Here is a 56,434-nt window from a genome sequence, read left to right as displayed (position 1 = left end):
GAGCCGGCCGCCTCCGGCGTCTACCGCGTCGCCAACCGCGACCTGGACAGCGTCGCCGCCCTGGCCCGCGACGCCGGCCTGCGGCTGTGTCGGATCGACCTGCACGGCTGCACCGGCAAGGCCATGTTGCTGATGCGGCTGGCCGCGCAACTGGACTTCCCGCCCGGCTTCGGCCGCAACTGGGACGCGCTGACCGACGGCCTGCGCGACCTGTCCTGGCTGCCCTCCCCGCGCGGCTACGCGCTGCTGCTGGAGGACGCCGGGCAGTTGCAGGCGGTGGCGCAACCGGCCTTCGACGTGCTGCTGGACATCCTCGACGACGTCGCCCGCGAATGGGCGCAGGACGGCGTCAGCTTCGTCGCGTTCGTGGGCGGCAGCGAGGAAGCGGAAGCACCCGCCGAGTCGGATTGACCTGACCGCGCTGCGCCGAGAACCGCTCGCACAACAGGCCACCCGCACATGCCCCCCCTGTGGGAGGGGCTTCAGCCCCGACGCGACACCCCCCAACGCCCACGCATCCGGTCTTTGATCTCGGTAAAGCGGCCGCCGTGGTCGTTGCCGCCGCAGGCCCAGGGTGTTTGTGCCGAGCCCCGGCTCTTCAACCGTCCAGCTCGCTCCACCGCGCATACGCCGCATCCAGGTCCGCCTGCGCCTGGCTCAGCGCCTGCGTATGCGCGGTCACCGCCGCCGCGTCGCGCTGATAGAACGCCGGGTCGGCCATCGCCTCGGTCAGCGCCGCGACCTGCTGTTCCAGCGCTTCGATCCGCGCCGGCAACTGCTCCAGTTCGCGCGCGTCCTTGTAGCTGAGCTTGCGCTTGGCCGGCGCGGGCGCCGGCGCCGGCGCCGCTGCAGCGGCCGCCACCGGCGTGGTCGCCGCCGCGGTGGCCGAAGCCTTGGCCACCGCCATCGCGCTGGCCGGCGTCGCCGGGCGCTGGCGTACCCAGTCGCTGTAGCCGCCGACGTATTCGCCGATGCGGCCGTCGCCTTCCATGACCATGGTCGAGGTGACCACGTTGTCGATGAAGTCGCGGTCGTGGCTGACCAGCAACAGCGTGCCGCTGTAGTCGCCGAGCAGTTCTTCCAGCAGCTCCAGGGTTTCCACGTCCAGGTCGTTGGTCGGTTCGTCCATCACCAGCAGGTTGGAAGGCTGCGCGAACAGCCGCGCCAGCAGCAGGCGGTTGCGCTCGCCGCCAGACAGACGGGTGATCGGCGCGCGCGCACGCTCCGGGGTGAACAGGAAGTCCTGCAGGTAGGCGTGCACGTGCTTGCGCTTGCCGTTGACCTCGATGAAGTCGCGGCCCTCGGCCACGTTCTCGATCGCGCTCCAGTCCTCGCGCAGGGTGGCGCGGTACTGGTCGAAATACGCCACCTGCAGATTGGTGCCGGCGCGCACTTCGCCCTGGTCCGGGGTCAGTTCGCCCAGCAGCAGCTTCAGCAGCGTGGTCTTGCCGCTGCCGTTGGGGCCGATCAGGCCGATACGGTCGCCGCGCAGGATGGTGGTGGAGAAATCCCGCACCATGCTGCGCGTGCCGAAGGCGAAGCTCAGGTCCTTGGCCTCGATCACCTTCTTGCCGGAGGACTCGCCCTGCGCCGCTTCCATGCGCACGTTGCCGCCGAGTTCGCGGCGCTGGGTGCGCTCGCGGCGCATCGCTTCCAGCCGCCGCACCCGACCCTCGTCGCGGGTGCGCCGGGCCTTGATGCCCTGGCGGATCCATACTTCCTCCTGCGCCAACAGCTTGTCGAAGCGCGCGTTCTCCTGCGCCTGCGCATTGAGCCGCTCCTCGCGGCGGCGCTCGTAATTGGCCCAGTCGCCCGGCCAGCTGCTGACCTGGCCGCGGTCGATCTCGACGATGCGCGTGGCCAGGGCACGCAGGAAACGCCGATCGTGGGTCACGAACACCACGCTGCCGTTCCAGCCCTTGAGGAAGCCTTCCAGCCAGTCGATGGCCTCGATGTCGAGGTGGTTGGTTGGCTCGTCCAGCAACAACAGGTCCGGCGCCGAGACCAGCGCGCGCGCCAGCAGCACGCGGCGCTTCATGCCGCCGGACAGCCGCGCGAATTCGGCGTCGCCGTCCAGTTCCAGGCGGGTCAGGGTCTCGTTGACCCGCTGGTCCAAGGCCCAGCCATTGGCAGCATCGATCTTGGACTGCACCGCGCCCAGCGCATCGCCGTCGAATTCGGCGGCATGGCTGAGCCGATGGAACTCGGCCAGCCAATGGCCGAGTTCGCCCAGGCCGTCGGCGACCACGTCGAACACGCTGCCGGCGGCGCCATGCGGCACCTCCTGTTCCAGCCGGGCGATGCGCACGCCCTGCTGAACGCGGACCTCGCCGTCGTCGGGCTTGAGCTCGCCGGCGATCAGTTTCATCAGGGTGGATTTGCCGGCGCCGTTGCGGCCGATCAGGGCGATGCGTTCGCCCGGCTCGATCGACAGGTCGGTCTTTTCCAGCAGCAAGGGGCCGCCGACGCTGTAGTCGAGGTTCTGCAGAGTGATAAGAGGCATGCCGTATTGTACGGGACCCGGGACCCGGGACCCGGAAAGCAAAAAGCGGCGCGTCGTGCGAGTCGAAATGCCCTTTTGCTGTTGACGTTCCGGGTCCCGGGTCCCGAGTCCCGGCCCCACCAGCTAAAATGCCGCATGAACGATTTCGCCACCCTCTCCCTTTCCCCGGCGCTCGCGCCCGGCATCGACGCGCTCGGCTACACCCGCATGACCCCGGTGCAGGAGCAGAGCCTGCCGCCGATCCTGGCCGGCCAGGACGTCATCGTGCAGGCGCCTACCGGCAGCGGCAAGACCGCGGCGTTCGGCCTGGGCCTGCTGCACAAGCTGGATCCGGCGCTGAGCCGCGCGCAGGCGCTGGTGCTGTGCCCGACCCGCGAACTAGCCGACCAGGTCGGCAAGCAGTTGCGCAAGCTGGCCACCGGCATTCCCAACATGAAACTGGTGGTGCTGACCGGCGGCATGCCGCTGGCGCCGCAACTGGCCTCGCTGGAGGCGCACGACCCGCAGGTGGTGGTCGGCACGCCCGGCCGCATCCAGGAGCTGGCGCGCAAGCGCGCGCTGCACCTGGGCGGGGTGCGCACGCTGGTGCTGGACGAGGCCGACCGCATGCTCGACATGGGCTTCGAGGAGCCGATCCGCGAGATCGCCAGTCGTTGCGACAAGCACCGGCAGAGCCTGCTGTTCTCGGCCACCTTTCCCGAGGAAATCCGCGCATTGGCGCGGGACCTGCTGAAGGAACCGGCGGAAATCACCGTCGAAGGCGCCGACAGCGCGCCGGAGATCGACCAGCAGTTCTTCGAGGTCGACCCGACTTACCGGCAGAAGGCGGTGGCCGGCCTGCTGCTGCGCTTCACGCCTGAGTCCAGCGTGGTGTTCTGCAATACCCGCAAGGAGGTCGACGAGGTCGCCGGCTCGCTGCAGCAGTTCGGCTTCTCCGCGCTGGCGCTGCATGGCGACATGGAACAGCGCGACCGCGACGAGGTGCTGGTGCGCTTCGTCAACCGCAGCTGCAACGTGCTGGTCGCCAGCGACGTGGCCGCGCGCGGGCTGGACGTGGAAGACCTGGCGGCGGTGATCAACTACGAACTGCCGACCGACACCGAGACCTACCGCCACCGCATCGGCCGCACCGCGCGCGCCGGCAAGCACGGCCTGGCCCTGAGCCTGGTGGCGCCGCGCGAGACCGCGCGCGCGCAGGCGCTGGAAACCGAGCAGGGCCAACCGCTGCGCTGGTCGCGCGCACCGCTGGCCACCGCACGGCCGGCGCAGCTGCCGCAAGCGGCGATGGTCACCCTGCGCATCGACGGCGGCAAGACCGACAAGCTACGTCCCGGCGACATCCTCGGCGCGCTGACCGGCGATGCCGGGCTGTCCGGCGCGGCGATCGGCAAGATCGCCATCTACCCCACCCGCTCCTACGTCGCCATCGCCCGCGCCCATGCCGGCAAGGCGCTGGCGCAGCTGCAGGCCGGCAAGATCAAGGGCCGCCGGTTCCGGGTCGCCAAGCTGTGAGCGCGGCGCAGCAGGTCCTGGCGTCGCTGCGCCCGGACGAGGACGGCAGCCTGTGGAGCGAGGCGGTGCCGGTGGCGTGGATGCACCATACCTGCTGCTTCATCCTGGAGGACTGCGCCGCCGGCGACATCCCGGCCGACGCCGCGTCCGCCATTGCGACGTTCCTGCAACTCGACGCCGCGGAGTTCGCCGCCGCCGCGCCGCACGTGTTCGCCTACTACACGCACACGCAGGCGCTGTGCGCCAAGTACGGATGGCCGTGCCCGGACATCGCCGGTCCCGACGAAATATGGGCGCACGTGCAGTTCGGCAGCGAAGCCTACGTCAGCCGCTACCGCGACGGCCGCCTGCGCATCAGCCTGGAATGCAACTGCGACTGGGAAGCCGAACACGGACTGCAGCTGGTGTTCGCCGACGACGGCCGGATCTGCAAGGTCGGTCCGTTCGATGGCCACCTAAGCCATGCCGCCGCGCATGCGGACCCCAGCCTGGAAACGGTGATCTACCCGACCTGACACGGCGCCTGCGGTTGCGGCGTCAGGCGTCGCCCGCGCCATGCGCGATCGCCACGACGCATGTGCGCCGCGGCCGCGCCCAATGCATCGATCCCCGGCCGCGCCACCTGCGCTGCCAGGAGCAGTGGCCGTGCTCAGTACGTCAGCGTCGCCAGCAGCGGCAAGGTCTCGCTCCAGCGATCGCGTCCACGCAGCCCCTGCAGTTCCACCAGTACCGCGGCGCCGACCACTTCCAGTTCCAGTTGCTGCGCCAACGCCAGGGCCGCGCGCAAGGTGCCGCCGGTGGCGAGCACGTCATCGACCAGCAGCACGCGCGAACCGGCCGGCAGCGCATCGGCGTGCATTTCGATGCGGTCGCTGCCGTACTCCAGCGCGTACTCCTGGGTCACCGTCCTGCCCGGCAGCTTGCCTGGCTTGCGTACCGGCACGAAGCCCGTACGCAGTTCGTGCGCCAGCGCCGCGCCCAGGATGAAGCCGCGCGACTCGATGCCCAGCACCGCCTGCAGCGGCGTGGTGCGCCACGGACGCGCCATCTCGTCCAGCGCCGAGGCGAAATCCGGGCCGTCGGCCAGCAGCGGCGTGATGTCCTTGAACACGATGCCCGGCTTCGGGAAATCGGCGATATCGCGGATGCGGCCGGACCAGTGGGCCGGTGCGTCGCTGGGCGCGCCGCAGCAGGAGGAATCGTTCATCGCACAGTCGTATGGCGTGGGGGAACGCAAAGTCTAGTCGCAAGGCGGCACCGCGTCGCGGAGCCGCCTCGTCGGTCTACGACTTACGCCGCCGCTGCGCTCGCGTCCTGCCGCGCGGACCCACGAAACAGGCCGCGCACCAGCACGAAGAACAACGGCACCAGCAACACTGCCAGCACGGTGCCGGTGACCATGCCGCCGATCACGCACACGCCGATCTCGCGGCGGCTGGAGGCGCCGGCGCCGGTGGACAGCGCCAGCGGCAGCACACCGGCGACGAACGCCAGCGAGGTCATCACGATCGGCCGCAGGCGCAGCCGCGCGCCTTCCAGTGTCGCCTCCAGCAACGGTCGCCCGGCACGCTGCCGCGCCTCGGCGAATTCGACGATCAGGATCGCGTTCTTCGCCGACAGGCCGATCGTGGTCAGCAGGCCGACCTGGAAGTAGATGTCGTTGACGAAGCCGGCCAGGGTGGTCGCCAGCACGGTGCCGACCACACCCAGCGGAATCACCAGCAGCACCGCCACCGGGATCGACCAGCTTTCGTACAGCGCCGCCAGGCACAGGAAAATAAACAGGATCGAGGCGGTGTACAGCCACAGCGTCTGGTTGCTGGACAACTGCTCCTGGTAGGACAGCCCGCTCCATTGCAGATCGAAGCCCTCCTGCTTGGCCACCAGCGCCTGCATCCGCTGCATCGCCTCGCCGGAACTGCTGCCGGCCGCCGCGCCGCCCTGGATCTGCGATGCCGGCAGGCCGTTGAAGCGCTGCTGCAACTGCGGGCCGCGGGTCCAGTGGGTGCTGGCGAAACTGGCGAACGGCGCCATCTGCCCGCCGCTGCCGCGCACGTACCACTGCGCGATGTCCTCCGGCAGCGCGCGGTACGGCGCATCGCCCTGCACGTACACGCGCTTGACCCGGCCGCGGTCGATGAAGTCGTTGACGTAGCTGCCGCCCCAGGCGGTGGCCAGGGTCGCGTTGATGTCGCTCTGCGCCAGGCCCAGCGCGCTGGCCTGGGCGTGGTCGATGTCCACCTGCAGTTGCGCCTTGTCGCCCAGGCCGTTGAGGCGCACTGCGGTCAGCTGCGGATCGTCGCCGGCCTCCTTGAGCACCTGCTGCTGCGCCTTCAGCAGCGCCGCGCGGCCGGCGCCGTCGCTGTCGCGGATCCACAGCTCGAAGCCGCTGGACTGGCCCAGGCCGCGCACCGCCGGCGGCGACAGCACGCTGATCTTGGCGTCGCCGACGCCGCGGAAATGCGCGTTGGCGCGGTCGATGATGGCCTGCGCGGTGTTGTCGCGGTTGCGCTCGCCCCACGGCGTGAGCGCCACGAAGGCCTGGCCGGCGTTCTGCCCGGTGCCGGCGTTGTTGCGGCCGACCACCATGAAGATCGCGGTGAGATTGGCCTTCTCGTGGGTCATGAAGTAATCGCTGATGCGCTTGCCCAGCGCCTGGGTCTTGGCCAGCGGCGTGCCTTCCGGGGTGGTGAACTGGATCTGCACCTGGCCCTGGTCCTCCACCGGCAGGAAGCCGGTGGGCATGCGCATGTACAGCACCACCATCGCCAGCGCTACCAGCGCATACAGCGCCATCCAGCGCCGCGGCCGCTGCAGCACCGTGCCGAGGCGGCGCTGGTAGGCCTGCTGGCCGCGCTCGACGCTGCGGTTGAACCACTGGAAGAAACGGCCGAGCTTGCGCTCCTGTTCCACCGGCTTGAGCAGGGTCGCGCACAGCGCCGGGGTCAGGGTCAGCGCGACCAGCGCCGACAGCGCCATCGCCGAGGCGATGGTGATGGAGAACTGCCGGTAGATGATGCCGGTGGAGCCGCCGAAGAACGCCATCGGCAGGAACACCGCGCCCAGCACCACGGTGATGCCGATCAGCGCGCCGGTGATCTCGCCCATCGAGCGCTCGGTGGCCTCGCGCGGCGGCAGGTGTTCCTCATGCATGATCCGCTCGACGTTCTCCACCACCACGATGGCGTCGTCGACCAGCAGGCCGATCGCCAGCACCATCGCGAACAGGGTCAGCGTGTTGATGGTGAAGCCGGCAGCGGCGAGGATGCCGAAAGTGCCCAGCAGCACCACCGGCACGGTGATCGCCGGGATCAGCGTGGCGCGCGCGTTCTGCAGGAACAGGAACATCACCACCACCACCAGCACGATGGCCTCGGCCAGGGTGTGCACCACGTTCTCGATCGAGATGCGCACGAACGGCGTGCTGTCGCGCGGATAGGCCACGTCCAGGCCCGGCGGGAAGGTCGGCTTGAGCCGTTCGATGGTGGCGTGGATCGCATCGGAGGTGGCGATCGCATTGGCGCCGGCGGACAGCGTCACCGAGAAGCCGGACGCCGGGTGGCCGTTGAGCGTAGCGTTGTTCTGGTAGTTCTCCGCGCCGATCTCCACCCGCGCCACATCGCCCAGGCGCACGCTGGAACCGTCCGCGCGCGTGGCCAGGATGATCTGCCGGAACTGCTCGGGCGTCTGCAGCCGCGACTGCGCGGTGACCGTGGCGTTGAGTTCCTGCTCGGCGCCGGTGGGCAGCGCGCCGAGTTCGCCGGCGGTGACCTGGGTATTCTGCGCCAGGATCGCGCTGCGCACGTCGCCGGGCATCAGTTGGTAGGCATTGAGCTTGTGCGGGTCCAGCCACACCCGCATCGCGTACTGCGCGCCGAACACGTTGATCTCGCCGACGCCGTTGATGCGGCTGATCGGGTCCTGCAGGGTGCTGACCAGGTAGTCGGAGATGTCGACGTTGTCCATGCGGTCGGTGCGGTCGTAGATCGCCACCGCCATCAGGCTGTCGCCCTGCGACTTGGCCACGGTCACGCCCTGCTGCTGCACTTCCTGCGGCAGTCGGTTGAGCGCCTGGTTGACCGCGTTCTGCACCTGCACCTGGGCGATGTCGGGATTGGCCGCCTGGTCGAAGGTGATGCTGATCCGCGCCTGCCCCGACGAGGAACTGGTCGAGGAGAAGTACAGCAGGTGGTCGATGCCCTTGATCTGCTGTTCGATCACCTGGGTGACGCTGTCCTCCACGGTCTGCGCCGAGGCGCCGTTGTAGGTGGCGGTGACATTCACCGACGGCGGCGCGATGTCCGGATACTGCTCGATCGGCAGGGTGAACACGGCGATGGCGCCGGCGGCCATGATGCAGATGGCCAGGACCCAGGCGAAGATGGGGCGGTGGATGAAGAAACGCGGCAGCATGCCGGCTCAGCCCTGGCCGGCGGCAGGCGCGGCCGCGGCGGCGGCGGTCTTCACCGTCACCTTGGCACCGTCGCTGAGGCCTTGCCGGCCCGCCACCACCACCCGCTCGCCGGGCTTGAGGCCATCGCCGACCAGCCAGCGGTCGCCGACCGCGCGCAGCGTGGTGAACTCGCGCTGGCGCACCACGTCGTCGGCGCCCACCACCCAGGCCACCGCCTCGCCGCGCGGGGTGCGGTCCACCGCCGCCTGCGGCACCAGCAGGGCCTGCTGGCGCACGCCCTGCCCGACCAGCGCGCGCACGTACATGCCCGGCAGCAGTTGCGCATCGGGATTGGGGAAGCGCGCGCGCAGGGTCACCGCACCGGTGGTCTCCTCCACGTCGAGGTCGGCGAACTCCAGCGTGCCCGGCAGCGGATACGCGGTACCGTCGGACAGGGTCAGCCGCACCTGCGTGCTGGCCGGCTGCACACCGCCAGCGGCGATCGCCCGGCGCAGCGCCAGGAACTGATTGCCGGACTGGGTGATGTCCACGTTCATCGGATCCAGTTGCTGGATCTTGGCGATGGCATCGGTCTGATTGGCGGTGACCAGCGCGCCGGGGGTCACCCGCGCGCGGCCGATGCGCCCGCCGATCGGCGCCAGCACCGTGGCGAAGCGCAGCTGCGTGCGCGCGGTGTCCAGCGCCGCGCGTTGCGCGTCGCGGCTGGCCAGCGCCTGCTTGTAGGCGGCCTGCGCATCGTCCACGTCCTGCTGCGCGGCCAGCCGGGTCTTGCCCAGGGTGCGATAGCGCTCGGCGCGCAGCGTGGCGGCGGCGAGCGTGGCCTCGGCGGTGGCCAGGTTGGCCTGCGCCTGGTTGGCCGCGGCCTGGTACAGGGTCGGCTCGATCTGGAACAGCGGCTGCCCGGCCCGCACCGTGGCGCCCTCCTCGAACAGCCGCTGGCGCAGGATGCCGCTGACCTGCGGCCGCACCTCCGATTCTTCCGAGGCCACGGTGCGCCCTGCCAGTTCCACGCTCAGCGGCACGCTCTGCGGCTGCAGGGTCACCACCTCCACCGTCTTCGCTGCCGGCGCCGGGGCCTTGCCTCCCCCCTTGCAGCCGGCGAACGCGAGCACGACGACGGACAGCAGCAACGGCAGCGCGCGGCGGCGCTGGACGAAAGGCGCGGGCATGCGCTTGATCCTGGGGACGGCGGGGAGGATCATTTAATTTACTCAAAGACAAAAAAACAATCATGAAGGGAAGCACAACCCTTCGCCGCCAGGATGCGCAAACTGCGACGGCGACGTCCGAGCCGGCGACAACGGGCGTCCCCGCGCGCCCGCGTGGACGGCCGGCACTGGCGCGGCCACGCCTGCTGGCAGCGGCACGCACCCTGCTGCTGGAACACGGGCTGGACGTGTCGCTGGAACAGATCGCCAGCCAGGCCGGGCTCACCCGGCAGAGCCTGTACAACCATTTTTCCAGCAAGGCCGAGCTGCTGATGCAGGTGTTCGAGGCCCTGGGCGAGGAGCTGCAGACCCGGCTGGAGAACATCGGCAGCGCCACCGCGCAGGACCTGCCCGCGACCCTGCGGCAGATCGCGCTGACCGTGCCGGCGCACCTGTACGCGCCCGACGCCTTGCGCCTGCATCGCCTGCTGGTGCAGGCCAGCGCGCAGATGCCGGACCTGCTGCAGTCGCTGCACCAGCGCCGCGCCGGCCGCCTGCGCGAGCGCCTGAGCGCCTTGCTGCAGACCCTGCACGCGCGCGGCGACGTGCAGGTCGCACGCCCCACCCTCGCCGCCACCGCGTTCATCGGCGCCACCTTCGGCTATGCCTATCCCGGCGCGATGCTCAACGGACAGGCGCCGGACGCGGCCGCGCAGCAGGCGCTGGCGGAGGAAGTGGTGGCGACCTTCCTGGCCGCCTGGCGCTATCGCGGCGCGACCGCGCCCTGAGCGCACGCGCCGGCCCCGCTCAGGAACTGCACGACAGCATCGAACAGCCAGCCCGGCTGCGCGCCCAGTCCGGACGCTTCGCCGCGAAGGCCTCGCGCCCGGGCTGCTCGTCGTAGGGACGCCGCATCACCTCCAGCAGCTCGTCGATGCCGCCGGTGTCGCCCTGCTCGGCGCGGTCGATCGCCTGTTGCGCCAGGTAGTTGCGCAGCACGTAGCGCGGGTTGGCCGCGCGCATCCGCTCCGCACGCACGGCGGCGGGCAGCGGATCCTGCTGCAGGCGCTGCGCATAGCGGGCCAGCCAGGCCTCGAACGCCGGCGTCTGCGCCGCCAGCTTGTCCGGGTCGTAGAACGCGTCGGACAGTGCCGCCAGGGCCTGCGCCGGCGTCCACGGCGGCAGCGGCAATGCGCTCAAGCCGCGGAACCACAGGGTCATGTCGACCTCGCCCTGCTGCAGCAAATCCAGCACGTCGCGCATCAGCGCCACATCGTCATCACCGCACTGTTGCAGGCCGAGTTTGGCCGCGATGTTGTCGCGCTCGGCCTGCGCATACTCGGCGCGGAACCGTTCAAGGCCGTCGTGCAGCGGCGCCACGTCGTCGAACGCCGGCGCCAGCGCCTGCGCCAGCCGACCCAGGTTCCAGTACGCGACCTGCGGCTGCGTGCCGAACCGGTAGCGGCGCCCCTGCGCATCGGTGGTGTTGGGCGTCCAGTCCGGGTCGTAGTCGTCGACCCAGCCATACGGGCCGTAGTCGATGGTCAGGCCCAGGATCGACATGTTGTCGGTATTCATCACCCCGTGCACGAAGCCGACCCGCATCCAGTGCGCCACCATGCGTGCGGTGCGCGCACAGATCTCGGCGAACCAGGCCGCATCGCGTGCGACACCGGTGCCGGACAGCTCCGGGAAATCGCGTGCGATCACCAGATCGGCCAGGCGCCGCAGCAAGGCGGTGTCGCCGCGCGCGGCCGGCAGTTCGAAACTGCCGAAGCGCACGAACGAGGGCGCCACCCGGCACACCACCGCGCCCGGTTCGGCGCGCGGGCGGCCGTCGTAGAACATGTCGCGCACCACCGTCTCGCCGGTGCCGACCAGGCTCAGCGCACGTGTGGTCGGCACGCCCAGGTGATGCATGGCCTCGCTGCACAGGAACTCACGGATCGACGAGCGCAGCACGGCGCGGCCATCGGCACCGCGCGAATACGGCGTGGGCCCGGCGCCCTTGAGCTGAAGCTCCCAGCGCCGCCCGTCCACGCCCAGCGCCTCGCCCAGCGAAATCGCGCGGCCGTCGCCGAGTTGTCCGGCCCAATGCCCGAACTGATGCCCCCCATAGTTCGCGGCATAGGGCTGCATGCCCGGATAGCGCGCATTGCCGGCGAACACCGCGGCGAACTCCGGCGCCCGCACCTCCTGCTCGGACAGCCCGAGCAAGGCGGCCACCTCCGGCGAATACGCCAGCAGCCGCGGCGCCGCGACCGGCGTCGGCTCGACCGGCGACCACAGCGCGCCCAGCACCTCGCGGCGCCGCGGACCGGTTTCCGGGTCGCCAGGCAGCTCGGCGACGAAGCGATTGTCGAAACGCAAGGAAGGCATGGGCAAGAGCGTAGAAGTCGCGGGCTTCATTGGAAAGTCCGCGAGGTGAGCATCCAGTGCACGCCAGGTATCGCGAGAGCCCGAAAAGCCCCTCTCCCCCCGGGAGAGGGGTTGGGGTGAGGGTCCGACCACCGCGAACCCAGCGTACGCGCAGTAACCCCCGCTTTGACCGATCCCCACTCCCGAACCCCACTCCCCGCCCCACCTCCACTCGCCGCCGACATGGGCATCCGGCATGCTCCGCGCTCCTCTCAGGGATCGCCCATGTCCGACCGACCGTCTTCGCCCCGCTGGCCCCGCAACGCCCTGATCGCCCTCTCCTCGCTGCTGGTCTCGGCCTGCAGCAGCCTGTTCTTCGGCGGCCTCAACGCCAGTTCCTCGCGGCATGGCCTCCACGAGCAACGCGGGATCGTCTACGACGCGGCGCATGGCCTGGCACTGGACGTGTATCGCCCCGCCGGGGTGGAGCACGCGCCGGTGGTGGTGTTCTTCCACGGCGGTACCTGGAAGACCGGCAACCGCCAGAACTACCGCTGGGCCGGCGAAGCGCTGGCGCGGCACGGCGTGGTCGCGATCGTGCCGGACTACCGCAAGTATCCGCAGGTGACCCTGGACGGCTTCATGCGCGATGCCGCCACGGCGGTGGCCTGGAGCCAGCACCATGCCGCCGACTACGGCGGCGATCCGCAACGGCTGGTGCTGATGGGCCACTCCGCCGGCGCGCACATCGCCGCTCTGCTGGCGACCGACGCTCATTGGCTGCAGGCGCAGGGCATGTCGCCGCGGCAACTGTGCGGCCTGGTCGGGCTGGCCGGCCCCTACGACTTCCTGCCGCTGACCGATCCGGACCTGATCGGCATGTTCGGTCAGGACCCGGCGCAACAGCGGCGCTCGCAGCCGGTGAACTTCGTCGACGGCGACGAGCCGCCGGCGCTGCTGCTGCACGGCGACGCCGACACCGTGGTGGAGCCGCACAACAGCCAGTCGCTGCAGGCCGCGCTGCAGCGCGCCGGGGTACCGGCCGAACTGAAGACCTATCCCGGCGTCGGCCACATGCGCCTGGTGCTGGCGCTGCGCAAGGACGACCCGGCGCTGCCGGTCATGGCCGACAGCATCGCCTTCGTGCGTGCCTGCCCGGCACGTCCCACCGCCCGCTGACCCGGACGATGCGGACGGAACTCAACCGTCGGCGCTGCCGAGCAGTTCGAATGGACCACCCTGCTGCAGCGCGCGCTGATAGGCGGGGCGCTGCTCGATCCGCTGCACGAACCCGGCCAGGTTCGGATGCGTCTGCAGGCCGATGCGCGCCGCGGCGGCCTGCACCGGGAAGCTCATCTGCACGTCCGCGGCGGTGAAGCGGTCGCCGGCGAACCAGCCGGTCTCGGCCAGTTCGCGCTCCATCCAGTCCAGGTGCAGGCGCACCTGCGGACCGACGAAACCATGCATCGCCTTGTCGACGATGGCCTTGGCGATCGGCCGCGCGAAGAACGGCATCTTCGCCGAGCGGATCCGCCCGAACACCAGGCTCATCAGCAGCGGCGGCATCGCCGACCCCTCGGCGTAGTGCATCCAGTAGCGGTAGCGCAGGCGCTCGGGCGAATCCAGCGGCTGCGGCGCCGGCGACAGGGTGCTGCCGGTGTCGTAGCGGTCCACCAGATAGTCGAGGATGGCCCCGGACTCGGCGAGGACGTGGCCGTCGTCCACCAGCACCGGCGACTTGCCCAGCGGATGGATCGCGCGCAGCTCCGGCGGCGCCAGCATGGTCTTGGGATCGCGCTGGTACTTGATCACCTGGTACGGCAGCGCCAGTTCCTCCAGCAACCACAGCACGCGCTGCGACCGGGACTGGTTGAGGTGATGCACGGTGATCATGGCGACGGCTCCGGAGCTCGGGGGCCGCCATGGTAGCCGGATGCAGGTGTGAACCCGCGCATGCAGGGCATGGTCGCTGCGTCTGCCGCTATGGCAATGGCGCGGCGATCAGCGGAAGTTCGCTGCCCGAAAAAAGAAACACCCAAACAAAAACGCCGGAAGCTTGCGCTCCCGGCGTTCGGCACCTTGCGGTGGCAGACGTCCTTAGACGGCCTGCACCTGGTCAGCCTGCATACCCTTCTGGCCCTGCACGGCGACGAAGGTCACCTTCTGGCCTTCCTGCAGCGACTTGAAGCCGGTGCCCTGGATCGCGCGGAAATGCACGAACAGGTCCGGGCCGCTTTCCGGGGTGATGAAGCCGAAGCCCTTGGCATCGTTGAACCACTTCACGGTACCGTTCTGACGCTCAGACATTTGCTAACTCCTGAAACATTGAATTGAAGAAATCGCAGCCATCGGAAATCGAGGCCGAGACTGAGTTGCAGGCGTTAGTAAAGCGAGCGGAACGATGAAGTGGATCGTGAGATCTACTGCACCAAGCCACGATTCACGGTGACTCTAGCAAACACAGTGGGGCCACCATACGCGGGTCGTGATCAAAAAGCGACATGTTTGTGTAGACAAACCGGGATCCACCACAAGGAAGCTGAACCCCACCCTAAAGTTAACGCCGGCGCTGCCGATCCGCCTGCCGATCCGCGGAAACTGCGCAAATCCGCCCTGGATCCGGACAACGGCGACTGAGCCTGCGACCACGCCGGAGGTGGCCGTGGCTCCCCCTCCCCCCCGCCCCGGCCACGGGTCGGACACGCGCCCCCCGGCCTCGATTCTCCCGCTTCCCCACAAGTCCCCGGCCAGCGGCGGCCCCACACCGTATCCTAGTGCGCCCTCGATCCCGGTAGCCGCATGGCCCTCACCGCCACCCTCCGCAAGGCGGAGCTGCAGATTTCCGACATGGACCGCGGCTACTACGCCGCCCATTCCCTGACCCTGGCGCAACACCCGTCCGAAACCGATCAGCGGCTGATGGCGCGCCTGCTGACCTTCGCCCTGTACGCCGAGGAGCGCCTGCTGTTCGGCAAGGGCCTGAGCAGCGACGACGAACCCGACCTGTGGCGGATGGACTACACCGGCGCGATCGAGCAATGGATCGAGGTCGGCCAGCCCGACGAGTCGCGGGTACGCAAGGCCTGCGGCCGGGCGCGCTCGGTGGTGGTGGCCAACTATGGCGGCCGCGCCGCGGACATCTGGTGGGACAAGAACGCGTCCGCGCTGATCAAGCTCAAGCCGGTACAGGTGATCGACCTGCCGGCCGACGCCGTCGCTGCGGCGGCCGAGCTGATCCAGCGCAGCATGCGCTTCGACGTGGTGATCCAGGACGGCGAGGTGCAGTGGCTGGGCGACAGCGGCAGCTTCGCCTTCACCCCCACGGTGCGCAAAGCCGCGGCATGAGCGCCGGGACCGCCCCCCTCCGCACCGATGTCGTGGTACTCGGCGCCGGCGCCGCCGGGCTGATGTGCGCGATCGCCGCCGGCCAGCGCGGGCGCCGGGTGCGGGTGATCGACCATGCCAACAAGGTCGGCAAGAAGATCCTGATGTCCGGCGGCGGCCGCTGCAACTTCACCAATACCGGTACCGGGCCGGGCAACTTCCTGTCCGCCAATCCGCACTTCTGCAAATCGGCGCTGGCCCGCTACCGCCCGGCCGATTTCATCGATCTGGTCGAACGCCACCACATCGCCTACCACGAGAAGGAACTGGGGCAGTTGTTCTGCGACGTGTCCTCCAAGCAGATCGTGCGCATGCTGGTGGACGAGTGCGCCGCGGCGGGGGTGACGGTGCGCACCGACTGCAGCGTGCGCGCGGTGGAACGCGGCAGCGAAGGGTTCCGCCTGGACACCGACGATGGCCCGGTGCATGCGGCCTCGCTGGTGGTGGCGACCGGCGGCCTGTCCATCCCCAGCCTCGGCGCCAGCGGCTTCGGCTACGAGTTGGCGCGGCAGTTCGGCCACGCCGTGCTGCCGACCCGCGCCGGGCTGGTGCCGCTGACCCTGAGCGGCAAGCACCAGGAACGCCTGCACGACCTGTCCGGCCTGGCGCTGCCGGTGGAGGCCAGTTGCAACGGTGCGCGCTTCCGCAACTTCATGCTGATCACCCACCGCGGCGTCAGCGGCCCGGCGATCCTGCAGATCTCCTCGTACTGGCAACCGGGCGACGACCTGCGCCTGGACCTGCTGCCGGGGCAGGACGCGGCGACCTGGCTGCGCGAACAGAAACGCCTGCGCGGCGCCGCCGAGTTGCGCACGGTACTCGGCGAGGCACTGCCGCGCCGCTTCGCACAACGCCTGTGCGAGGTGTGGCTGCCGGACAAGCCGGTGCGCCAGCTGGACGAGCCACAGCTGCGCGCCGCCGCCGAGCTGCTCGGCGCCTGGCCGCTGGTGGCCAGCGGCACCGAGGGCTACCGCACCGCCGAAGTCACCCTGGGCGGCGTGGACACCGACCAGGTGTCGTCCTCGACCATGGAATCGCGGCGCGTGCCCGGCCTGTACTTCGTCGGCGAAGTGCTCGACGTCACCGGCTGGCTGGGCGGCTACAACTTCCAGTGGGCCTGGGCCTCGGGCCATGCGGCTGGTTTGGCGGCCTAGCGGGCGGGAATGGGGAATCGGGAATGGGGACTCGAAACACCGCTCGTTGCGCGCGCGTCTCGGTCCACCCGCGAACGTGCAGACACGGCAGTCCGCTCTTGCGACTCCCCGTTCCCGATTCCCCATTCCCGAACAACATGGACGCGACCGCGGGCATCGTGTATTAAACCCCGTCCCCGGGAGGCTTCATGCACACAGGCAAAGACATCACCCTCCGCCTGATGATCGTCGACGACAGCGGCGAAGACGCCGAGGCGATCGTCAGCAGCCTGCGCAACAGCGGCATCGCGGTGCGCCCGTCGCGGCCGCAGCACGCCGAGGAGTTGTCGGCGATGCTGACCGCACAGCCGATCGACCTGGTGCTCAGCGCACAGGCCCAGTCGATCCCCCTGCCGCAGGTGCTGCAACGGGTCGCCGCCAGCGGCAAGGACATCCCGGTCATCGTGCTGGCCGAGCGCATCGACGAGAACGAATGGCTGGAGGCGGTGGCCGGTGGCGCACGTGCGATCGCGCTACGGCAGCGCCCCGAGCACCTGCTGGCGGTGGTCCGCACCACCTGGTCTGACCTGCAGGCGCGGCGCGGGCTGCGCCGGATCGAGGCGCAGATGCGCGAGACCGAGCGCCGCTGCGACGCGCTGATCGCCTCCTCGCGCGATCCGATCGCCTACATCCATGAGGGCATGCATATCCGCGCCAACGACGCCTACCTGGAGATGTTCGGGTTCGAGTCGTTCGACGACGTCGAAGGCGTATCGCTGCTGGACATGGTCGCCCCGCAGCACGTGGAAGGCTTCAAGCAGTTGCTGAAGTCGCTGAGCAAGGGCGAGCCGCCGCCGGCGCAGTACCAGGTGGACGCGCGTACCCTGGAAGGCGACAGCTTTCCGGCGACGATGGAATTCGCCACCGCCAGCTACGAGGGCGAGGCCTGCGTGCAGGTGGTGTTCCGCCGCCGCGAGGAGTTCGACCCGGAACTGGCGCGCGAGGTCGAGGACCTGCGCCAGCGCGACCAGGTCACCGGTCTGCTCAACCGCCCGACCTTCATGCTGGCGCTGGAAACCGCGGTGGCCCAGGTCGGCCGCGGAGAGGGCCAGTACGGCTTCCTGCTGGTCGAGCCGGATCATTACGCACGCCTGTTGGCCGACATCGGCCTGGATTCGGCCGATGCGCTGGTCGCCGCATTGGCCCAGCACCTGGCCGCCGCCATCGACGGCGACGTGCAGGCGGCGCGCTTCGGCGAGCACAACTTCGCACTGCTGCTGGAAGGCGACTACGCGCGCACCGCGGCGCTGGCCGAGCGCCTGCTGCAGGCCTACGCCAGCCAGGTGTTCAGCGTCGGCGAGCGCTCGGCCACGGTCACCGTCAGCATCGGCGGCGTGCAGATCGGCGAGAAGATCGCCAGCGTCGGCCAGGTCCTGGCCCGCGCCAGCGAGAACGTGCAGGCGACCGTCGAGCTGGGCGGCAACGCGTGCAAGATCTTCGACCCGGGCGCGGCCGATCGCCTCGAAGAGGAGCGCGTGCAGCGCTGGGTCCAGCACCTGCGCGAGGCCCTGGCCGGCGACGGCTTCCTGCTGCACTACCAGCCGGTGCTGAACCTGCAGGGCGACCAGCACGAGCTGTACGAGGCCTACCTGCGCCTGGAGCGCAACGACGAGCTGATCGGCCCGTCGACCTTCCTCGGCATCGCCGCCGAGCATGGCCTGACTGCCGAGATCGACCGCTGGGTGGTAGCGCGTGCGATCGCCGTGATCGGCGAACGCCAGCGCGCCGGCCACGCCACCAGCCTGCTGGTCAAGGTCAGCCCGGAAGCCTTCGCCGATACCCAGATGGTCGACCTGATCCGGCGCGAACTGGCGACGCACGGCGTGCCCGGCGACCGCCTGTGGCTGCAGACGCCGGAGGCCAAGGTGTTCACCCACCTGCGCAACGCGCAGCAGTTCCTGGCCGACGCCACCGCCCTGGGCTGCAAGGTCGGGCTGGAACAGTTCGGCTCCGGCCTGGACTCGTTCCAGTTGCTGGCGCACTTCCAGCCCTCGTTCCTGAAGCTGGACCGCGGCTTCACCCAGGACCTGACCCAGACCCGCGAGCACCAGGACAAGATCCGCGAGATCACTGGGCGCGCGCAGTCTGCCGGCATCCGCACCATCGCCGAGTTCGTCTCCGACGCCACCTCGATGAGCCTGCTGTTCAGTGCCGGCGTCGATTACGTGCAGGGCGAGTTCGTCGGCCTGGCGGCGCCGGGGATGACGTTCGATTTTGCCTGAGGGGCCGGGATTGGGGATTCGGGATTGGGGATTGGGGATTGGCAAAAGCCGCTACAGGCGCAGGCATTTGCCTGCGCCTGTAGCGGTCGACCTCAGCTCACCGTCGCGTCGACGTGCGAGGCGCGCAGGGTGGCGATGCGCTCGGACAGCGGCGGGTGGCTCATGAACAGCTTGCGCAGGCCCTGGCCCAGACCACCGGCGATGCCGAAGGCCTGCACCTGCGACGGCAAGGTGCTCTGGCCATGGTTGAGTTCCAGCCGCTGCAGCGCCGCGATCATCTTGGCGCGGCCGGCCAGGCTGGCGCCACCGGCGTCGGCGCGGAACTCGCGGTAGCGCGAGAACCACATCGCGATCATCGTCGCGAACAGGCCGAACACCAGCTCCAGCACCATCACGATCGCGTAGTAGGCCAGGCCGCGGCGGCCGTCGCGGTTGCCCGACAGGTAGCTGTCCACCACGCCACCGACCACGCGCGCCAGTACGATCACAAAGGTGTTGAGCACGCCCTGCAGCAATGCCATGGTCACCATGTCGCCGTTGGCGATGTGGCTGATTTCATGGCCCAGCACCGCCTCGGCCTCGTCCTCGGTCATGTTCTGCAGCAGGCCGGTGGAAACGGCGACCAGCGCATTGTTGCGGTTGGCGCCGGTGGCGAAGGCGTTGATCTCCGGGCCGTCGTACACGGCGACCTCGGGCATGCCGATGCCGGCGGCCTGCGCCTGGCGCTGCACGGTCTGCAGCAACCAGCGCTCGGTGTGGTTGCGCGGCTCGGTGATCACCTGCGCACCGGTGGCGCGCTTGGCCATGAACTTGGACAGCAGCAGCGACACCAGCGAGCCGCCGAAGCCGAAGATCGCGGCCATCACCAGCAGGCCGCCCATCTGGTTGGGATTGACCCCGAACACGGACATGACAATGCCGGCCAGCACCAGCACCGCCAGGTTGGTGATGAGGAACAGGACGATACGATTGAACATGTGAGCGTGGGCTCCGCACAGATTAAGTGGAAGGATTGGCTCGAATCTGCGGTGTCGGCCGCTTGAATTCAAGCGCGCACCTGACCGAGGATTCAGCTGTCCATGTCCCCGCCTCCCGACCGCGGCCGCTTCGCGCCCTCGCCCACCGGCCCGCTGCACCTGGGTTCGCTGCTCGCCGCCTTCGGCAGTTGGTTGCTCGCCCGCCACGCCGGCGGCCAGTGGCTGCTGCGCATCGAGGACGTGGACCGCCCGCGCAGCGTGCCCGGCGCCGCCGAGCGGCAACTGGCGAGCCTGCGCGCCTGCGGCCTGGAGGCCGACGGACCGGTGCTGCGGCAGAGCGAGCGCGACCCGGTCTACCGCGACGCCCTGCAGCGGCTGCTGCAGGCCGGCCTCGCCTTCCCCTGCAGTTGCAGCCGCAGCGCCCTGGCGGCGCAGGGGGGCGTGCACCACGCTTGCGTCACCGACGCGCCACGCGCACAGCCGGCCATCCGTCTGCGCGTGCCGCCCGGTACGGCCAGCGTGGTGGCCTTCGACGACGCGGTGCGCGGCCGGCTGGCCCAGGACGTCCATGCCGAGGTCGGCGATGTGGTGTTGCTGCGCGCCGACGGCTGCTGGGCGTACCAACTGGCCGTGGTGGTCGACGATGCCGCGCAAGGCATCACCGACGTGGTGCGCGGCGCCGACCTGCTGGACTCCACGCCGCGGCAGATCCTGCTGCAGCGTGCGCTGGGCCTGCCCACGCCGCGCTACCTGCACCTGCCGCTGCTGCTCGACGCCGATGGCCGCAAGCTGTCCAAGTCGCACGCGGCGCTGCCGCTGGACGATGCCGACCCGCTGCCGGCGCTGCGCCTGGTCTGGGCGACGCTGGGCCAGCCGCCGGCAGCGTTGGCCGGCGCCGGGTCGGTGCCGGCGCTGCTGGCCGCCGCGCTGCGCGCCTTTGACCCGGCGCGGTTGCCGGCGCAGGACCGACGCGTGGATGATGCGGCGCCAGTCGCACCGGCTATCCCCAGCGACATCAAGGCTGACTAGAATCGGACCCTGGGCCGCGCCGCGGCCGTCCTTTCCCACCATTTCTATCCGGAGCGACATCCATGACATCACGCGTTGCGCTGGTCACCGGCGGCACCGGCGGCATCGGCACCGCAATCTGCGAGCGGCTGGCCGCGCAGGGCCACCGCGTGGCCAGCAACTACCGCGACCAGGCCAAGGCCCTGGCCTGGCAGCAGCGCATGCGCGAGCGTGGCCACGACGTCGCCATCGTGCCCGGCGACGTCGCCTCGCCCGAGCACGCGCAGACCCTGGTGCGTGAGGTCGAACGCCAACTCGGTCCGGTCGAGATCCTGGTCAACAACGCCGGCATCACCCGCGACACCACCTTCCACAAGATGACCGCCGAGCAATGGCACGAAGTCATCAACACCAACCTCAACTCGGTGTTCAACGTCACCCGCCCGGTGATCGAGGGCATGCGCCAGAAGCGTTGGGGGCGTGTCATCCAGATCAGTTCGATCAACGGTCTCAAGGGCCAGTACGGCCAGGCCAACTACGCTGCGGCCAAGGCCGGTATGCATGGCTTCACCATTTCCCTGGCACGCGAGAACGCCAGCTACGGCATCACCGTCAACACGGTCTCGCCGGGCTATGTCGCCACCGACATGGTGATGGCGGTGCCGGAGGAAGTGCGCGCCAAGATCGCCGCCGACATCCCCACCGGGCGCCTCGGCAAGCCGGAGGAGATCGCCTACGCCGTGGCGTTCCTGGTCGCCGAAGAGGCCGCGTGGATCACCGGCTCGAACCTGGACATCAACGGCGGCCACCACATGGGGTGGTGAGCGGCTGAATCGCTCAGCCGGCGGCATTCGCGCGAGGTAACGCTATCCCGCATTGGCCGCCACGGCGGCCTGTGGACTTTTGCTGCGCTGCGAATGCTGCGCAGCATGATTTTTTTGCTGCACCCGCGTGTTCAGGTACTTTCGGCGGTTGCAAGCCCTGCTGCGCTGCGCCATGCTGCGCGCCTACCGTCACAGAGCGATCGCTTCATGGCTGAGATTCGCATCATCAAGAAGTATCCCAATCGCCGCCTCTACGACACCGAGATCTCCAGTTACATCACCATCGAAGACGTCCGCCAGCTGATCATCGACGGCGAGGAATTCGAAGTCCGCGACGCCAAGACCGGCGAAGACCTCAGCCGCGCAGTCCTGCTGCAGATCATCGCCGACCAGGAACAGGACGGCGAACCGATGCTGTCCACGCAGTTGCTCAGCCAGATCATCCGCTTCTACGGCGACTCGCTGCAGGGCTTCATGGGCAACTACCTGGAGCGCAGCATGCAGGTGTTCCTCGACCAGCAGCAGCAGTTCCGCCAGCAGATGGGCAATCTGCTGGGGCAGACCCCGTGGACCATGATGAACCAGCTCACCGAGCGCAATCTGGAGCTGTGGCAGGAATTCCAGCGCAACCTCGGCGCCGGCTTCGGTCGCCCAGCCGCTGGCGCGGGCACCGGCAAGCCTGGCGAACCGCCGGCGGGCGCCGCACCGAAGTCGCGTCCGCGCTGAGGATTGCGATCTGGTGGGTTCGGCGGGGCGCCTCGCGCCCCTACCCTCACCCCAACCCCTCTCCCGGCGGGAGAGGGGCTCCAGCTTCTCCCTTCTCCCATCGGGACCACGGCCCCCTTTTGGGGGGAAGGTGCCCCGCAGGGGCGGATGAGGGTACGGCCGCACGCCAACCACACGTGCGACGCACCTTCCCGTCAGCGCGAACGCGCCGGCTTGCAGTTCCCGCAGATCCGCTCGACCTTGTAGCCGCGCGCGCGCAGGCCATCGACCACGCCGTCCGGCCCGAGCAGGTGCAGCGCACCCACCACCACCAGAGTGTCGCCGCCACCGTCCTTCAGGCGCTGCTCCAGGCGCGGCAGCCAGGCCTGGTTACGCTCCACGTCGATGCGCTGGTAAAGCCGCGGGTAGTCGCGCTTCATCTGCGCGCCGATCTCCTGCCACAGCTGGCGCTCGTCGCCGCGGCGCCAGGCGTCGTGCAGGCGCAGGGTCTGCGCCGCGCCCTGCTCGGCGTCGTCCAGCGCCTCGGTCAGCATCTGCTTCTGCTCCACCGGGTCCATGCCGTCGAGCAGGTCGATCTGCGCCTGCGCGGTCTCCAGGCCCTCGGCACTCTTGCCGTCCCGCAAGGCCAGTGTCATGAAATGACGATCCAGCCCGGCATCGGCCTCCAGGCCCTGCGCCTTCATGTCGGCGATGCTGATGCTGAGGCCGACGAACCACGGCTCGAAGCCGCTCATCTGCGCCAGCGGCAGGCCGTGGCCGGCGGCATAGCGGCGCAGCCGCTCCCAGGTCGCCGGGTCCAGATCGTCCTGCAGCCGCTTGCCGTCGTGGCGTTGCGCCGCCTGCAGCATCTGCGCACCCAGCTGCGGCGCGTCCACGTCCTTCGGCGCCAGTTCGAACAGCAGCCGCGGCGACGCCGCGTAGGCCGCATCGACTTCGCGCGCCAGCGGATAGTCGTCGGCCTTGAGCATGTGGAACGAGCCCAGCAGGTACAGCGTGCCGCGCGGGCCGCTGACCTTCCACAACAGCGGCGTGGGCGGCACCACCGTGGGCGCTGCGGCGACGGGCGCGACAGGCGCCGCGGCCACCGGCGGCGGCGTGCGGGCCAGTGCCGGCAGCACCAGGCACAGCGACAGGCCCAGCAGCAGGCGGCGCAACAGGCGCGGGAACGGGGTCATCGGCATCCTCGGTTCAATGGGCGGCAGCATAGGCCTTCTCGCCGGCATCCACCGCCAGGTCGAGGCGGTTCTCCGGCGGCGGCAACGGACAGGTGGCGAAGGGGGTGAACGCGCAGGGCGGGTCGTAGGCGCGGTTGAAATCCAGCACCACGCTGCCGTCGGCCGCGGGCGGGTCCACGTCCAGGAAGCGCCCGGCGGGATAGCTGCCGTGACCGCTGGTGCGGTCGGCGAACACCACGAACAGCGGCTGGCCGGGTTCGCCGATCGCCTGCAGGCGGTAGCGCTTGCCGCCGCGCTCGAACTCCAGCGCGCCGGGATTGGGCGATGGCGTGGTGACGCCGATGATGTCGACGATGGGCAGGGTCGTGCCCGGCGGATTGAGCACGAAACGCCCGCGCACGCGCCAGGATTCGGCCAGCGGCCAGTACGGCACGCCGGCGAAACCGAGCCGGGTCGGCGCATCGGCGTGCTTGACTCGCAGCGCATAACGGCCGCCACGTTCGATCAGGCTGAGCTTGCCCTTGCCGTCGTCGAAGTCGATCACCGTCGGCTGCGGATCGTGGTCGCTGTACACGCGGATCCGCCCCTGCACCGGCGCGCCGGCGACGCTGAGGGCGGCGCCGCGCTCGGGGGTCAGGTACACCTCGCGCTGCGCCTGCGACACCAGCGCCATCCGCGCCGGCCCCACCGCCAGGCGGATGCCGCTGTCCGGGCCGCTGCCGATGTAGTGCTCCTTCAATTCCAGCCAGTGCAGGCCGACCAGGCTGGTCCAGCCGTCCGGCGCCCGCAGTTCGCGCTGGCGCTGCGCGCGCCAAGCCTGCTCGTCGGCCACGAACCGTGCGTCCATCGCCTTCGGCGCGGCCGGTGCCGGCGCCTGCTTGCCGCAGCCACTCAAGGCGACGAGCGCCGCCAGCAGCGCCGCCGTCCACATCCGCTTGTCCATCACCGCCCCCGCAGGAACCAACGATCGATCTCGCCCAAGGTGAACCGCGCCCAGGTCGGACGCCCATGATTGCATTGCCCGGAGCGCTCGGTGGCTTCCATGTCGCGCAGCAGTGCGTTCATTTCCGGAATGGTGAGGCGGCGGTTGGCGCGCACCGCGCCGTGGCAGGCCATGGTCGACAGCAACGCATCGCGCGCGCCGGCGACGCGACCGCTATGGCCGTGTTCGCGCAGGTCGGTGAGCACGTCGCGCAGCAAGGCCTCCGGCTCGGCCTGCGCCAGCAGTGCGGGAATGCTGCGCACGTGCAGCGATTGCGGTCCGCTGCGGGTGATCTCGAACCCGAGCGCGGCCAGCGTCTCCGCCTCGCGCTCGGCGGTGTCGGCATCGCGTTCGCCGACTGCCAGGGTGATCGGCACCAGCAGCGGCTGCGCATGCAGGCCGATGCCATCGTGCGCGGTCTTCAAACGCTCGTAGCCGATGCGCTCGTGCGCGGCGTGCATGTCGACCACGATCAGGCCGTCGGCGTTCTCGGCCAGGATGTAGATGCCGTGCAATTGCGCGATGGCGTAGCCGAGCGGCGGCACGCCGCTGTCGGCGGCAGTCGGCGGCAGGCCGCCGGCAGGGTCCTGGGTCTGCCGCGGCAGGCTGGCGGCGCTTCCCGCGTCGGCGGTGGGCGCGTACAGCGCCGCGTACGCTGCAGGCGCCTCTTCCACGCGCAAACCCAACGGCGATTGCGCCGGGCGCCACTGCGCGCCGTAACCGTAGCCCTGCCCTCCACCGCCCGCGCCACCGCCGCCGCTCGGCAGGCCCGCGGGCGCCCAGGCCGCAGTGCCCGCGGCAGGCACCGCGGCCGTCGCTTCGGCACCGAGCGTGCCCGGCAGGCTGCCGGCACGGGTCTGCGCCAGCGCATCCTGCAGCGTGCGGTAGACGAAATCATGGATCAGCCGCGCGTCGCGGAAGCGCACCTCGTGCTTGGCCGGATGCACGTTGACGTCGACCCGCGCCGGCTCCAGTTCCAGGAACAGCACATAGGCCGGCTGGCGGCCATGGAACAGCACGTCGCCGTAGGCCATCTTCACCGCATGGGCGACACTGCGATCGCGCACCGAGCGGCCGTTGACGTAGAGGTATTGCTGATCGGCGCTAGCGCGCGAGTAATGCGGCTGCGCAATCCAGCCATGCAGGCGCAGGCCGGCACCGCTGTGGTCCACGCGCAGCGCCTGCTTTGCGAAGTCTTCGCCCAGGGTCTCGCCCAGGCGCGCGTCCGAGTACAGATCGCCCGGCTTGTAGCGCCGCGACGGCTTGCCGTTGTGCGAGACGCGCAGCTCCACGTCCGGGCGCGCCAGCGCCAGCGAACGCAGCCACTCCTCGATGTGGCCCAGTTCGGTGCGTTCGGCGCGCAGGAACTTGCGCCGCGCCGGCACGTTGTAGAACAGCTCGCGGACCTCGACCAGGGTGCCCGGCGGCAATGCGCGAGGCTGCACCTCGCCGACTTTGCCGCCTTCGACTTGCAGCGCCGCACCGTGTTCGTCGCCGGCACGGCGCGAGGCCAGGGTGAAGCGGCTGACCGAGGCGATCGACGGCAACGCTTCGCCACGGAACCCGAGCGTGCCCACCGATTCCAGGTCGTCCAGCGAGGCGATCTTGCTGGTCGCGTGCCGCGAGATGGCCAGCGGCAGTTCCTCGGGCGCGATGCCGCCGCCGTCGTCGCGGATGCGGATCAGGCGCACGCCGCCTTCTTCCAGATCGATGTCGACGCGGTGCGCACCGGCGTCCAGCGCGTTCTCCACCAGTTCCTTGACGACAGAGGCCGGACGCTCGACCACTTCGCCGGCGGCGATCTGGTTGATCAGGATCTCGGGCAGCTGACGGATGCTCATGCCGTCCTCGCTCCACGCGCATACAGACGCGCGCCGGTCGTGGCGACAGGACGAAAACGACAGCAGAAGAAGAACATCGGCACGGCTCGCGGCGCGGACGCCGTCATCGAGGATCAGCCGTTAATGATAGCGCCTCAGCGGCTGCCGCCGGCCACGGTGCTGGCCGCTTCCGCCTCGGCCTGCGCGCGCGCGGCAAACAGCGTGCCCGGCGGCGGCTGCCGCGTGAAGAAGGTGCTGACGCCATCGAGCACGGCACCAGCGATGCGGCGCTGGTAGGCCGGATCGGTCAGCCGGCGTTCTTCGTCGGGGTTGGAGATGAAGGCGGTCTCGACCAGCATCGCCGGCATGTCCGAGGTGCGCAGCACCGCGAAGTTCGCGCGCTCGATCTCGGGCTTGTGGTTGTTGCCGATCCGCTTGAGTCCGCCCAGCACTTGCTCGGCCGCATCTTCGGAGGACTTCATGTGGCCGCTCTGGGCCAGGTCCAGCAACACGTTGGCCAGGGTGCTGTCGGTCTTCTGCAGGCGCACGCCACCGATCAGGTCGGCAGCGTTTTCCTTGTCGGCCAGCCAGCGCGCGCGCTGCGAGGACGCGCCCTTGGTCGACAGCACATAGACCGAGGAACCGGTCGCGCTGCGGTTCTCGGCCGCGTCGGCGTGGATCGAAATGAAGATGTCGGCCTTGGCCGCACGCGCCTTCTGCGCGCGCATCGGCAGAGGAATGAACACGTCGGTGGTGCGGGTCATGTAGGCCTTCATGCCCGGCGTGGCGTTGATCTGGCGCGCCAGTTCGCGGCCGATCGCCAGGGTCACGTCCTTCTCGTGCTTGCCGGTCGGACCGCTGGCGCCGGGGTCCTGGCCGCCATGGCCGGGATCGATGGCCACGATCAGCGGACGCATGCCGGGCGCCATCTTCACCCGCGAGGCCGCGCTCGGCATCACCGGCCGTGCTTCGGCGGCAGCAGCCACCGCCGCATCGTCGTCCGCGTCGTCACGCTCGGACGGCGCGTTCGCCGGCGGCGCGACTGTCGCAGGCGCCGGCGTCGGCACAACGCCGGGCACAGGTCGGCCGGCCACCGCGGCAGCAACGCTCGGCGCAGAGGCAACGACGGTCGGGGCTGGCGTGGGCGCGGCGGGCGGCGGCACCGGGGTCGGCGCCGGCTGGCTGGCACGCTGCACCACCGACGAGGTCAGTGCCGCGGTCGCGCGTGCGGCTTCGGCGCGCGCATCCACTACCGGCTTGGGCGCTGCGACAGGCGCGGCCTGCGGCAGCGGAGCCACGGCTGCCGGCGCGTCGGCGGCGACCGCCTTGCCCGCCGGTGCCTCGCCCGGCCACTCGATCACCAGCACCGAACTGCCGCCGATGGTCTGCATCTGCGGCTTGAACGCCACCACCGAACTGCTCAGGTCGAAGACGATGCGCAAGGTGCCCGGCACCGGATGGCCGGTGCGCACTGCGCTGACCACGCCGCCGCCGGCCGGCAGCTTCAGGCCCTTGGCAGCGGAGGAATCGGGAAGATCGACGACCAGGCGATTGGGATTGGCCAGCGACAGCGTGCTGAAGCCACCGCTGCCCTGCAGACGGATCTCGGCGCGGGTGCCGGTGGCGCCGTTGTCGAGCGAGACCGACTGCACCTGCCCGGCAAACGCCGTCTGCGCCGCCAGGCACCAGCCTGCGGCAGCGGCGAAACTGGCGAAAAAACGGGTCCCCGGGCGCATAACGCGATTCAAACATCGCCGGGAGTCAAAGGCAAGCGGTTTTCCCTTAATAATCCATAACCTGCCTTCACTTTCTAGCGTCAGCCGGCAAAAAGTCCCTGCAAGTCGGCCTGCTGGGCCAGCTGCGCCAGCCAGGCGGTCCCCACATCGGTACGTGCCTGCAGGGCGACACGACGCCCGTCGCCGTGCACCGCCAGGCACACGTCCAGATCGGCGGGCGCCAGCACGTCGCCGCCGCGCTCGGGCCATTCCACCAGCCACAGCGTGGCCCCGCCCTCGTCCAGTCCGAGGAAATCCAGCTCGCCCGCCACGCCGATGCGGTATAGATCCAGGTGCCAGGCCTCGCCATCGGCCAGCGGGTAGCGCTCCACCAGGGTGTAGGTAGGGCTGCGGATCGCGCCCTGCACCCCGAGCGCGCGCAGCAGCGCCCGTGCCAGGGTCGATTTGCCGGCACCCAGATCCCCGTGCAGATGCACCGCGGCCTGCGCCGGGCGGGTCGCGGCCAGCACGCGGCCGAGGCGCTCGGTGGCCTCGCTGTCGGGCAGGAACAAGCTGAGGCTCATGGTTCGGATTCCGGATTGGACAGGCGCCGCAGCGCCGGCAACAGGTCGGTGGGCAGCAGGCCGCGCTGGCCGTCGGCGGCCGCGCGATCGCCGGCGCCGGCATGCAGCAGCGCGCCGACGCTGGCCGCCTCGAACGCCGGCAACCCTTGCGCGCGCAGCGCCGCGATCACCCCGGTCAACAGATCGCCCATGCCGCCGACCGCCATGCCCGGATTGCCGGCGGCGATTACCCGCGGCGTCTGCCCGGGCGCGGCGACCAAGCTGCCGGCCCCCTTCAGCACAATCGTCGCCTGATAGCGTTCGGCCAAGGCCGCAGCGGCCGCGAAGCGATCGCGCTGCACCTCGGCGGTGGCGATGCCGAGCAGGCGCCCGGCCTCGCCGGGATGCGGGGTCAGTACCGCCTGCGGGACGGGCCGCGGCGCCTGCGCAAGCAGGTTCAATGCATCGGCGTCCAGGATCAGCGCGCGATCCTCATCGGCCAGGACCGTCTGCCACAGCGCCTGCGCCCAGGCGTCCTGGCCAAGCCCGGGACCGAGCGCAACCACGCTGGCCTTGCGCAGCAACGGCGCCAGCGCCGCCGCCTCGTCGACCGCATGCGCCATCGCCTCCGGGCAGCGCGCCAGCAGCGGTGCCACGTGCGCGCTGCGGGTCGCCACGCTGACCAGGCCGGCGCCGCTGCGCAGGGCCGATTCGGCGCTGAGCATCACCGCCCCGCCGCTGCCGAGGTTGCCGCCGACGCACAGCACATGCCCGGAATCGCCCTTGTGGCTGTCCTGCCGGCGGGGCGCCAGGCGATTGCGCAAGGCGCCGACGGTCCAGGCCTGCGCGCGCGGCGCGCAACCGGCGAACGCAGCGAGCGGCACCTCCAGCGCGGCCAGCGCGCGCTCGCCGACATGGTTCAAGGCCGCACCGGTATGCAGGCCGGCATGGGCGACGATGAACTGCAAGGTCAGCGTCGCCGGCAGGACTGCGCCGGGCACGCTGCCGGTTTCGGCGTCCACGCCGCTGGGCACATCCAGCGCCAGTACCGGCGCGCCAAGTCCTCCCAGCGCGCCGAGCAGCGCCGCCAGTTCGGCGTCCGGCGCGCGATTGAGGCCGATGCCCAGCAGCGCATCGACCACCACGTCGGCCGGCGCCAGTGCCGCGTCGAACTCCTCGATGCGACCGCCGACGCCGATGTAGTCGGTGCAGGCGCGCTGCGCCAGCGGCGATTGCGGGCCGCGCCCGGACAACTGCAGCACACGCACCTGGCGCCCGGCGCGATGCGCCAGCCGCGCCAGCACGTAGCCATCGCCACCGTTGTTGCCGCTGCCGCAGGCCACCAGGATGCGCTGCGCCTGCGGCCAGCGCTGCAGCAGCGTCTGCCACGCGGCCTGGCCGGCGCGCTGCATCAGCGCATAGCCGTCGCCGCCCAGCAGCGCGGTGGCCTGCGCATCGATGCGGCGCGCGTCCGCGGTGGCATAGAGATCGAAGCAGTCGTACATGCACGGGATTCTATACTTGCGCGATGTCCGCCCGCCTCGACATCGCCGATCCCCACACCGCCGCCGCGCGCATCCGCGCGCTGGCACGCACGTTCGGCTTCCAGCGCTGCGGTATCGCCGGCATCGAACTGCAGCAGGACGAGGCGCATCTGCGCGACTGGCTGGAACAGGGCCTGTACGGCACGATGCACTGGATGGCCCAGCACGGCGACAAGCGTTCCCGCCCGGCGGAGCTGATCCCCGGCACATTGCGGGTGATCTCGGTGGGCCTGGACTACGGCCGCAACGACGACGATTCGGCCTGGGACACGCTGCGCGACGGCGAGCGCGCCTACGTCGCGCGCTATGCGCTGGGCCGCGACTACCACAAGCTGATGCGCAACCGTCTGCAGAAGCTGGCCGAGCGCATCCAGGACGAGATCGGCCCGTTCGGCCACCGCGTGTTCGTCGATTCGGCGCCGGTGCTCGAACGCGCCCTGGCGCGCGACGCCGGCCTGGGCTGGATCGGCAAGCACACCTGCCTGATCGACCGCAACGGCGGCTCCTGGTTCTTCCTCGGCGAGATCTACGTCGATCTGCCGCTGCCGATCGACCCGCCGGCCAGCGCCCACTGCGGCACCTGCACGCGCTGCATCGACGTCTGCCCCACCCAGGCGATCGTCGCGCCGTACCGACTCGATGCGCGCCGCTGCATCGCCTACCTCACCATCGAACACGACGGCGCGATTCCCGAGGAACTGCGCGCGGCGATCGGCAACCGCATCTTCGGCTGCGACGACTGCCAGCTGATCTGCCCCTGGAACAAGTTCGCCAAGCGCAGCGACGAGCCGGACTTCCGCGCGCGCAACGACCTGGACAAGGCCACGCTGGCGCAGTTGTTCGCCTGGGAGGAAGACGAGTTCCTGCGCCGTACCGAAGGCAGCGCGATCCGCCGCAGCGGCCACGAACGCTGGCTGCGCAATATCGCCGTAGCGCTGGGCAACGCCCCGACCACGCCGCAGGTGCTGGCCGCGCTAGGCGCGCGCGCGCAGCATCCCTCGCCGCTGGTGCGCGAGCACGTGCAATGGGCGCTGGCCCGGCATGCAGCCAAGTCGACGCAGCCGGCCACAGCTGCCGACGTGCGAGGATAGGCGCCCGTACGCCCTGCACTGCCCGCATGTCCGATCGCGCCGACCAGATCCTCAGCCCCAGCCAGCTCAACACGCTGGCCCGCGACCTGCTGGAGAGCACCTTTCCGCTGGCCTGGGTGGAAGGCGAACTGGGCAACGTCACCCGCCCCTCGTCCGGCCACCTCTATTTCACCCTGAAGGATGCGCGCGCGCAGGTGCGCTGCGCGATGTTCAAGCCCAAGAGCCAATGGCTGCGGTTCGTGCCGCGCGAAGGCCTGCGGGTGCTGGCGCGCGGGCGCCTGACCCTGTACGAAGCGCGCGGCGACTACCAGTTGGTGCTGGACCATCTGGAGGAAGCCGGCGAAGGCGCTTTGCGCCGGGCGTTCGAGGAGCTCAAGGCCCGGCTCGCCGCCGAAGGCCTGTTCGCCAGCGAGCGCAAGCGCGCCCTGCCCGGCTTCGTGCGGCGCCTGGCGGTCATCACCTCGCCCAGCGGCGCCGCGGTGCGCGACGTGTTGAGCGTGCTCGGCCGGCGCATGCCGCTGCTGCAGGTGGACATCCTGCCGAGCCTGGTCCAGGGCGACAGCGCCGCGGCGCAGATCGCCACGTTGCTGCGCCAGGCAGACGCCAGCGGCCGCTACGACGCGATCCTGCTGACCCGCGGCGGCGGTTCGCTCGAGGACCTGTGGGCGTTCAACGACGAACACCTGGCACGCACCATCGCCGCGGCAGTCACCCCGGTGGTGTCGGCCGTCGGCCACGAGACCGACGTGACCCTGGCCGATTTCGCCGCCGACCTGCGCGCGCCCACCCCGTCGGTCGCCGCCGAATTGCTGGTGCCCGATCAGCGCGATCTCGGCGCGCGCCTGCGCTCCCAGCATGCCGCGTTGCTGCGCTGGCAGCAGCACCGGCTGCGGCAAGCGCAGCAACGCGCCGACCGCGCCCTGCTGCGCCTGCAGGCGCAGAGCCCGCAGGTGCGCCTGCAGTTGCTGCAGCGCCGCCAGCACGAGATCGGACGGCGGCTGGCGGCGGTATGGCGGCAACAGCAGGAACGCCGGCATGCCCAGTTGCGCCATGCCGCCGCGGTGCTGCGCGCCGCGCAGCCGCAACGGCGGCTGGCGATGCTGCGGGTGCGCCTGCTGGCGCTGGGCCGACGTCCGCAGGCGGCGATGGCGCGGCAACTGCAGACCGATGCGCAGCGCCTGCGCGCACTGGCGCGTGCACTGGAGACGGTCAGCCCGCTGGCCACCGTGGCGCGCGGCTACAGCATCCTGACCCGCGTCGACGACGGCAGCGTGGTGCGCTCGGCCGCTCAGGTCGCCCCCGGCGATCGGCTGCGCGCACGCCTGGCCGACGGTGAACTGCAACTGCGTGCCGAGCGCGAAGAGTGACCCGTCCACCCGCATCGCCTCGCCGCCCATGACCGACAGCATTCACGAAGGAAGGATCAAGGCGATCCTGCAGGGCATGCGTCGCGCCGAACGGCGCCGGGCCGAGCGGCGCGCCGACAGCAGCGACCTGCTGTCGCTGATCGACGGCGCCGCCTATGGCGCACCGGAGGATGCGCAACGCGCACTCGCCTGGCTGGCGCATGACGGCACCCTGGAGCATCTGAACCAGGCCGACCTGCACAATGTCGGCGACACCATCTGCGTGGCCTGGAACGGCTGCGGCAGCGATCTGGCGACGCTGTCGCAATGGCTGCGGGAGGTGCGCCTGGTCGATGGCCGCAACGCCCTGCAGGCGCTGCGCGACGGCGACAGCGCAGACCTGCTGGCCGCGGCACTGACGGCATTTCCCGGCTGACGCCGAGCGGTTGCAGCATCCGTCCCACAGGGTGGCCTGCGACGCGTCACCCGGCATGCACGATGCACTGCCAGACAGCAGGCGCCAAGGCACATCTTCCAGGGCGCCAGCCACCGCCGGCGGAAGCAGCCGGCCACAGCGAACTGCAAGTCGCTGCCCCAAGCGTCGTACAGCGCGCGGCAAAGTCCCAGCGATGGCCCAATCCTCAGCGCCTGTCGCCCATGTGACACCGATCCGCCCGCAACGACGCGCCGGCAGCGCCCACTCAGTCCAGCGGCGCGACCACCAGCAGCGGGTCGAGGTCGTACCCCATCGCCACCGCCTTGGCCTTGATGCCCTCGAACACGCTGCGCTGCATGCGCGGCGAGCGGGACAGCACCCACAGGTACTTGCGTCCGGGTTCGCCGATCAGCGCCCATTGATAATCCGGGTCGAGCGCGATCACCCAGTAGTCGGCCCACACCATCGGCAGCCAGGCCAGCCAATCCGGCGCGAAGCGCACCTGCAGCCGCCCGGGATGGCCCTCCACCCGCCGGGCCACACCGTCGGCCGCCAGCGTGTCGCCGCTGGCGGTGCGGCAGGCGTTGCGCACGCCGACCTGACCGTCGTCGCGCAGCACATAGGCCGCGGTGACGTCGCCGACGCATTTCTTCTGGAAGGAAACCGGCAGATGCGCGATCTCGTGCCATTGCCCGGCATAACGGCCGAGATCGAACGCGGCGACCGAGCTCACCGGCTGTGCGGCGCGCAGCGGCGGTGCGAGGCACAACAGGCACGCCAGCAACAGCAGCGCGATCGGCGAAAGACGCATGCGCAGGTTCCGATGGACGGGAAGCAGCAGCTTATGCAGGAGCGGCGCAGTGATGTAAAGCGCTGCGCGGGACGCCGGCCGTCATGGCGCGGCGGTCAGTTGCTCAGATCGGCCATGGAGCGCTGGTCCGGCCGACTGGCGCACTGCACCGGCTCGCGCAGCACCACGCGCTCGACCACCCCGTCGCGCCGCTGCAGGTAGGTATTGACCATCACGCACTCGGAACCGACCTGTTCGATGTAGGGCGCATCGGCACCGGGACCGCCCTGCTCGCCCGCATGCTCGGTCCGGTCGGAAGGGGCTGCCACGGCGTTGCCGGCCATGGCCAACAGCAGGGCCACGCCGCCACATCTCCGTCCGAATCCGCTGGTCATTGGCAGGTTCCCCCGATTGCCCGTGCCTATGATTACGACAGGCAGCGCCATTGATTGAGCGGAAGATCCCGAAAAACCGTGAACTGGGCGCAGTTGTCTACGGACGTGGACACACCTTCTTCACACCCGATCAGGGCAAAGGACCGTCGCAACAGGCCTCGCGCATGCGGAAATCTGCACAGCGCGGGAGATCGGCCCGGACGCCGAATGGCGACGCCGTACGCCACCTTCGACGACGGCGACCAAGGCAGCACAACACACCGCCAAGGCATGCAGATGCCGCAAACCCTCGCGGCAAAAGAAAAGGGCCTGCATTGCTGCAAGCCCTGAAAGAATGGTGGCCGAGGACGGAATCGAACCGCCGACACGGGGATTTTCAATCCCCTGCTCTACCAACTGAGCTACTCGGCCACTGCGCAACGCGGCAGGACCGGTGCGAGGACGCGCATCATAGCGAGGTGATCGGGATTGGGCAAGCGCAATGTTGCAGAATTTTCCTACCGACCGCCGCGGCCTGCGCCGACTGCGTCCGATCCGAGGGGGCGCGATGCTGGACACGTCCTCGGCATCCGGCCGGCGCACGGCAGGGACGCCTTGGTGATGGCCGCCGGCCGGATCGCCGAGGACACCGACCGGACGCCCGACCAGCCGCGGTCATTCCGCCGTACCTGAACGTCCGCAGGCACGTGCGGGTCAGCCTGGATGATCTGGTGGGTCGCTGCGCCAAGGGCGATCGGAGAAGCAGCAACGGAGGTGGATGACATAACGGAACGGAGTAATGGCCGGCCCACAGGCCGGCCGCATGCCGGATTGAGGGCTGACGGCAGATGGCACGACGTGGACGACGCCATCGCGCAGCTAGGTTGGGCGGGCCTGCCATTCCAGTGGCGGAAGCGCTCGACACCAAGCGAAGGCGCCAATAGAGCGTGTCCGCTGTCCGCCTTGCGTCACGTCACGCCACGCGCGCGACCGCCGGCATGCCGCCAGCTTCCGCAGCCCGCGCAGTCCGGGGGAGGCTCGCCATCGCTGCGCCACCACGGCAGACAGGGGTGTGGTGTAGTCTTCGCCGGTCTTCCTTTCCGTGGATTCCGCCCATGCGTCACCCGCTCCGCCTCGGCTTGCTCGTGTTGTGCACCGCGTTGCTCGGCGCCTGCAGCGACGGCATCGTGCGGCGTGTGTCGGACCCGGCCGCCAGCGTGCAGCAACTGACGGTCAACATGGACGGCAGTTGGAAGGTGGAACTGCGCCTGCAGAACTACAGCAGCATTCCGATGCGCTACGACACCCTGCGCCTGGACCTGGGGGTGGGCGGCGAAGCGGCCGGCAGCCTGCAGGCCGCACCTGGCATTTCGATCGGTCCGGAGACGGCGGACGTGGTGAGTGTCGCGCTGAAGCCCAGCTCGAGCGCGCGCATGGCCGTCGCCGATGCCCTGGCCGGCCGCCGCAGCCTGGAGTACACCCTGAAGGGCAGCATCGCCGCGACGCCCGAGGACAAGAAGCAGCGCAGCTTCGAGATCGACACCCGCAACATGCTCTCGCCCGCGCCCGGCCTGGACGGCGTGCTGCGTTGACCCGGCGGTGGCGCTGAGGCGCCACCTGTCCCCCTGGCTCTAACGCGACGTCCCGGCTTCCGGGGCGCGAAACGCGCCTGCGCGTCGACCTGCGCTTCACCGGACACAGGCGCTGCCTCGACCTGCCGCGCGGCACGCTAACGCACTGCGCCCTCGGCGCAGGCCTGTCCGCGCGTTTTTCCTGAGACACACCTCCTCCAGCGGGCCGCGTTCAGCCGGCGTTACCGCAAAATTAATACATAAATGTATTATTTACACATGTACAAATCATTGAGCCGCGCATGAGCCGCTTCGCCGCCACCGAGCAGCGCCTGGACGTGACCGCCCGCAAGCATCCGCACTTCCCGCGACAAGCCGCGCTGGTCCTGCGGCTGATCAAGCTGCTGCACAAGCTCAGCCTGGACCAGAGCAACGAGGTGTTGCGGCCCTATGGCCTGAGCTACGCCGAATACAACGTGCTGATGATGATCGACGCCAGCCCCGACGGAACCTTGAACCCGTCCCAGCTGAGCGACGCGGCGGGCGAGAAGTCGGCCAACATCACCCGTCTGACCAGTCAGCTGGTCGACAAGGGCCTGATCCAGCGCATGCCCAGTGCCGAGGACCGGCGCATGCTGCTGCTGCGGCTGACCGAGGCCGGCGAGCGCCTGATCGAGGCACTGATCCCCGACCTCTCCGTCCAGCTCGACACGTATGTGCAGCATCTGGATCCGGCGGCGCTGGCGCAGTTGCAGGCGCTGCTGAAGACCCTGCTGCGCGGGGTCGAGGACGCCGCATGAGCGCGCAACACCCCAACGCCGCCGCTGCCGAGGCAGCGCCAGGCCTGCGCACCCTGCTGGCCGACGCCTTGCGCGGCGAAGGCGAGGCCTGGCTGTTCGTGCTGCGCACGCTGCTGTCGATCTATCTGGCCGGCTGGATCGCCCTGCGTCTGGACCTGGCCTCGCCGATGACCGCGATGATCACCGTGGTGGTGGTGATGCACCGGCAGACCGGCATGGTCTTCGCCAAGGGCTTCTACCGGGTGCTGGGCACGCTGATCGGCAGCGTCGCGGCGCTGACGATGGTGGCGCTGTTCCCGCAGGAGCCGGTGCTGTTCGTGCTGGCACTGTCGCTGTGGATCGGCGCCTGCACCGGCGGCGCGCTGCTGTACCGCAACTTCAAGGCGTATGCCTTCGTGCTGTCCGGCTACACGGTGGCGCTGATCGCGCTGCCGGCGGTGAACCAGCCGCAGAACGTGTTCAACCTGGTGGTGGCGCGGGTGACCGAGGTGGTGCTGGGCCTGCTGGTGACCGGCATCGTCAGCGACGTGGTGTTTCCCAGCCGGCTGCGCCAGACCCTGCGCGACACCGTGCGCCGCGCGTCCGACGGCTTCCTGGACTTCGTCCGCGACGCCACCGGCGGCCAGTTGCCGCGCGAGGCGATGGAGCAGGCGCACCTGCGCTTCGTGCGCGACGCAGTGACCATCGAGGACCTGCGCAGTTCGGTGGTGTTCGAGGATCCGGAGGCACGGGTGCGCAGTGGCCGCCTGCGCCTGCTCAACCAGCGCTTCATGGCGGTGTCGACCAGCTTCCAGGCGCTGCACCACTACATCAACCGGCTGCTGCGCAGCGGCGATGCGGAGGTGGCCGAGGCGCTGATCGGCCTGTATCGGCCGCTGAAGGCCGCGCTCAGCGATCGTGGCGGACGCGAGGGCGCGGCCGCGACCGCGCGCAAGCTGGCGGCGTGCCGCGATGCGCTGGCGACGCGCGCGGCCGAGGCACGCGTGGCCCTGCCGGCGGCAAGGCACGAGGGATTCGACACCGGCGTGTCGCTGCTGCAGCGGTTCTTCGCCGACCTGCACGACTACGTGGCCACCGAGGCGACCCTGGTCGCGCCGCAGCAGTGGCGCACGCCGCAGGACCGCGGCGACACCGCGGTGTTCGTGCGCGGCAACGACTACGCCGCGGCCGCACTGACCGCGCTGCGCAGCGCGTTGCTGGTGGCGACGATGTGCTGGCTGTGGATCCAGGCCGGCTGGATCAGCGGCGCCACCGCGGTGTTCCAGGCAGTGGCGCTGAGCGCGATCCTGTCGTCCAGCGCCAACGCACCCGCTGCCGCGCGCTCGCTGTTCAAGGGGTTCGTGTTCGGCATCGTGCTCGGCGTGATCTGCCAGTTGCTGGTGCTGCCGCAAATGGACGGCTATGTGCTGTTCGTCGCCGGCACCCTGCCGTTCCTGCTGGTGACCCTGTACCTGGCCTCGAAACCGGCGCTGTACGGCTTCGCCACCGGCGCCAACCTGGCCTTCGTTTCGATCCTGGCGGTCCAGCCGACGCCAAGCTTCAACGCCGCGGCCACCTTCAACAGCGTGGTGCCGCTGCTGCTGGGGACGCTGGCGGTGAGCGCGACGTTCGTATTCGTGCCGCCGGTGATCGGCACCCGCTGGCAGCGCCGGCGCCTGCTGGAGCGGCTGCGGCGGCAGACCACACTGGCCGCGCGTGCGCCGCTGCCGGGGCTGGCGCTGCAACTGGAGAGCGTCAACCGCGACCTGTTCCAGCAGATCGTCGCGCACACCCCGCCGGGCAGCGACGAACTGCGCGACCTGCTCGGCTGGGCGCTGTCGGTGCATGAAACCGGGCGCACCCTGGTCGAACTGCGCCGCGATGCGGCCGCAGGCACGCTGCCGCCGGCCCTGGCCACCGCGGTGGAGGCCGCCGTGCAGGCGCTGGCCGATCTGTATCTCGATCCCAGCCCGCAACGGCACCGACACGCCTTGCAGCGGGTGGAGGCAGCGCTGGCCGCCAGCCAGGTGGAAGGCGCGGTACCGCTGCGCTGGAAGCCCACCCGCGAGCACTTGTTGCTGCTGCGCGGCGCGCTGCTCGACGCCGATTCCGTTCTCGCCGCGCTGGCCGATACGCCTGCGCCGACCACCGCCACCCCAGGAGCCGACGATGCTGCTGCCCGCTGAACTCTCGATCGCCGGGGTATACGTGCCCGGCCTGCTGGTGCTGGGCCTGGCCCTGCTGCTGGTGGCCTGGGCGCTGGACGCGGTCGCCGGCCGCGCCGGCCTGTACCGCTACGCCTGGCATCCCTCCCTGTTCCGTCTGGCCGTCTACGTCGGCGCCTTCGCCGCGCTCGGCCTGCTCCTTCTTCCGTGAGTCCCGCCATGAAGACCCCTGCCCTGATCCGTTTCGCCCTGACCGCCATCGTGGTGCTGGTCGCCGCCCTGCTGGCGCATGCGCTGTGGCGCCATTACATGCTCTCGCCCTGGACCCGCGACGGCCGCGTGCGCGCGGAAGTGGTGCGGATCGCGCCGGACGTGTCCGGCCTGGTCGATGCGGTCGCCGTGCGCGACAACCAGCATGTCAAACGCGGCGACCTGTTGTTCAGCGTGGACCGCAAGCGCTACGAGTTGGCCCTGGAAAAGGCCCGCGCCAACCTTGCGGTCGCGCAGGCGCAGGCACGTGCGGCCGGCGCCAGCCTGTCGGCGGCGGCCGCCACCCAGGCGGCCAGCGAAGCGGAATTCCAGATGCGCCGCGCCCAGGCCGAACGGCGCGCGCGCGCCGCCGCGGTCATCTCCGCCGAAGCGCGCTCGGACGCCGAAGCCACCGCGCGTTCGGCGCAGGCCGACGTGCACCGCAGCGCGGCGCTGCGCGGCCAGGCCACCGCGGCACAGGCGCAGGCGGTGGCATCGGTGGAACAGGCGCAGGCCGCGCTCGACCTGGCCGAACTGGATCTGCAGCGCACCCAGGTGCGTGCCACCGCCGACGGCTACATCACCAATCTGGAAGTGCGCGTGGGCGACTACGCCCAGGCCGGCAGTGCGCGCCTGGCGCTGGTCCGCGACGATGCGATGTGGGTCTACGGCTATTTCGAGGAAACCAAGCTGCCGCGGGTCCACGTCGGCGATCGCGCCGACATCCGCCTGATGAGCGGCGGCCTGATGCTGCACGGCCAGGTCGAGGGCATCGCCCGCGGCATTTCCGACAGCGACAATCCGACCGGCACCTCGCTGCTGGCCAACGTCAGCCCCACCTTCAACTGGATCCGCCTGGCGCAGCGCGTGCCGGTGCGCATCCGCATCGATCCGGCCAGCGTGCCGCAGGGCACCCTGCTCGCTGCGGGCATGACCGCCACGGTCAGCGTGCATCCGCGGGAAAACTGATGCCGCGCCTATGGGGCCTCCAGCGATCAGGCGGGCTCACGTGTAGGAGCGGTTTTCGGGGCAGCTCCAACAACGACGAAACGTCATTTGCAGGAGCGGCTTCAGCCGCGACGCGCATTCCTGCTACACCGCGTCGCGGCTGAAGCCGCTCCCACACATTGCAAGGACAGATCCCGCCGAGCCGCGGCAACAACGGGTTGCCGGTGGCGCGCTCGTAGCGGCAGCAGACGCCTACCGCAGCAAACCAGCACGGCGCAGGCCTTGCACCTGCGCGCATGCTGTCGCAGCGGTCACCGCAGTCCTCAGTCCTTGGCCTGCCGGTTGACGCCGAGGAAGCGCCCGGCGATCACCGCATAGCCGCTACGCGACACCGTGCTGCCCGGATCGAAGTAGGCATGCAGGGTCGGCTGCAGGTCCTGCGGCCCCTGGGTCACCGCGAAGCGCGCATTGAGGATGCCGGCATCCAGCGCCAGCTGCACGTAGCCGCGCAGGTTGCTCGGAATCGCCGCCACGTCCTCGATCGGCAGCCGCTGGTTGTTGTAGCTCACCGACAGCGTGCCGTCGAAGGCCAGCGCCTGCGTCTGCAGGCCCAGTGCCTGCACCAGCGAATACGCCAGCTGCAGCTTGCTGACGGCGTCGTTGGGACGGAAATCGCCGGCGACCAGCCCCATCACCGCGGCTTGGTTCTGCTGCAGGTCGCGCAGCACCCCGCCCTTGCCCACTGCCGCCTCGGCGAACGGATAGGCCGGGTCGTTGCGGCCGAGCCCGCTGAAGCTGGGCGTGGCCGGCAGCGCCTGGCGCACGCCGGCACCCATCACCAGATAGCGCGCCAACTCCGCGCGCTTGAGCGGATTCTGCGGGCGGAACAAGCCATCGGCGTAACCGTCCATCAGGCGGTTGCCGACCGCGTACTCCACCGCGCCGCGATCGCGGTCGCCGCTGGCGACGTCGTTGAGGCCGGTGTAGCCGCCGCTGCGCAGGAAATCCAGGGTGCCGCGCACCGTGCCCGGGGCCGCGATGCCGTTGCTGCCCTTGGGCGCCACCGGCACGCCGCTGATCGAACCGATGCCGCGCACACTGATGGTCCAGGTGCCCGGCTTGCCCGGCGCACCGACACTGACCGTGCTGCCCAGCAACGGCAACGCCACCGGCGAGCCATGGCTGACGCCGTCTGGATCGGTCAGCACCAATGCCTGGGTGTTGGCGTCGATGGTGGCCTTGGCGCTGACCCAGGCGACGTCCTTGCCGACGGTGAACGACTGGGTCTGCGGCGTGCCCACCGGCGAGAACGCCACCTCGAACGGCTGGCTGCCGCCGGGCAGCACCAGCGCATTGCTGTAGAACTGATGCAGGGAATTGACCGTCTTGCCGAAGCCGCTGCGCTGCTTGCTGGCTTCCAACAGCGCGGCATAGGCATTCACGTAGCCCGCGCCAGCCTCCCAGTACGTGCGCCCGGGGATGTTGGTGGCGGTGCGTTCGAGCAGGTCCTTGACCTGGTCCGGGGTCAGGTCCGGATTGGCCTCCAGCAGCAGCGCGACGATGCCGGCCACGTGCGGGGTGGCCATCGAGGTACCGCTCATGGTGGTGTAGAACGGCAGTTGCGCCGGGGCGATCAGCTTGCTGTCCTTGTCCGCGGCCAGCGGCGGCAACGCGCCGGTGGAATCGCGGGTGGAGACGATGTCCACGCCGGGCGCGGTGATCGTCGGCTCGTTGAGATAGGTCCAGGTCTTGCCGTCGGCCATGGTGAAGCTGCCGCTCTCGCCGCGCTTGCCGCGCGAGGAGAAGTCGGCCAGCGTGCCATCCTTCTCGCCCGCGGCCACCGAGATCACCCACGGCGCCTGCGCGTACGGATTGTGGGTGTCCTCGTTGGGGCCGTCGTTGCCGGCGGCGAACACGCTGACGATGCCGCGCTTGTACAGCTCGTAGGTGGCGACGTTGACCGGATTCTGCGGATCGAACTTGCCGGAGGAGCCCCAGGAATTGCTGGTGACGCGGATCGGATCCTTGAAACTGAACTGATGCGTGGCCGCATAATCCAGACCGCCGACCGCGTCCAGGATCAGCAGCACCGCACCGGATCCGTAGCCGACCAGACTGGCGCCGGTCGCCACGCCGCGATAGGCGCCGTTGGACTGCGCGCCGGTGCCGCCGACCGTGCCGGCGCAGTGCGTGCCATGGCCGGAGCCGAGGTCGGTATTGGGCACGCCCTCTGCATAGGTGATCGGCAGCATCGCATCGACGTTGGCCAGGTTGGTGGTGCCCAGCACGTTCTGCACGACGCGGGTGCCGTAGGCGAGATCGCGATGGGTGGCATCGATGCCGGAGTCGTTGATCATCACCCCGACGCCGCGGCCACTGTAGGGCAGCGCGCGGCCGAAATCGCCGGGATTGCCCTGCGCGCGGTCCACGCCGGTCAGCTCGCGGGCTTCCTTGTTGAAATAGCGCAGCGGTGCGTTGTAGTAGATCGAGGCGACGTCGTCGCGCTGCGCCAGCGCGCGGATCTCGGCAGGCGTGGCCAGCGCGCCAGCGATCGGCAGCGTGCGCATGGTGATCCCACGGGTGATGCCCAGCGCATGCAGCGCGGTGAGTTGCGAGGCCGAGACCGGCCCGGACTGATCGTAGGTGATCACGATCTGCAGTGCGTCGCCGGCCGGCGCAGCAGCGAGCTTGGCTTCCAGTACTTGGTCGAGATGGGCGGCGGCCAGGGCGTCGCCGCCGGCGAACACACCGCCGGCGAGGACGGCGCAGATACCGACGGCAAGAACGGGACGGCGAATGGACATTGCGGAATCTCCGGATCGTCGAAGCCCGTAGCGGGCGGCCACCGCAGCGTGCCGGGCGCGCCGATGCGCGGCCAATCCGGTATCGCACCCAGGCCGGCCGGGTGGAAACACTCAGCCGCGGCGCATGCAACTACCACGGGATTGGAGGGTGCGCTCCCCTGTCGCCGCTCGCGGCAGTCGGCACTGCACGGCGAGCCACACGCCGGGGCATGCCACCCGACCCAGCGAACACCGCGGCTGGAACGGCAACAGAGTGCATTGCAGGCAGAGGGCGCCGACATGCGGCAAAAACAGGGGGGCGGGAGCGGCGTGCCCGATCCGGCGCATCGGCGCGCGGTGCGGCCGAAAGGAATGCGGGACGTGCGGGGCCCATTCCGATTCCCGGACGCCATTCCGGGGAGCGGTGGAACCCCGCACGTCCAGCACGGGGGATCGCGGTGGCTGCCGACCACGCCGCCGAACGGCGACAGCGTGATCGAAGGCAACCGCGAAAACGTCAACGACATCAGTCGATCGGACGGCGCTTCATTTGGTCGAAGAACGGCGGCCTCCGGACTGCATCGCAAGCACCGACACGGCGGTCGACTGCGCTTGCAGCGGATCGGGCGGACGCTGGCGTCCGCCCGATCCGGTCACTTCTTGCTGGCTTCGCGCAGCGCCGAGTAGGCGTTGAGATAGCCGGCGCCCACTTCCCAGGACGCACGTCCCGCCATCGGTGTGGCGGTGCGCTCGATCAGGTCCTTGACCTGGTCCGGGGTCAGGTTCGGATTGGCCTCCAGCACCAGCGCCACCACACCCGCCACATGCGGCGTGGCCATCGAGGTGCCGCTCATGGTGGTGTAGAACGGCAGCTGCGCCGGCGCGATCAGCTTTTCGTCCTTCTGCGCGGCCAGCGGCGGCAACAGGCCGGTGGAGGCGCGGGTGGAGATGATATCCACGCCCGGCGCGGTGATGCTGGGCTGGTTGATGTGGGTCCAGCTCTTGCCGTCGGCGGTGGTGAAGGTATCGCGCTCGCCGGCCTTGCCGCGCGAGGAGAAGTCGGCCAGCGTGCCGTCGACATTGCCGGCGGCGACCGAGATCACCCACGGCGCCTGCGCATACGGGTTGTGGGTGTCCTCCTTGGGACCGTCGTTGCCGGCGGCGAACACGCTGACGATGCCGCGCTTGTACAGCTCGTAGGTGGCGACGTTGACCGGGTCGGCCGGGTCGAACTTGCCGGAGGTACCCCAGGAGTTGCTGACGACGCGGATCGGATCCTTGAAGCTGTTCTGGTGCGAGGCCGCGTAGTCCAGGCCGCCCACCGCATCCAGCACAAGCAGCACACCGCTGGAGCCGTAGCCGACCAGGCTGGCGCCGGTCGCCACGCCGCGGTACTTGCCGCCGGACTGCGCGCCGCTGCCGCCGACCGTGCCGGCGCAGTGGGTGCCATGGCCGGAACCGGCATCGGTGTTCGGCACGCCCTCCAGGTAGGTGACCGGCAGCATCGAGTTCAGATTGTGCAGGTTGGTGTTGGCCAGCACGTTCTGCACCACGCGGTCGCCATAGGCCAGGTCGCGGTGGGTGGCGTCGATGCCCGAGTCGTTGATCAGCACGCCGACGCCGCGGCCGGTGTACGGCACGGTGCGGCCGAAGTCGCCCGGATTGCTCTGCGCGCGGTCGACCCCGGTGGCCTGGCGCGCGTCCTGGTTGAAGTAGCGCAGCGGGGCGTTGTAGTAGATCGAAGCGACGTCGTCGCGCTCGGCCAGCGCCAGGATCTCCTCCGGCGTGGCCAGCGCACCGGCGATCGGCAGGGTCTGCATGCTGACGCCGCGGGTGATGCCCAGGTCGTGCAACACGGTCAGCTGCGCCGCCGAAACCGGCTTGGACTGCTTGTAGGTGATGACGATCTGCAACTCGTCGGTCAGCGGCGTGCTGGCCAGCTTGGACTCCAGCAGGCTGTCCAGATGCGCGGCGGCTTCGGCCTTGCCGCCAGCGAAGACGCCACTGGCGAGCACGGCGCAAATGCCGATGGCGAGTGCGGGACGACGGATGGGCATCTGGAATCTCCGGTTGGTGGGCCCGGGACGGGCGGGTGACTGCAGCCTGACGCGGCCGCGCGGTGGCGCCTATCCGGGATCGCCCCTACTGCACGTGGGTGGAAACACCCAGGGCCGCGTGCATCGCCCGTACGGATCGGTATGATCGGGACGAAGGCCGCTGCCGCGCGCCGCGGTGCCGGGCGGAACGCAGGCGCGGTGCGCAGTGCCGGCACATGCAACAGGGGGTTTCAGATGCACACGATGTTCGCAAGGGTTTGCCTGCTGTTCTGCGCCGTCGCGGCGTGCGGCGGGCTCGCCGCGCAACCACTGCCGGTGCAGGTGGACGTGAGCGGCAATGTGGCGACGGCGGCAATCGGCGCCGGCCCGCACCCGCTCGCGGAACTGACGCTGGAGTTCGACAACGCCAGCGGTCTCAGCCCGGCCAACCTCGGCCTGAGCGCAGAACTGCTGACCCCGGCCCAGGTCACGGCCTTGCTGCCGCGGCTGCCCAGCACGCAAACCGGCCAGGTGCCGTCGCAGTTGCCGCTGCTGATCACGGTGACACCGCCACCGAGCGGCGGCCTGACGTTCCGGCGCGTCGTGCATGTGGAGCTGCACACCCATGCGCTGGCCTATACCGCCGACAGCACCCTGCGCCTGTTCAAGGCCCCGGAGGGCGGCGATTTCCGCGACATCACCGACGAAATTGCCCCCGGCAGCGTCCGCGCCCGCGGCACCACCGGCGGCTTCTCGCAGTTCATCGTGCTCCACGACCTGCGCCCGACCGCCAACGTGGTGGCCGCCAAGCTGAGCCGGCTGCAGGCGCTGGTGGCGCAGTTGCCCGCCAGTGAGGCAGCGCCGCTGGCCGCGATGCTGAACAGCGTACAGAGCGCCCTGGCCAATGCCGACTACACCGCTGCTACGGTCGCGCTGGACGGGTTCCGCGAGCAGGTATCGTCGCGCGCCGGCCATGGCATCGCGCAAACCTGGAACGCCGGCATGAGCGCAGGCAACCCTGCCGGCGAACTGCTGGCCGGCGCCGCGACGCTGCGCTTCTCCATCGACTACCAACGTCTCTACGCGCCTTGAGCGCTGCGGGACCGGTCGCACCCACCGCGACGGAGGACACGCCGCGATGCCCGCGCGCCTGACTGCCTACCTGCCCGACGCGCCGGCACCGACGCTGCTGCTCGCCGCCGGGCAGACCCTGGCGATCGGCCGCGCGGCCGACAACGCGCTGGCGCTGGAACACCCCTCGGTGTCGCGCTGGCACGCGCAACTGCAGCCGCAGGCCGACGGCCACTGGCAGTTGCACGACCTGGGCAGCAAGAACGGCAGCTACCGCGATGGCGTGCGGGTGGCCGCGCCGATCGCGCTGGAGACCGCGACCTGGCTGCGCTTTGGCGACATCTACGCCGAGTTCGCCCCGCTCAGCCCGGCCGATGCGGACCTGGCCGAACGCCGCCAGCGCGCCCGCTGCGATCGCGCCACCGCCCTCACCCAAGGGCTCGCCCAGATCGGCGGACTCGACGATCTGCTCGGCGCCAGCCTGGACGCGGTGGTCGAACTGGCCCAGGCCGAACGCGGCCTGCTGGTTCTGGCCGATTCGCACGGCCAGCGCGTCGCGGCCAGCCACGGGATCGGGCCGCTGCCGCTGCAGCACAGCCTCCCCGGCAGCGAGGGCGCCCTGCACCGCGCCCTGCGCGACGGCCAGGCCACCGTGGCCCACGACGTCGGCGGCGTGCCGTGGCTGGCCGAGCGCGCCTCGGTCTGCGCCGCCGGCCTGCGCACCCTGCTGTGCCTGCCGCTGCGTGACGGCACCCGCGTGCTCGGCGCGATCTATGCCGACAGCCGCCGCGCCGGCAGCGCCATCGGCGCGCTGGACATGCAGTTGCTCGAGGCCTTCTGCGAGCGCGCCGCGCTGTGGATCGCCGCCCGCCAGGCGCTGCGCGACACCGGTGCGGAACAGGGGCCTGGGCCGGCATGAGCGATGCGGCCACCGCCACCGGCCTTTACGCGCAGGAGAGCCTGACCCCGGGCGACGTGCTGGCCGGCCGCTTCCGCATCGAGCGTTTGCTCGGCATCGGCGGCATGGGCCTGGTGTACCTGGCCCACGACCAGGCGCTGGGCATCGACGTGGCGGTGAAGCTGCTGCGCCCGGAGCTGGCGCAGCGGCCGCAGGCGTTCGCCCGCTTCCGCCAGGAACTGCTGCTGGCGCGGCAGGTGTCCAGCCCGCACGTGGTGCGCATCCACGACCTGGCCGAACACGCCGGGCGCTGGCTGATCAGCATGGACTACGTGGACGGCGAGTCGCTGGAGGCGCGGCTGCAGCGCGAGGAACGGCTGGACGTCGACACCGCCCTGCGCATCGCCGGCGACATCGCCCGCGGCCTGCAGGCGGCGCATGCGCGCGGCGTCGTGCACCGCGACCTCAAGCCGGCCAACATCCTGCTGCAGCGTGGCGGCGATGCGCTGATCAGCGACTTCGGCGTGGCCTGCTCGATGGCCAGCAGCGGTCTCGGCGCGACCCTGGGCAACGTCATCGGCACGCCCGCCTACCTGTCGCCGGAACAGGCGCGCGGCGACGCGCTCGACCCGCGCAGCGACCTCTACGCGCTGGGCCTGATCCTCTACGAAATGCTCGCCGGGCAGGTGCCGTTCGCCGGCGGCACCCTGTCCGAGACCCTGGCCCAGCGCATGCTGCGCGAGCCGCCGCCGGTGGACCGGCTGCGCGCGGACGTGCCGGGCTGGCTGGTGCGGTTGCTGCAGCGGCTGCTGCGCCCGCAGCCGCGCGACCGCTTGCAGCACGCCGGCGAGGTCATCGTGGCGATCGAGCGCCGGCAACTGCCGCGCGATCGCCGGCGCTGGCGCCGGCTCGGCCTGGGCCTGGCCGCGACGCTCGCCGGTGTTGCCCTGCTTGGCGTCGGTGCCTGGCAGTGGCAGGCGCAACGCGCCAGCGCCCCGCCGCCGGTGGTCGCCGCGCAACCGCTGCCGCGCCTGCTGGTCCTGCCACTGGCCGGCGACCCGGGCAGCGCCGAGCAACGCCTGGCGCTCGGCAGCTGGCTGCGCGGCAGCCTCGGCGAAACGCTGACCGTGGTCGATGACGCGCGCACCCGGCAGGCGTTGCGCCAGTACGACCCCACCGGCCAGGCGCCGCTGGACGTGGCGGCGCTGCGCCGGCTCGCTTCGGCGCAGCGCGTGCTGCAGCCGAGCCTGCAACACCAAGGCGCCGGCTGGCGCCTGCAGGCGCTGCTGCACCCGACCAGCGGCGCGCCGCAACGCATCGACGGACCGACCGCCGCCGATCCGGCCGCGGCCTACGCCGCCTGGTTGCCGATCGCGTCCAGGGCGCTGCTCGGCGAAGGCGCCACCCTGCCCGACGACCTGCCCGCGCCCGCCGCGCTGCAGGCGTATGCGCGCGGCCTGGCAGCGCAGCAGCGCGACGACAGCGCGCAGGCACTGCAGCAGTTCGCCGAGGCCAGCGCGCAGGCGCCGCAGTCCGCGCCGTTGCGCCTGGCCGAGGTGGTCGCGGCGCAAGCCATCGGCGAAGAACAGAAGGCGCGCGAGGCGCTGGATGCGCGCGCGCCTGCGGCGCCGGCGCGGCCGCGCACCCTGGCCCTGCTGGCGGCGCTGCGCCTGGAAGCCGAAGACGATCTCGCCGCTGCCGACAGCGCCTGGCAGGCGTTGGCCACGGCCCGGCCCGACGACAGCGAGGTGCAGTTGCAGGTCGCGCGCATCCAGGCGCAGGCCGGCCACCTGGACGCGGCACGCGATCGCCTGCGTGCGCTGGCGCAGCGCGACCCCGACGACCCGCGGCTGTGGTTGGCGCTGGGCAAGCTGGCGATCCTCAGCGGCAACGCCGCCACCGCGGTGGACGACGACCTGCTGCGCGCGCAACTGCTGTTCCGCCGCGGCCGCGACCTCTATGGCGAAGCGGAGACGGTGAACGCACTGGGCGTGGGCTACGGCCGGCTCGGCCTGGCCCAGCAGGCACAGGCGCAGTACCTGCGCGCGGTGGAGCTGCGCCGGCAGGTCGGCAATCGCCGTGGCGTCGCCACCAGCCTGCGCAACCTGGCGGGCACGCTGAGCATCGGCGGCGCCTTCGCCGAGGCCGAACAAAAGCTGCAGCAGGCGCAGGCGCTGTACGTCGAACTCGGCGACCGCGACGGTCAGGCCGCCGCCGCCAACGAACTCGGCCTGCTGGCCGAGGAGCGCGGCGACTATCCGCAGGCGCTGCAGGCGTTCCGCGGCGCGCTGACCGCCTGGCGCGCGATCGGCGATGCGCACGGCGTCGCCGAGACGCTCAACAACATCGGCTTCGCGCATTTCCAGTTGGGCGACCTGGACAGCGCGCAGGCGTTCTGGGAACAGGCCGCGCGCGCCTATGCCGACCTCAACGACGCCACCGGCCGCGTGCGCACCGCGCAGAATCTCGGCCTGCTGGCCACCGCACGCGGCCACTGGACCCAGGCGCAGACCCTGCTGAGCCAAGCGTTGCGCGAGGCCGAGCGCCACCAGATGCTCGAGGAAGTGGCGGTGAGCCGGCGCAACCTGGCCGAACTGGCGTTCTGGCAAGGCCAGCGCGCGGTGGCGCTGACCGAACTGGACCAGGCGCAGCGGCTGTTCCAGCAGAGCCGCGACCAGCGCGGGCAGACCGACATCGCCTTGCTGCGCGCGCAGGTGTGGCTGGCGTTGGACGACCCGGCGCAGGCGCGGCTGGCGCTGCAGCAGGTGCAGCAGCAAGCGCCCGCCTCGGTGTCCAGCGAACAGCGCGCGAGTGCGGCGCTGCTGCAGGCGCAACTGGCCGAACGCGACGGCGATGACGCCGCGGCCGCCGCCGCGCTGCGCCAGGCCGAGGCGCTGGCACGCGCCAGCGGCACCCGCCTGCTGCAACTGCAGGTCCAGGTACACGCGGCGCACGACGAACCCGCGCTCGCCGCGCTGGAGGGCGACGTCGCCCGCCTGGGCAATGCCGGGCTGCGCCTGCGCTATCTGCAGCAGGCGCTGCGCTACGGCGCGGCCGACCAGGTCGCGGCGCGCTATGCGCAGGCGCAGGCCCTGCTGCTGCGCGGCAGCCCGTTGTTCGCCGCCACCCTGCACACGCAGGCCGCGCAGCGCCTGGACGCGCTCGGCGACCACGCCGCCGCACAACGCGCCCGCCGCGCCGCGGCGCAGGCCACCGACGGTTCCGCTGTCGCGCGCGCACAGACCACGCCATGAACGACGCCGCCACGACCGCCGCCGAACGCTACCGCCTGCTGCTGCAGCGGCTGGAAGCCAACGAACGCGAATTCCGCCGCCTCGGCCGCGCCGTGGTCAAGGTGCAGGAGGACGAACGCCGGCGCCTGGCGCGCGAGCTGCACGACGGCGTCGGCCAAAACCTCACCGTGCTCAAGCACCGGCTGGCGCAACTGGGCGCGGCGCTCGGCGCGGCCGACGCCGCGTTGCGCGCGCCGCTGGAGGACGCCATCCAGCTGTGTACGCAGGCACTGGAAGACACCCGGCAGATGTCGCGCTTGCTGCGCCCGCCGATCCTCGACGACCTGGGACTGGAAGCCGCGCTGGGCTGGCTCGGCCGCAGCCAGTCCGCCGCCGGCGCCACCCCGGTCAGCGTCGAGATCGGCCCGCTGCCGACGCTGGACGAAGCGCTGCAGACCCTGCTGTTCCGCAGCGCGCAGGAAGCGCTGACCAATGCGCTGAAGCACTCGGCTGCGCAGTCGGTGCTGTTGCGGCTGGTGGCCCGCGACGGCTGGGCGCATCTGCAGGTGCTCGACGACGGCCGCGGCTGCGACCCGCAGCAGGCGCTGGTGGCCGGCGGCAGCGGCCTGAGCGGCCTGCGCGAACGCCTGCGCCTGAGCGGCGGCAGCCTGCGCCTGCAATCGTCCCCTGGCGAGGGCTGCTGCGTGCAGATCCGGGTCCCGCTGGAGGCCGATTGAACGTGATCGCCCTGCCCCGCCCCGACACCCGCGCGACGCTGCACACGCCGCGACATCCCGCCTGTCGGCGCGCTTGGAGCGCACCGGCATGAGCGCGCCGATCCGGGTCCTCATCGCCGACGACCACACCCTGGTGCGCGAAAGCCTGGTCGCCGTGCTCGACGCGATCGACGGCATCCAGGTGGTGGCGCAGGCCGCCGACGGCATCGAGGCGCTGGCCAAGGCCGAGGCGACCAGCCCGGATGTGGCGATCGTGGACATCTCGATGCCGCGGCTCAACGGCATCGACGTGGTCCGGCGGCTGTGCGAGACCGTGCCGCTGGCGCGGATCCTGGTGCTGACCATGCACGAGGAACACGAATACGTGCTGCACGCGGTGCGCGCCGGCGCCTCCGGCTATCTGCTCAAGGACAGCGCCAGTGCCGACCTGATCGCCGCGGTGCGCAACCTGCACGCCGGCCGCGGCCACTTCTCGCCGCAGGCCGCGCAGGCACTGGTGGCGCAGATGCAGCAGCCGCAGGCGCTGCCGCCCGATCCCTACCGCAGCCTGACCGCGCGCGAACGCGAGGTGTTCCACCTGATCGTGGAGGGCCGCACCACCAAGGAGATCGCGCGGGTGCTGCAGATCAGCGTCAAGACCGCCGAGAACCACCGCTTCCGCGTGCTCAACAAGCTGGGCATGCGCAATACCGCCGAACTGGTGCGCTACGCGGTCCGCCACGGCCTGCTCGACTGAACGGCACCGCGCACCGGCCAGTTCGGCGCGGCTGCGCATACTCCATACGCCATAGTATCCTGGGCGCCTCGGCCGCGCCGCGGCCCTCGTCACGAGCGATCGCATGAGCACCTATCAAGCCCCGTTGACCGATCTCCGCTTCGCGCTGCACGACGTGCTGCAGGTGGAGGCCTTGTTCGCCCGCCTCGGCCATGCCGACGCCAATGCCGAACTGATCGATGCGGTGCTGGAGGAAGCGGCGCGCTTCACCGGCACCGTGCTGGCGCCGCTGAACCGGGTCGGCGACGAGCACGGCTGCACCCTCGACAAGGCCACCGGCGCGGTGACCACCGCGCCCGGCTTCCGCGAGGCCTACCGGCAGTTCGCCGAGGGCGGCTGGACCGGGCTGACCGCCGCCGCCGAGTTCGGCGGCCAGGGCCTGCCGCACACCCTGGGCGTGCCGCTCAACGAAATGGTCAACGCCGCCAACCTGGCCTGGGGCAACTTCCCGCTGCTGTCGCACGGCGCAGTCGAGGCGCTCAAGCAGCACGGCGAGGCCTGGCAGCAGGAGGTGTTTCTGAAGCCGCTGGTAGATGGCCGCTGGACCGGCACCATGTGCCTGACCGAACCGCACTGCGGCACCGACCTGGGGCTGCTCAAGACCCGTGCCGAACCCAACGCCGACGGCAGCTGGTCGGTCAGCGGCACCAAGATCTTCATCACCGCCGGCGAGCACGACTTCACCGACAACATCGTGCACCTGGTGCTGGCGCGGCTGCCGGACGCGCCGGCCGGCGCCAAGGGCATCTCCCTGCTGGTGGTGCCGAAGTTCAAGGTCGCCCGCGACGGCAGCGTCGGCGAGCGCAACGCGCTGCGCTGCGGCTCGCTGGAGCACAAGATGGGCATCCACGGCTCGGCCACCTGCGTGATGAACTTCGATGGGGCCGAGGGCTACCTGGTCGGGCAGCCGCACAAGGGCCTGCAGGCCATGTTCACCATGATGAACACCGCGCGCCTCGGCGTCGGCCTGCAGGGTATCGGCCTGTCCGAGCGCGCCTACCAGAACGCGCTGCATTACGCCCGCGAGCGCCTGCAGTCGCGTTCGCTGAGCGGCGCCAAGCTGCCGGAGAAGCCGGCCGACCCGATCCTGGTGCACCCGGACGTGCGCCGCATGCTGCTGACGGTGAAGGCGCTGACCGAAGGCAGCCGCCTGCTGGCGCTGCACGCCGCCACCCTGATCGACATCGCACACAGCGCGCAGGACCCGGCCGAGCGCGAGCAGGCCGACGTGCTGGTCAGCTTCCTCACCCCGATCTCCAAGGCCTGCCAGACCGAGTGGGCGGTGGAGAACACCTATCACGCCCTGCAGTGCTTCGGCGGCCACGGCTACATCCACGAACACGGCATGGAGCAACTGGCGCGCGACGCCCGCATCACCACCCTGTACGAAGGCACCACCGGCATCCAGGCGCTGGACCTGATCGGGCGCAAGACCGCGTCCAGCCAGGGCGCCGGGCTGAAGCTGTTCCTGGCGCAGATCGAGGCCTTCCTGGCCGAGCACGCCGACAACCCGGCGGTGGCCGAATTCGTGGCGCCGCTGCGCGAGAAGGCCGCCGAGTGGGCGGCGCTGACCAAGCGCATCCTGCAGCGCGCCGCCGGCAATCCCGAGGAACTGGGCGCGGCCAGCTACGACTACGTGTTCTATTCCGGCTACGTGGTGCTGGCCTACTGGTGGGCGCGCAGCGTCGCCGCGGCCGAGGCCTCGGCGCATGGCGAGGCGTTCAAGCAGTCCAAGCGCGAGACCGCGCGCTTCTACTACGCCCGCCTGCTGCCGCGCACGCTGACCCACGCCGCGGCCATCGACAGCGGCGCCGCGCCGCTGATGACGCTGGCCGACGCGCAGTTCTGAGTCGCACATCCAGGTCCGGACGCGGCCCCGGCATGCACGCCGTGCCGGGGCCGCACGGCCCGCCGCGGCCGATACACAAACCGTCACCAATCGGGTATAAGCTGTCTTCCCGATGGAGACAGACACAACAACGCTTGGTCTGATCGATACCGGGGCCTGCGGCGCCTCGGCCGCGGTCCCGTCGCCTGCGGCGTCCCCTTCCCACCTGCCTTCGGTCCGGCTGCTGTCGCTGGACGCGCATGGCCGCGTGCTGGACTGGATCAACTGGCAGGACGCCGCCTGCCTGTACGCACGCGGCGCGGTCGCCTGGACCCTGGGCGAGCCGTGCCTGCATATCCACGGTGGCATCTGTCGCGCCAGCGGCGAGCGCAGCGTGCTGGAGCTGCACCCGATCATCGCCGCGCGCGGCCACGCGCATGCGCGTGCGCTCGACCCCACCCCGACCCTGACCAACACCGCGCTGTTCGCCCGCGACGCGCAACTGTGCCTGTACTGCGGCCAGCAGTTCAGCCGCCCGCAACTGACCCGCGACCATGTGCTGCCGGTGTCCAAGGGCGGCCGCGACATCTGGGAGAACGTGGTCACCGCGTGCTTCCACTGCAATTCGCGCAAGGGCAACCGCACCCCGCAGCAGGCGTCGATGCCGCTGCTGGCCGTGCCGTACCGGCCGAGCTGGATCGAGCATCTGATCCTGTCCAACCGCAATATCCTGGCCGACCAGATGTCGTTCCTGAAGGCGCAGTTGCCGAAGCGCTCGAAGCTCTCGCTGTAGCCGCGCGACCTCACGCCGCCGTCACGCCCGCTGCGACGGATTGCCGCACCCCGGCCGAAACCGGCCATCCACGCGCCCGCGACTGAACGGGTTGATTGCGCGTGCCCGGAATGGAGAGGAAAATGACAGGTCCGCTGAACCTCCATTCCGATGATCGACCCCACCCGCTATCCGCGCCTCTCGCGCATCCAGGTCCCCGCCGAACTGCGTCGCTTCGATGAATCGGAGCTGCCGGCCATCGCCGAGGAACTGCGCGCCTTTCTGATCGAGTGCGTCGGCAAGAGCGGCGGCCATTTCGGCGCCGGGCTGGGCGTGATCGAACTCACCGTCGCCCTGCACTACCTCTACGACACACCGGTCGACCAACTGGTGTGGGACGTCGGCCACCAGACCTATCCGCACAAGATCCTCACCGGGCGCCGCGACCGCATCCACACGGTCAAGCAGGCCGATGGCGTGGCGCCGTTCCCCAAGCGCGAGGAAAGCGAGTACGACACCTTCGGCGTCGGCCATTCCTCCACCTCGATCTCGGCCGCGCTGGGCATGGCGGTGGCGCTGCAGCGCATGGGCGACGAACGCAAGGTGGTGGCGGTGATCGGCGACGGCGCGATGACCGCGGGTATGGCCTACGAAGCGCTGAACCACGCTGGCGGCATGGACCCGGAACCGAACCTGCTGGTGATCCTCAACGACAACCGCATGTCGATCTCCGAGGCGGTCGGCGGGGTCACCAAGATGCTGGGCCGGATGAGCGGCAGCAAGACCCTCAACGCCATCCGCGAGGGCGGCAAGAAGATCCTCGGCGACAAGAAGAGCAACCCCACCGCACGCTTCGTGCGGCGCTGGGAAGAGCACTGGAAGGGCATGTTCGTGCCGTCCACGCTGTTCGAGGAAATGGGCTTCCACTACACCGGCCCGATCGACGGCCACGACCTGCCGGCGCTGCTCGGCGCGCTGAAGACGCTCAAGACCCTCAAGGGTCCGCAGCTGCTGCACGTCATCACCACCAAGGGCAAGGGCTACGAACTGGCCGAGGGCGACCAGATCGGCTACCACGCCGTGGGCCCATTCGATCCGAGCAAGGGCCTGGTGGCCAAGCCGGGCGCCAAGGCGCCGACCTACACCGACGTGTTCGGCGACTGGATCTGCGACATGGCCGCGGCCGAGCCGGCGCTACTGGCGATCACCCCGGCGATGCGCGAGGGCTCCGGCCTGGTGCGCTTCAGCAAGGAATACCCGCAGCGCTACTTCGACGTGGCCATCGCCGAGCAGCACGCGGTGACCCTGGCCGCGGGCATGGCCGTGCACGGCGCCAAGCCCGTGGTGGCGATCTATTCCACCTTCCTGCAGCGCGGCTACGACCAGTTGGTGCACGACGTGGCGGTGCAGCAGCTCGACGTGCTGTTCGCGATCGACCGCGGCGGCGTGGTCGGCCCGGATGGCGCCACCCACGCCGGCAACCTGGACCTGAGTTTCCTGCGCTGCGTGCCGCACCTGGTGGTGATGGCGCCGGCCGACGAAGCCGAGTGCCGGCAACTGCTCAGCACTGGCCTGCGCCATGCCGGCCCGGCCGCGGTGCGCTACCCGCGCGGCACCGGCCCCGGGGTCGCCCCCGGGACCACGCTGGAGCCCCTGCCGATCGGCAAGGCGCAAGTGCGCGCGCAGGGACACACGGTGGCGCTGCTGGCGTTCGGCGCGACCCTGGCGGCGGCCGAACAGGTCGGCCGCGAGCTGGGCCTGAGCGTGGTCAACATGCGCTTCGTCAAGCCGCTGGACCGCGCCCTGCTGCTGGAGCTGGCGCAGAGCCACGAAGGCTTCGTGACCATCGAGGACAACGTGGTGGCCGGCGGTGCCGGTTCCGGCGTGGCCGAGCTGCTCAACGCCGAAGGCGTGCTGCGCCCGGTGCTGCACCTGGGCCTGCCCGACGCGTTCCAGCACCACGCCAGCCGCGAGCAACTGCTGGCCGAAGCCGGCATCGACGCCGCCGGCATCCGCGCCGCGGTGTTGAAGCACTGGCCGCAGCTGGGCACCAACGCCAGCGCACCGCGCACTGCGGCGGGCTGACCCGTCGCGATTGCGAGCAGAGCAACGGCATGGCGGTTGGCGCATGCCGTGCCTGCTTGCGGCATTGCGCACGGTTCTCGATGCGCCTCATGCCGCTTCCGATTGCGCCGGCGTCTCCAGCGCGTGACCTAGGGCGTGTCATCAATCCCCGAGCATGCCGCGCCGCGATTGCGCGCGCCTGTGGCAAGGAAGAGCGAGGAAGTGGACGTCCGTCCACGCCCGAGCGATGACGCGGCCATGGGCGCGCGCAATCGCGGCCCTTCGGGTTGGGCCTGGCAGGCGCGCGGCCGGCGCCGCGCGGCTTGACCTGACGGCCAGTCAGGCGCTGCGCCACGCACCGCCGGCCGCGCGCCTGCCAGACCCAACGCGGCATACTCGGGAATTGATGACACGCCCTAG

46 protein-coding genes and 1 tRNA gene (1 of these 47 cut by a window edge) are annotated in these 56,434 nt (G+C 70.5%); 28 read left to right on the top strand and 19 right to left on the bottom strand.

From position 1 onward, the window contains the following. Window positions 1-411 carry the 3' portion of a barstar family protein gene (locus SLW55_RS19680; RefSeq protein WP_150410214.1) on the top strand. It extends 33 nt beyond the left edge of the window, so only the last 411 of its 444 coding nucleotides appear in the window; its start codon lies beyond the left edge, outside the window; its stop codon occupies window positions 409-411. A 187-nt stretch (window positions 412-598) separates the two neighbouring features. On the opposite strand, the gene SLW55_RS19675 is transcribed toward SLW55_RS19680, so the two are convergent. Further along, window positions 599-2,503, bottom strand: a complete 1,905-nt coding sequence (locus tag SLW55_RS19675; RefSeq protein WP_320745597.1) for an ATP-binding cassette domain-containing protein — start codon at window positions 2,501-2,503, stop codon at window positions 599-601. A gap of 135 nt (window positions 2,504-2,638) precedes the next feature. Between SLW55_RS19675 and dbpA the strand changes: the two genes are divergently transcribed. Both dbpA and SLW55_RS19665 read left to right on the top strand, forming a co-directional pair. Continuing rightward, on the top strand, window positions 2,639-4,015 hold the full coding sequence (gene dbpA, locus SLW55_RS19670; RefSeq protein WP_320745596.1) for an ATP-dependent RNA helicase DbpA: 1,377 nt from the start codon (window positions 2,639-2,641) through the stop codon (window positions 4,013-4,015). After that, window positions 4,012-4,530, top strand: coding sequence for a hypothetical protein (locus tag SLW55_RS19665; RefSeq protein WP_267099222.1), 519 nt, complete (start codon window positions 4,012-4,014; stop codon window positions 4,528-4,530). Before dbpA ends, SLW55_RS19665 begins: the two co-directional genes overlap by 4 nt. Window positions 4,531-4,664: 134 nt before the next feature. Here SLW55_RS19665 and SLW55_RS19660 read toward each other — a convergent pair whose 3' ends face one another. From SLW55_RS19660 to SLW55_RS19650, 3 genes are all read right to left on the bottom strand, one after another. Then, entirely contained in the window at window positions 4,665-5,222 is a 558-nt protein-coding gene (locus SLW55_RS19660; RefSeq protein ID WP_017914078.1) for an adenine phosphoribosyltransferase, read from the bottom strand. 83 nt (window positions 5,223-5,305) lie between these two features. Next, window positions 5,306-8,428: an efflux RND transporter permease subunit gene (locus SLW55_RS19655; protein WP_152240234.1), complete on the bottom strand. Its 3,123-nt coding sequence runs from the start codon at window positions 8,426-8,428 to the stop codon at window positions 5,306-5,308. Between the two features lie 6 nt (window positions 8,429-8,434). Continuing rightward, window positions 8,435-9,598, bottom strand: a complete 1,164-nt coding sequence (locus SLW55_RS19650; RefSeq protein WP_148829734.1) for an efflux RND transporter periplasmic adaptor subunit — start codon at window positions 9,596-9,598, stop codon at window positions 8,435-8,437. A 62-nt stretch (window positions 9,599-9,660) separates the two neighbouring features. Between SLW55_RS19650 and SLW55_RS19645 the strand changes: the two genes are divergently transcribed. Then, a complete protein-coding gene (locus SLW55_RS19645) occupies window positions 9,661-10,365 on the top strand; it encodes a TetR/AcrR family transcriptional regulator (protein WP_267111477.1) in 705 nt (234 codons plus the stop codon). Window positions 10,366-10,384: 19 nt separating this feature from the next. Here SLW55_RS19645 and SLW55_RS19640 read toward each other — a convergent pair whose 3' ends face one another. Beyond that, a complete protein-coding gene (locus SLW55_RS19640; RefSeq protein ID WP_320745595.1) occupies window positions 10,385-11,956 on the bottom strand; it encodes a protein adenylyltransferase SelO family protein in 1,572 nt (523 codons plus the stop codon). A gap of 264 nt (window positions 11,957-12,220) precedes the next feature. Here SLW55_RS19640 and SLW55_RS19635 point away from each other — a divergent pair, with 264 nt between their 5' ends. After that, entirely contained in the window at window positions 12,221-13,114 is an 894-nt protein-coding gene (locus SLW55_RS19635) for an alpha/beta hydrolase (protein WP_320745594.1), read from the top strand. A gap of 21 nt (window positions 13,115-13,135) precedes the next feature. Here SLW55_RS19635 and SLW55_RS19630 read toward each other — a convergent pair whose 3' ends face one another. Together SLW55_RS19630 and SLW55_RS19625 are read right to left on the bottom strand one after the other, a co-directional pair. After that, window positions 13,136-13,828, bottom strand: a complete 693-nt coding sequence (locus SLW55_RS19630; RefSeq protein ID WP_017909326.1) for a glutathione S-transferase — start codon at window positions 13,826-13,828, stop codon at window positions 13,136-13,138. A 204-nt stretch (window positions 13,829-14,032) separates the two neighbouring features. Then, window positions 14,033-14,242, bottom strand: coding sequence for a cold-shock protein (locus SLW55_RS19625; protein ID WP_017909327.1), 210 nt, complete (start codon window positions 14,240-14,242; stop codon window positions 14,033-14,035). A gap of 492 nt (window positions 14,243-14,734) precedes the next feature. Here SLW55_RS19625 and SLW55_RS19620 point away from each other — a divergent pair, with 492 nt between their 5' ends. The 3 genes from SLW55_RS19620 to SLW55_RS19610 all read left to right on the top strand — a co-directional run bounded on the left by SLW55_RS19620 (window position 14,735) and on the right by SLW55_RS19610 (window position 18,734). Beyond that, window positions 14,735-15,280 (top strand): YaeQ family protein, encoded by a 546-nt coding sequence (locus SLW55_RS19620; protein WP_017909328.1) that lies wholly within the window; start codon window positions 14,735-14,737, stop codon window positions 15,278-15,280. Then, window positions 15,277-16,473 (top strand): NAD(P)/FAD-dependent oxidoreductase, encoded by a 1,197-nt coding sequence (locus SLW55_RS19615; RefSeq protein ID WP_150411440.1) that lies wholly within the window; start codon window positions 15,277-15,279, stop codon window positions 16,471-16,473. The genes SLW55_RS19620 and SLW55_RS19615 overlap by 4 nt, the downstream gene beginning before the upstream one ends. A 188-nt stretch (window positions 16,474-16,661) precedes the next feature. After that, complete coding sequence (locus SLW55_RS19610) at window positions 16,662-18,734, top strand: EAL domain-containing protein (protein ID WP_320745593.1); 2,073 nt, start codon at window positions 16,662-16,664, stop codon at window positions 18,732-18,734. A gap of 92 nt (window positions 18,735-18,826) precedes the next feature. Here the strand turns inward: SLW55_RS19610 and htpX are convergent, their stop codons facing one another. Then, the gene (htpX, locus tag SLW55_RS19605; protein ID WP_320745592.1) at window positions 18,827-19,711 is read right to left on the bottom strand and encodes a protease HtpX; all 885 of its coding nucleotides are present in this window, start codon (window positions 19,709-19,711) and stop codon (window positions 18,827-18,829) included. Between the two features lie 102 nt (window positions 19,712-19,813). On the opposite strand from htpX, the gene gluQRS reads away from it, so the two are divergent. The 3 genes from gluQRS to phaR all read left to right on the top strand — a co-directional run bounded on the left by gluQRS (window position 19,814) and on the right by phaR (window position 22,269). Beyond that, window positions 19,814-20,740 carry a tRNA glutamyl-Q(34) synthetase GluQRS gene (gene gluQRS, locus SLW55_RS19600; protein WP_320745591.1) on the top strand — a complete coding sequence of 309 codons (927 nt, stop codon included), beginning with the start codon at window positions 19,814-19,816 and terminating at the stop codon, window positions 20,738-20,740. A gap of 62 nt (window positions 20,741-20,802) precedes the next feature. Then, on the top strand, window positions 20,803-21,543 hold the full coding sequence (locus tag SLW55_RS19595; RefSeq protein WP_017909333.1) for a beta-ketoacyl-ACP reductase: 741 nt from the start codon (window positions 20,803-20,805) through the stop codon (window positions 21,541-21,543). A 207-nt stretch (window positions 21,544-21,750) separates the two neighbouring features. Beyond that, the gene (gene phaR, locus SLW55_RS19590) at window positions 21,751-22,269 is read left to right on the top strand and encodes a polyhydroxyalkanoate synthesis repressor PhaR (protein ID WP_017909334.1); all 519 of its coding nucleotides are present in this window, start codon (window positions 21,751-21,753) and stop codon (window positions 22,267-22,269) included. Between the two features lie 194 nt (window positions 22,270-22,463). On the opposite strand, the gene SLW55_RS19585 is transcribed toward phaR, so the two are convergent. The 6 genes from SLW55_RS19585 to SLW55_RS19560 all read right to left on the bottom strand — a co-directional run bounded on the left by SLW55_RS19585 (window position 22,464) and on the right by SLW55_RS19560 (window position 30,029). Next, window positions 22,464-23,444: a TraB/GumN family protein gene (locus SLW55_RS19585; protein WP_320745590.1), complete on the bottom strand. Its 981-nt coding sequence runs from the start codon at window positions 23,442-23,444 to the stop codon at window positions 22,464-22,466. Between the two features lie 13 nt (window positions 23,445-23,457). Beyond that, window positions 23,458-24,387 (bottom strand): DUF1684 domain-containing protein, encoded by a 930-nt coding sequence (locus SLW55_RS19580; RefSeq protein WP_320745589.1) that lies wholly within the window; start codon window positions 24,385-24,387, stop codon window positions 23,458-23,460. Beyond that, window positions 24,387-26,267 carry a DNA mismatch repair endonuclease MutL gene (gene mutL, locus SLW55_RS19575; protein WP_320745588.1) on the bottom strand — a complete coding sequence of 627 codons (1,881 nt, stop codon included), beginning with the start codon at window positions 26,265-26,267 and terminating at the stop codon, window positions 24,387-24,389. The genes SLW55_RS19580 and mutL overlap by 1 nt, the downstream gene beginning before the upstream one ends. Window positions 26,268-26,401: 134 nt before the next feature. Next, the gene (locus tag SLW55_RS19570; protein WP_267104545.1) at window positions 26,402-27,982 is read right to left on the bottom strand and encodes an N-acetylmuramoyl-L-alanine amidase; all 1,581 of its coding nucleotides are present in this window, start codon (window positions 27,980-27,982) and stop codon (window positions 26,402-26,404) included. A gap of 80 nt (window positions 27,983-28,062) precedes the next feature. Then, window positions 28,063-28,545, bottom strand: coding sequence for a tRNA (adenosine(37)-N6)-threonylcarbamoyltransferase complex ATPase subunit type 1 TsaE (gene tsaE / locus SLW55_RS19565; protein ID WP_320745587.1), 483 nt, complete (start codon window positions 28,543-28,545; stop codon window positions 28,063-28,065). Beyond that, on the bottom strand, window positions 28,542-30,029 hold the full coding sequence (locus tag SLW55_RS19560) for an NAD(P)H-hydrate dehydratase (protein WP_320745586.1): 1,488 nt from the start codon (window positions 30,027-30,029) through the stop codon (window positions 28,542-28,544). The genes tsaE and SLW55_RS19560 overlap by 4 nt, the downstream gene beginning before the upstream one ends. A 23-nt stretch (window positions 30,030-30,052) precedes the next feature. On the opposite strand from SLW55_RS19560, the gene queG reads away from it, so the two are divergent. From queG to SLW55_RS19545, 3 genes are read left to right on the top strand one after another with little or no spacing between them, the layout of a single operon-like run. Beyond that, a complete protein-coding gene (gene queG / locus SLW55_RS19555) occupies window positions 30,053-31,159 on the top strand; it encodes a tRNA epoxyqueuosine(34) reductase QueG (RefSeq protein ID WP_320745585.1) in 1,107 nt (368 codons plus the stop codon). Window positions 31,160-31,185: 26 nt separating this feature from the next. Further along, a complete protein-coding gene (xseA, locus tag SLW55_RS19550; protein ID WP_320745584.1) occupies window positions 31,186-32,526 on the top strand; it encodes an exodeoxyribonuclease VII large subunit in 1,341 nt (446 codons plus the stop codon). Between the two features lie 28 nt (window positions 32,527-32,554). After that, on the top strand, window positions 32,555-32,941 hold the full coding sequence (locus SLW55_RS19545) for a hypothetical protein (protein WP_320745583.1): 387 nt from the start codon (window positions 32,555-32,557) through the stop codon (window positions 32,939-32,941). 265 nt (window positions 32,942-33,206) lie between these two features. On the opposite strand, the gene SLW55_RS19540 is transcribed toward SLW55_RS19545, so the two are convergent. Next, complete coding sequence (locus tag SLW55_RS19540; RefSeq protein ID WP_043092287.1) at window positions 33,207-33,752, bottom strand: lipocalin family protein; 546 nt, start codon at window positions 33,750-33,752, stop codon at window positions 33,207-33,209. Window positions 33,753-33,847: 95 nt separating this feature from the next. Next, the gene (locus SLW55_RS19535) at window positions 33,848-34,093 is read right to left on the bottom strand and encodes a hypothetical protein (protein ID WP_152235989.1); all 246 of its coding nucleotides are present in this window, start codon (window positions 34,091-34,093) and stop codon (window positions 33,848-33,850) included. A 240-nt stretch (window positions 34,094-34,333) separates the two neighbouring features. On the opposite strand from SLW55_RS19535, the gene SLW55_RS19530 reads away from it, so the two are divergent. Continuing rightward, window positions 34,334-34,456 carry a hypothetical protein gene (locus SLW55_RS19530; protein ID WP_267103857.1) on the top strand — a complete coding sequence of 41 codons (123 nt, stop codon included), beginning with the start codon at window positions 34,334-34,336 and terminating at the stop codon, window positions 34,454-34,456. Window positions 34,457-34,461: 5 nt separating this feature from the next. Here the strand turns inward: SLW55_RS19530 and SLW55_RS19525 are convergent. Beyond that, window positions 34,462-34,537 (bottom strand) — tRNA-Phe (locus tag SLW55_RS19525). A 683-nt stretch (window positions 34,538-35,220) separates the two neighbouring features. On the opposite strand from SLW55_RS19525, the gene SLW55_RS19520 reads away from it, so the two are divergent. The 5 genes from SLW55_RS19520 (at window position 35,221) to SLW55_RS19500 (ending at window position 39,838) form a co-directional block, all read left to right on the top strand. Next, window positions 35,221-35,697, top strand: a complete 477-nt coding sequence (locus SLW55_RS19520; RefSeq protein ID WP_320745582.1) for an LEA type 2 family protein — start codon at window positions 35,221-35,223, stop codon at window positions 35,695-35,697. A 281-nt stretch (window positions 35,698-35,978) separates the two neighbouring features. Further along, window positions 35,979-36,476, top strand: coding sequence for a MarR family transcriptional regulator (locus tag SLW55_RS19515; RefSeq protein WP_267099242.1), 498 nt, complete (start codon window positions 35,979-35,981; stop codon window positions 36,474-36,476). Continuing rightward, on the top strand, window positions 36,473-38,641 hold the full coding sequence (locus SLW55_RS19510; protein WP_267099243.1) for an FUSC family protein: 2,169 nt from the start codon (window positions 36,473-36,475) through the stop codon (window positions 38,639-38,641). Before SLW55_RS19515 ends, SLW55_RS19510 begins: the two co-directional genes overlap by 4 nt. Then, window positions 38,625-38,831 (top strand): DUF1656 domain-containing protein, encoded by a 207-nt coding sequence (locus tag SLW55_RS19505; RefSeq protein ID WP_017909051.1) that lies wholly within the window; start codon window positions 38,625-38,627, stop codon window positions 38,829-38,831. Before SLW55_RS19510 ends, SLW55_RS19505 begins: the two co-directional genes overlap by 17 nt. Before the next feature lie 8 nt (window positions 38,832-38,839). Beyond that, window positions 38,840-39,838 (top strand): HlyD family secretion protein, encoded by a 999-nt coding sequence (locus tag SLW55_RS19500; RefSeq protein WP_043092294.1) that lies wholly within the window; start codon window positions 38,840-38,842, stop codon window positions 39,836-39,838. Between the two features lie 302 nt (window positions 39,839-40,140). Here SLW55_RS19500 and SLW55_RS19495 read toward each other — a convergent pair whose 3' ends face one another. Both SLW55_RS19495 and SLW55_RS19490 read right to left on the bottom strand, forming a co-directional pair. Beyond that, window positions 40,141-42,621, bottom strand: a complete 2,481-nt coding sequence (locus SLW55_RS19495) for a S8 family serine peptidase (protein ID WP_152240180.1) — start codon at window positions 42,619-42,621, stop codon at window positions 40,141-40,143. A gap of 632 nt (window positions 42,622-43,253) precedes the next feature. Beyond that, on the bottom strand, window positions 43,254-44,657 hold the full coding sequence (locus SLW55_RS19490) for a S8 family serine peptidase (RefSeq protein WP_017912698.1): 1,404 nt from the start codon (window positions 44,655-44,657) through the stop codon (window positions 43,254-43,256). A 243-nt stretch (window positions 44,658-44,900) separates the two neighbouring features. Here SLW55_RS19490 and SLW55_RS19485 point away from each other — a divergent pair, with 243 nt between their 5' ends. The 8 genes from SLW55_RS19485 to dxs all read left to right on the top strand — a co-directional run bounded on the left by SLW55_RS19485 (window position 44,901) and on the right by dxs (window position 56,035). Then, window positions 44,901-45,728, top strand: coding sequence for a DUF6689 family protein (locus tag SLW55_RS19485; RefSeq protein WP_223875751.1), 828 nt, complete (start codon window positions 44,901-44,903; stop codon window positions 45,726-45,728). A 46-nt stretch (window positions 45,729-45,774) separates the two neighbouring features. Beyond that, on the top strand, window positions 45,775-46,626 hold the full coding sequence (locus SLW55_RS19480) for an FHA domain-containing protein (protein ID WP_267099244.1): 852 nt from the start codon (window positions 45,775-45,777) through the stop codon (window positions 46,624-46,626). After that, the gene (locus SLW55_RS19475; RefSeq protein WP_267099245.1) at window positions 46,623-49,859 is read left to right on the top strand and encodes a serine/threonine-protein kinase; all 3,237 of its coding nucleotides are present in this window, start codon (window positions 46,623-46,625) and stop codon (window positions 49,857-49,859) included. The genes SLW55_RS19480 and SLW55_RS19475 overlap by 4 nt, the downstream gene beginning before the upstream one ends. After that, window positions 49,856-50,575 carry a sensor histidine kinase gene (locus SLW55_RS19470; RefSeq protein WP_017915806.1) on the top strand — a complete coding sequence of 240 codons (720 nt, stop codon included), beginning with the start codon at window positions 49,856-49,858 and terminating at the stop codon, window positions 50,573-50,575. Before SLW55_RS19475 ends, SLW55_RS19470 begins: the two co-directional genes overlap by 4 nt. 88 nt (window positions 50,576-50,663) lie before the next feature. After that, entirely contained in the window at window positions 50,664-51,311 is a 648-nt protein-coding gene (locus tag SLW55_RS19465) for a response regulator transcription factor (protein WP_017911263.1), read from the top strand. Window positions 51,312-51,414: 103 nt separating this feature from the next. Next, window positions 51,415-53,199, top strand: a complete 1,785-nt coding sequence (locus SLW55_RS19460) for an acyl-CoA dehydrogenase C-terminal domain-containing protein (protein WP_017910880.1) — start codon at window positions 51,415-51,417, stop codon at window positions 53,197-53,199. A 112-nt stretch (window positions 53,200-53,311) separates the two neighbouring features. Continuing rightward, window positions 53,312-53,971, top strand: coding sequence for an HNH endonuclease (locus tag SLW55_RS19455; RefSeq protein ID WP_026143548.1), 660 nt, complete (start codon window positions 53,312-53,314; stop codon window positions 53,969-53,971). A gap of 150 nt (window positions 53,972-54,121) precedes the next feature. Continuing rightward, the gene (gene dxs / locus SLW55_RS19450; RefSeq protein WP_267099246.1) at window positions 54,122-56,035 is read left to right on the top strand and encodes a 1-deoxy-D-xylulose-5-phosphate synthase; all 1,914 of its coding nucleotides are present in this window, start codon (window positions 54,122-54,124) and stop codon (window positions 56,033-56,035) included. Window positions 56,036-56,434: the final 399 nt, after the last annotated feature.

Origin of the sequence: Xanthomonas sp. LF06-19, assembly GCF_034105425.1 — a bacterium.
Classification (GTDB): domain Bacteria; phylum Pseudomonadota; class Gammaproteobacteria; order Xanthomonadales; family Xanthomonadaceae; genus Xanthomonas_A; species Xanthomonas_A sontii.
Note: the sequence above shows the minus strand (reverse complement) of the source record. Positions and strands in the feature narration are given on the sequence as shown.

What these genes read in the sequence shown, in the direction of transcription:
- SLW55_RS19580 (WP_320745589.1), bottom strand. Translation starts at nt 24,387, where the DNA reads ATGGACAAGCGGATGTGGACGGCGGCGCTGCTGGCGGCGCTCGTCGCC.
- SLW55_RS19570 (WP_267104545.1), bottom strand. Translation starts at nt 27,982, where the DNA reads ATGCGCCCGGGGACCCGTTTTTTCGCCAGTTTCGCCGCTGCCGCAGGC.
- SLW55_RS19675 (WP_320745597.1), bottom strand. Translation starts at nt 2,503, where the DNA reads ATGCCTCTTATCACTCTGCAGAACCTCGACTACAGCGTCGGCGGCCCC.
- SLW55_RS19530 (WP_267103857.1), top strand. Translation starts at nt 34,334, where the DNA reads ATGGCGACGCCGTACGCCACCTTCGACGACGGCGACCAAGGCAGCACA.
- mutL (WP_320745588.1), bottom strand. Translation starts at nt 26,267, where the DNA reads ATGAGCATCCGTCAGCTGCCCGAGATCCTGATCAACCAGATCGCCGCC.
- SLW55_RS19510 (WP_267099243.1), top strand. Translation starts at nt 36,473, where the DNA reads ATGAGCGCGCAACACCCCAACGCCGCCGCTGCCGAGGCAGCGCCAGGC.
- SLW55_RS19660 (WP_017914078.1), bottom strand. Translation starts at nt 5,222, where the DNA reads ATGAACGATTCCTCCTGCTGCGGCGCGCCCAGCGACGCACCGGCCCAC.
- SLW55_RS19630 (WP_017909326.1), bottom strand. Translation starts at nt 13,828, where the DNA reads ATGATCACCGTGCATCACCTCAACCAGTCCCGGTCGCAGCGCGTGCTG.
- SLW55_RS19540 (WP_043092287.1), bottom strand. Translation starts at nt 33,752, where the DNA reads ATGCGTCTTTCGCCGATCGCGCTGCTGTTGCTGGCGTGCCTGTTGTGC.
- SLW55_RS19505 (WP_017909051.1), top strand. Translation starts at nt 38,625, where the DNA reads ATGCTGCTGCCCGCTGAACTCTCGATCGCCGGGGTATACGTGCCCGGC.
- SLW55_RS19500 (WP_043092294.1), top strand. Translation starts at nt 38,840, where the DNA reads ATGAAGACCCCTGCCCTGATCCGTTTCGCCCTGACCGCCATCGTGGTG.
- SLW55_RS19520 (WP_320745582.1), top strand. Translation starts at nt 35,221, where the DNA reads ATGCGTCACCCGCTCCGCCTCGGCTTGCTCGTGTTGTGCACCGCGTTG.
- SLW55_RS19615 (WP_150411440.1), top strand. Translation starts at nt 15,277, where the DNA reads ATGAGCGCCGGGACCGCCCCCCTCCGCACCGATGTCGTGGTACTCGGC.
- SLW55_RS19460 (WP_017910880.1), top strand. Translation starts at nt 51,415, where the DNA reads ATGAGCACCTATCAAGCCCCGTTGACCGATCTCCGCTTCGCGCTGCAC.
- SLW55_RS19650 (WP_148829734.1), bottom strand. Translation starts at nt 9,598, where the DNA reads ATGCCCGCGCCTTTCGTCCAGCGCCGCCGCGCGCTGCCGTTGCTGCTG.
- SLW55_RS19515 (WP_267099242.1), top strand. Translation starts at nt 35,979, where the DNA reads ATGAGCCGCTTCGCCGCCACCGAGCAGCGCCTGGACGTGACCGCCCGC.
- queG (WP_320745585.1), top strand. Translation starts at nt 30,053, where the DNA reads ATGTCCGCCCGCCTCGACATCGCCGATCCCCACACCGCCGCCGCGCGC.
- xseA (WP_320745584.1), top strand. Translation starts at nt 31,186, where the DNA reads ATGTCCGATCGCGCCGACCAGATCCTCAGCCCCAGCCAGCTCAACACG.
- SLW55_RS19640 (WP_320745595.1), bottom strand. Translation starts at nt 11,956, where the DNA reads ATGCCTTCCTTGCGTTTCGACAATCGCTTCGTCGCCGAGCTGCCTGGC.
- SLW55_RS19655 (WP_152240234.1), bottom strand. Translation starts at nt 8,428, where the DNA reads ATGCTGCCGCGTTTCTTCATCCACCGCCCCATCTTCGCCTGGGTCCTG.
- SLW55_RS19470 (WP_017915806.1), top strand. Translation starts at nt 49,856, where the DNA reads ATGAACGACGCCGCCACGACCGCCGCCGAACGCTACCGCCTGCTGCTG.
- dxs (WP_267099246.1), top strand. Translation starts at nt 54,122, where the DNA reads ATGATCGACCCCACCCGCTATCCGCGCCTCTCGCGCATCCAGGTCCCC.
- SLW55_RS19625 (WP_017909327.1), bottom strand. Translation starts at nt 14,242, where the DNA reads ATGTCTGAGCGTCAGAACGGTACCGTGAAGTGGTTCAACGATGCCAAG.
- SLW55_RS19455 (WP_026143548.1), top strand. Translation starts at nt 53,312, where the DNA reads ATGGAGACAGACACAACAACGCTTGGTCTGATCGATACCGGGGCCTGC.
- SLW55_RS19475 (WP_267099245.1), top strand. Translation starts at nt 46,623, where the DNA reads ATGAGCGATGCGGCCACCGCCACCGGCCTTTACGCGCAGGAGAGCCTG.
- SLW55_RS19595 (WP_017909333.1), top strand. Translation starts at nt 20,803, where the DNA reads ATGACATCACGCGTTGCGCTGGTCACCGGCGGCACCGGCGGCATCGGC.
- SLW55_RS19465 (WP_017911263.1), top strand. Translation starts at nt 50,664, where the DNA reads ATGAGCGCGCCGATCCGGGTCCTCATCGCCGACGACCACACCCTGGTG.
- SLW55_RS19635 (WP_320745594.1), top strand. Translation starts at nt 12,221, where the DNA reads ATGTCCGACCGACCGTCTTCGCCCCGCTGGCCCCGCAACGCCCTGATC.
- SLW55_RS19485 (WP_223875751.1), top strand. Translation starts at nt 44,901, where the DNA reads ATGTTCGCAAGGGTTTGCCTGCTGTTCTGCGCCGTCGCGGCGTGCGGC.
- phaR (WP_017909334.1), top strand. Translation starts at nt 21,751, where the DNA reads ATGGCTGAGATTCGCATCATCAAGAAGTATCCCAATCGCCGCCTCTAC.
- SLW55_RS19480 (WP_267099244.1), top strand. Translation starts at nt 45,775, where the DNA reads ATGCCCGCGCGCCTGACTGCCTACCTGCCCGACGCGCCGGCACCGACG.
- SLW55_RS19560 (WP_320745586.1), bottom strand. Translation starts at nt 30,029, where the DNA reads ATGTACGACTGCTTCGATCTCTATGCCACCGCGGACGCGCGCCGCATC.
- SLW55_RS19495 (WP_152240180.1), bottom strand. Translation starts at nt 42,621, where the DNA reads ATGTCCATTCGCCGTCCCGTTCTTGCCGTCGGTATCTGCGCCGTCCTC.
- gluQRS (WP_320745591.1), top strand. Translation starts at nt 19,814, where the DNA reads ATGTCCCCGCCTCCCGACCGCGGCCGCTTCGCGCCCTCGCCCACCGGC.
- SLW55_RS19585 (WP_320745590.1), bottom strand. Translation starts at nt 23,444, where the DNA reads ATGACCCCGTTCCCGCGCCTGTTGCGCCGCCTGCTGCTGGGCCTGTCG.
- SLW55_RS19645 (WP_267111477.1), top strand. Translation starts at nt 9,661, where the DNA reads ATGAAGGGAAGCACAACCCTTCGCCGCCAGGATGCGCAAACTGCGACG.
- SLW55_RS19545 (WP_320745583.1), top strand. Translation starts at nt 32,555, where the DNA reads ATGACCGACAGCATTCACGAAGGAAGGATCAAGGCGATCCTGCAGGGC.
- htpX (WP_320745592.1), bottom strand. Translation starts at nt 19,711, where the DNA reads ATGTTCAATCGTATCGTCCTGTTCCTCATCACCAACCTGGCGGTGCTG.
- tsaE (WP_320745587.1), bottom strand. Translation starts at nt 28,545, where the DNA reads ATGAGCCTCAGCTTGTTCCTGCCCGACAGCGAGGCCACCGAGCGCCTC.
- SLW55_RS19610 (WP_320745593.1), top strand. Translation starts at nt 16,662, where the DNA reads ATGCACACAGGCAAAGACATCACCCTCCGCCTGATGATCGTCGACGAC.
- dbpA (WP_320745596.1), top strand. Translation starts at nt 2,639, where the DNA reads ATGAACGATTTCGCCACCCTCTCCCTTTCCCCGGCGCTCGCGCCCGGC.
- SLW55_RS19490 (WP_017912698.1), bottom strand. Translation starts at nt 44,657, where the DNA reads ATGCCCATCCGTCGTCCCGCACTCGCCATCGGCATTTGCGCCGTGCTC.
- SLW55_RS19620 (WP_017909328.1), top strand. Translation starts at nt 14,735, where the DNA reads ATGGCCCTCACCGCCACCCTCCGCAAGGCGGAGCTGCAGATTTCCGAC.